Below are 50,620 nucleotides of genomic sequence, written 5' to 3' on the forward strand. Positions count from 1 at the left end.
ATGAAGTCGTAAACCAGCCGCAGCACCCGCTCCGGGGCCTGGGTCAGCAGGTCGTAATCGACGATCAGCAACGACTCGGCCTGTTCGCCGTAATACGCTTCCTTGAGCGCCGCCCAGGCAAAACCCACCAGGCGATTGCGCTGGGCCAGGGTTTCGCAACGGCTGTAAACGGTATTGCGCTCAGCCCCGTCGACAAACAACTTGGTGTTTTCATAAGGATTGGCGCGGTACAGGCGTTCAAGGCTGTCCATCACCCAGGCGACGTTGCGCACACAGGCAATCACCCTGGCTTTGGGGAACAAGTCGTTGATGGCCGGCAGACGCGAGCTCCACAGCCGGTTGGTGTCGAACACCACCGGTTTGTCGGCCTTGTCGGCGTAAAAAGAGTCGAACAACCCGTGAAGCAGGCGGCGGCGCAGGCCAGTATCGATCACCGCACCAAACTCGCTGCCGGCGCTGCATTGATCAAGGACGCTGCTGAAGAGAGAGCCGACCGGGCTGGTCATGCCAGCGTGAAAACGCGGATTCTGCAAAAGAATGGCAGAAAGCAGGGTCGAGCCTGAACGTGGCAAGCCGGAGATAAAGTGGAACTGTTGCAATCCCTTCACCGTAGTCGTAAGTCCATTTGTAGGACAAAGCGTAGTCTATGGATGGGGTTTCCACTAATGGGCTTTTGATATCAAATTGGAGCTTGGTCGATACAAAAACGCGCTGAACGTCACCGTATTTCAGGTGAAGCGTATAAGCGGCGTAGTGGGGGCCGACCAGCGGTCCGGGCGTTAGAGCCGTCGAGCCACCAAGACCGGAATATCAGATGGCGTCCCCCCAAACTTACAGGCAAATTCCGAGAGTTGCGTTGGACATAGACCGACAGGCCGAGGCCGCCAATGGGCGCCTTGGCTATGCCCTCACTGCCGCACAAACAACCTCGCCCTGACCCCGCCCGCCTTCTTCTCGCTGACGCTGTGCCAGTCTGCCGGCAATGATGTCGCAAACTCGTCGGGCATGTCCGCCAAGCCAATCAGCCAGACGCGTGTGCCGCTGTTGAGCAGATCGCCAAGGCTGTCCACATAGGCATCGCTGGTCACCAACGTACCAAAACCATAGGCATTCGGGCGGCTCGACGCGCCGTTGGCCAGGGGCGGTGTGTACAACAGCGGCTTGACCCCGGTGCGGTTGTAATAGACGTAAACGAGGTACCAGAGCATATCCCCCGTCACAATCTGGTCGCCGGGGACGAAATGCTGATTGACGTAGTCGACCACCACACTGACCTGATCCTTGGGATCGACCGTGGCGTTGTTGTTCACCCCCACCAGTTCGACTCCGATGAACAGCACCAGAATGGCCAGGGCCAGCACCCGAAAACCGCTGTACAGCCGATCAACCGCCAGCGCTACCAGCATCGGCAAGCCCAGCGCATAGGCGGTCAAATAACGTTCAATGAACACCGGCGAGATGAACGACACCGCGAATACCAGCAGGATCGGCAGCACGCCGAAAAGCGCCAGCAGGATACTGCCGCGAAATACGCTGCGATCGCGCGCCAGCGCCACGCCAATCACCGCCAGCAACGCCACCGGCAAAGTGATGAATAGCCAGCGCGGCAACGTTGCGCCGTCGTCCTGGGTCAGCAGCGACCAGATCATCGACGGCAACGAACTCAACGTGACCGGGTCTTCCCAGCCGACATCGCCGTTGGCCTTGAGCGCATCCATGTGCTGCACCAGATCAGTCAGGTTGGGCACCCAAGGCAGGTACAACAGCACAATCGCCAAGTTCGCCAACCACCAGGCTGGACGCTGGATATGCCGCAGGCGATAACCCGGCTGCACACGCACCACAGCCAGCCACAGCCAGTGACTGATCACGCACAGCGCAGTGAAATAGTGGGTATAGAACGCCGCTGCCATCAGCAGCGAATACACCACCAGATAGCCGTTACGCCGGGGTTGCCGGACCCAGTACACCAGCGCAATCGTGGCGCCAATCAGTAAAAGGCCGAGCCAGGAGTACATGCGCACTTCCTGGCTGTAACGCACCGCGGTGGGCAACAGCGCCAGCAGGATCCCGGCCAGCAACGCGGCGCGCCGGGTGGCGAGCAGATCCACCAGCCACACGCCCAGCCCGACCGTGATGATCCCCGGCAATGCACTCAGGGCGCGGATTGAAAAAATGCCGTCGCCGAACCAGACGATCCAGCCATGCAACAGCATGAAGTACAGCGGTGGGTGTACATCGTGGGCGGCATGCGCCCAGATTTCGCTCAACGAATGCTGGCTCAGTAACAGGCTGGAGCCTTCGTCTCCCCAGATCGCGGCGGCCGTCAGGTCGTAGAAACGCACCAGTGCCGCCAATACCATGATCGGCAGCAACCAATGTTCTCTGGCCCAACGAACCCATCGTTGCGCGCCCATCCAGGCGCCTGGCGCTGCGTGGGGATCTTGCGTGTCGCCAACCGGCGTTTCTCTACGCGCCTCCATTGCTTCCTCTTGCGGTGCCGGAAAAACCACGACGGTGTGGCCCCTGAAACATGCCGTCACTTTAGGCCAGCCACAGGGTAGCCGTCGATGCTGGCTTTGTTCATTACGACACCCGGCAGCGCAGCCGATCCGGGGCTACGCTCTGGCTTGGCGTGACTTGGCCACGCATAGACGCGGGGCCCGCCAGACCACTTACCTGAAGGATGAGGATATATGGACGTATTTATGGGTACCGTCATGACGTTTGGCTTTAACTATGCGCCCAACGGTTGGGCCTTGTGTAACGGTCAGATCATGAACATCCAGCAGTATCAAGCCTTGTTTGCGCTACTGGGGACCGTCTATGGCGGTAACGGCAGCCAGACGTTCGGGCTGCCCAACCTGCAAAGTCGCCTGCCGATCTGCCAGGGCACCGGCCCGGGCCTGACCACACGCGTCATGGGTGAAAACTCCGGGACCGAGAACATCACCGCCACCCTCGGCAACCTGCCCAACCACACCCACACCCTGACCGGGATCACGGCGACCACCACTGTGCAACTGGCCAACCCGGCGAGCAACCCGGCCAGCGTGCCTACCACGACCAATGCCTACCTCGGCGCCTCGGGTGGCGGGCCAGGCCTGGCGACCATCTACTCCGATGCCCAGGGTGCCTCGCCCGTTGCGCTCAAAGGCGCGGCCACCACGGTGTCCGGCTCCGTTTCGCCCACCGGCACCGGCCTGCCGATGGCCAGCATGAACCCGTTCCTGGTGCTGAACTTCAGCATCGCGCTGCAAGGCATGTTCCCTTCGCGCAACTGAAACGCCGCCGGGGGACTCATCTCCCCCGGCCACTCACCTTGCTGGAGTGACACCATGCTGGAACAGGTTCAAGACCAACACTTCCAACTGCTGCTGGGCCAGACCACCACTTTGCGCTTGCCCGATGGCAGTGAACTGCCGATCCATATCGACAGCCTTGAGCAAAAACCTCGCTCACAGTTGCCCAACAGCAAACGCGTGCCGTTTGGTGTCGGGTTCAACAGCCTCGAACCTACGGAGTTTGTGGACGGGTTATGTGCACTGGAACTGCCGGGACTGGGTGCGGTGCAGAATATTTTTGTGTCCCGCGTACCGGCAATGGGACGGGATCCGGCGGTGGCGTATTTCCATATTGCATTCAACTGAATGAACGCAAAAGATCGCAACCTTCGGCAGCTCCTACAGGAGAAATACAATCACCTGTGGGAGCTGCCGAAGGCTGCGATCTTTTGATCTATGCGGGATACCAGACCAACCGCTCCGCCGCCGGATTGCGCTCCTCGACCTCAAACCCCAGCGCCAGATAATGGCGACGCGCATGGGGATTGCTGGCCCAGACCACCGTTGCCACCGGGCAGCGGATTTGCTGTGCGGCTTTTTGCACCCCTTGCAGCACCGTGCGGCCATACCCCTGGCCGCGAGCCTGAGGAATAAACGCCAGGTACAACACGCGAATTTCATTGGGGCCGAAATCCGTGGTCAGTGCGCCGATGGGTGTGTCGAGTTTTTCCACCACGTAATGCATCGCGTTGGGATATTCATCCTCGATCCCTTGCTCCTGCACCCGAAACTGCTGCGTCACCAACGCGTCCACCCGTTCGGGCTCGCCGTCGATCCATTGCAGATCGGGCCGGGCCGCCTGATACAGGCGTTGCAGAAAAGGCCCATCACTGGCCCGCGAAGGCCGCACCACCAAACCGTCCGCCGCCACTGCACCGTTGTTCGCCATGCTGCTCTCCCTTAGAAACCGCTTTCCCTCACACCCAGTGCCGCCAGGCGCCGCCAGGCCGTTCCCAGCAACGATTCACCGCTGCCCTGCAACACCACGATGCCGCGCAGGGGTTGTATCGGCGTCGGCGCGTTGTCGAGCAGGCTAAGCCGTGCTCCGTATTGCGCTTGCACCGGCTCGGCCCGTTGCAACTGATCACGGCGTATGGCAATCGGCCCGTGATGGTCAGACGTCAGCGCTTCCTGATCAACATAAGAGATGCCATTGGCGTCGATGTCCGTCAGTTGCACGGCGACCGCCGGGTGCATCGGGTCGTCGGCGATAAAGCGCCCGTGCGCGCCCGGCGTCACACGCCAGAGGTCCGCCTCGGCCAGATAACCGCGCAACCGCGCCCCGTCTTCGACCACCCGCGCCAACGGCTCTTTGGTGGCCAGCCAACGACCGGGCACCAGTTGCGGCAGTAAATCGCGCACCGTGCCGGCGTGGGGCGCGCGCAGCAACAGGCGCTCGCGCTGAGCGGCCAGCCCGCGGTATTCGGCCACCGCTTCGGCCAGGCGCTGTTCGACAATATTGGCGTCCGCTGCCGTTTCGCTGCGACCGGCCTGACGGCGCATCTGCAACTGCTGGATCTGGATTTCCTGGCGGACGATAGCCTGGCGCGAGTCCAGATCCGGCGATTCCAGCTCGACCAGCACATCACCCTCGGCAACCACCTGACCATCATGCACATTCACGCTCTTGACCCGCGACGCCACTGGCGCATGCAAGGCACTGGCGCGTCCGGCCTCCAGCATCGTCGGCAACTCAACCGCACTGCGCCATGGCAACACCAGCACCAGCAGGACGCCGAGCAACGCCAGGCCGCTGAGCAACACCCGCGGCCCGTGGGCCTGTTCCCGCCGGGTCCACCACTGGCGCCACTCACTCATGATCGGCAGGAAAATGAACCACACCAATTCCACCAGCATCAGGAAAATCCCCAATACCTTGAAGAACAGGTGGTAGACCGCCAGCGCGATCCCGAAAAACAACACCGCACGCCACAACCATGAGCCATACCCCCACATCAACAAACGCCGCTGCATCTTCGGCGACCACGGCTCCGGCGCCGATTCGCCGTAGCCAAACAGAAACTCGCGCAGACGCCAGCGGCACAGGGCAAAGGCCCGGCCTTGAAGGTTGTCCACTTCAAGAAAATCGCTGAGTAAAAAGTACCCATCGAAACGCATGAACGGGTTGAGGTTGATCACCAGCGTGGTGATCCACGTGGCACTGGCCAGCATGAACGCCGCCGTACGTGCGGGGCCGTCCGGCAGCAGCGACCAGGCCAGCAACGCGATGCAGGCCAGCAGCAGTTCCGCCATTACGCCGCCAGCACCGATCAGCAGCCGGGCACGCCGATCGTTGACCCGCCAGGCGTCGCTGACATCGGTATAGAACATCGGCAGCATCACCATGAACGCTACGCCCATGCTCTGCACCCGGCAACCGGCGCGTTTGGCCATGAACGCGTGGCCGAACTCATGACAAAGCTTGGCGAAAAACAGCGCCATGCCGAACGACAGTGCACCACCGAGGCTGAACAAATGCGGGAACGTCGCGACGAAGCGTTGCCAGTCCCTTGACACCAGAAACACCCCCAGCCCCAGGGTGGCCGGTAATCCATAGCGCAACGCCCGCGGCCCAAAACGCTCCAGCCAAGGCCACGCTCGATTGAGAAACGCGTCGGGGCGCCACAGTGGAATACGGAAAAACAGGTATTGATGCAGCAGGATTTGCCACAGGCTGCGACGCTGAGCGGCGGCCTTCAGGCTGTAGCTGGCGCGTTGTTGCGGATCGAGTGCGGTGATCAAGTCGTGACTGCGCAAAAACCCAGCAATTGCTCAAGCTCGGCGCCGTCCAGCGGCAAACCTGGCTCACGGTTGGCGGCGCGCAACACCTGCTCGGGATCGCCGAGGGACCAATGTCGCAGCAAGCGCATCGCCGTCGCGCCGAGTTTGAAATAGCGCCCGCGCACCGGGTCGGCCAGGGTCCAGCGCGGCGAGCCATCGAGGGCTGGGGCGGCGGCCGACAATTGCAGGTCGGCCCGCAAGCTCGGCAAAGCCATCTAGAGGCCCACGCTTTGCCGCAACCCGGCCAATGGCCGGCGTAACAGGTACAACGCCAGCGGCGCCCGGTCGCCGAAAATTTTCGCAGTGCCACGCAAACCGATACGCGGCGGGGTATTTTCGAAATTGGCATCCAGCCGATAGGCCAGTTGTCCGCCCGCCGTGGGCTGTGCCTCGTAGGCTGAACGTTCCAGCTTGGCCAAATGGCGCTGCAAGGGATCGCTGTCGAGGAACAGCGCGACCTGCGCCCCCGGCTCCAGGGCAATCGCGTCGCCCACGGCCAGCTCGATACGCAGTTCAGCCTGGTTGGGGTCAGCGATTTCCATCAGCCGCTCGCCGGTCTGCACCGGTTTGCCGGTCCAGCGATCGGCGTCGGCAAACACCGCGATGCCATCGCGTTCGGCACGGACTTCGCTGCGTTTGAGCAACTCCCGGGCGTAATCGCGCTCAGCGCGTTTCTGCTCGACTCGTGCCGCCAGTAAATCTATCTTCGAACTGGATTCAGCATCGGCGAACGAACGCTGAGAGTTAGCCTTAAGCTCGGCTTCGGCCACACCCAGCGCACGCTCTGCCACATCGGCCTGGGCCTTGAGGGTCGTGCTTTCAAAACGCAGCAGCAAGTCGCCGGTTTTTACCGTCTGGTTGGGTTTGACCAGGAACTCGGCGATCACCCCATCCAGCGGCGCCGCCACCACGCGCCCTCCCAACGGCACGACTTCGGCAGGCGCCAGTACCGATTGGCGCACCGGAATCAACAACCCCAGCAGCAACACCGCCACCAACGCCACCTGACGTTTACGCGTCCAGCGCAGCCGCCAGGGTTTGCGCGGTTGCAGCGCCAGCCAGGCATGACTGTAGGTGTCGCCCAGTTGCGACAGCAGGATCTGTTCGGGCGGGTTCCACGCAACGTCTCGGGCCAGCCACAAACCGCCAAACACCTCGCCCTGATGATCCACCAGCGGCAGCCAGAAAACCTGGGCGCTGGAAAGGCTTTGCCAGTCGGCCTGAATCGGTTCGCTCAGCAGCGTGGGGGCAATCACTCGCGCCTGCTTCAACAGGTCGAGCTTGAACAACTGCGCTACCGCCTGTTCGACAAACGCCACAAACGGCGCGTTCGGGTCCACCGTGCTGACGCCGGTCACCGCCTGCACCTTGCCAGCAATCAACAACGCCGCATGGCGGAAACCGAAGAGTGCCTGACCGTCGTTGACCAGGTTGTAGGCCAGTTGCGCCGGGGTGCGAGCCGCGCGGGTCAGGCGTTCGAGGTCGAGAAACCGGGCGAACACCTGTTCGGCGCCGCCCGTCACCGGGGCGTTCACTTGAGCTCCGCGAAACGCGCCGTTCCGCTCATGCCAGCCAACAAGCCTGTGGCGTTGGGCAGCGTCGCCACCAGCAGCAAAGTCTGGCTGCCTTCATCAATCCGCGCGCCCAGGCGCTTGACCGTGGCATCCAGCGGCTGACCGGTTTCATCGGGCACAAAACTGAAGGTCTGGCCGGGCTTGAGCTTGCCCATCCAGCGCGATGGAATCAGCAAATGAATTTCCAGGGTCCGGTTATCGACCACATCCAGCAACGGCGCGCCGGCAGCCACGCTTTCATAACGCTGGACCTTGCGCTCGACGACTTGACCGTCGAACGGCGCCAGCACGCTGCAGCGTTTGACCTGCACCTGATAAACCTGGGACTGCGCCTGGGTTTCGCTGACCTTGGCCTCGGCCCGCGCCACTTCAAAACGCCCGACCGAATTCAACGCTGCCAATTGCCGGTTGTGCGCCAGCTCTTCACTGGCCCCACGGGTGGCAGCCTGCGCCGCATTGAGCTGGGCCTGAAAACCCGAGCAATCGAAACGCGCCAGGGTGTCGCCCCTCTTGAACGACTCGCCCTCGCTGAACGGCAACTCGACAATCCGCCCCGGCAACTCACTGGCGAGCACAGCTTGATCCCGAGCCCGAAGCACGCCACGGGCTTCGCTGCTGGCCTGCACACTGCCACCGACCGCACTGTTATCCAACAGCGGATCATCTGGCGCAGGCGTTTGCGCCTGTACTGCGCACGTTACAAAGGTCAATCCTAGAACCCAACTTCCAAAACGTCGCATAACCGTGACTCCCTTACGGATGGTCGGAGTCTACGACAGCGGGGGGTTGCGTCAAGCGAATAGCCATCATTGCTGAAAGAGCGCGCCAAGCGACCTGTGTTCATTTCCTTACAAACTGCCAAGACGCGTCCTGCGCCTTCCTCGGGCAGTCGTCCATTGCGGGCATGAGCGGCCAGCGTAATCTCGCCGTACAACCCCTTGTACGCAGCGATTTAGTTCATCTGGCCGTTAGGGGCGTAAAAACCGGCTTCGGCCTAATGCCGATCAGTTAAGAAGATCTCAGGTGACACACGCTCTTTGTAGCAGCTGGCGAAGCCTGCGTTCGGTTCGGGCCGCGTCCGAACGCAGCAGTCGTCAGATCAGTCCCTCAGTTCTTTCAGGCAAACCGCGTGTGCAGGATTTACGACTGCTGCGCAGCCGAACGCAGGCTTCGCCAGCTGCTACAGATCGTGTTTAGCTTAACTGATCGGCATTGGGCTTCGGCCGGTCTTTCAATTTTTGCGACCGATTAGCGCTGCACCGTCTCAGCCACCGGATAAACCGACTCCCACCCTCCCCCCAACGCCTTGTATAACCCCACCATCGCCAGCGACACCCCGGTAGAACTCTCGACCCATTGCTGTTGCGTCGCCAACAATTCGCCCTGCACCGTCAGCACGTTGACGAAGTCCACCGCGCCTTCCACGTATTGCTGTTGCGCGGTGCTCAGGGCGATCTGGTTTTGGCGTACGGCTTCGGCGAGGCTGTCGCGGCGCAGTTGGCTGGCGTTGTAGGCGGTCAGTTGATCGTCGATTTCATGCCAGGCGCGCAGCACGGTTTGCTGGTAGGCCAGCGCTGCTTCCTGTTGCTGGGCTTCGCGCAGGTCAAGCATGCCGCGCAGGCGACCGCCGTCGAACAGTGGCAGGCGCAATTGCGGGCCGATGCCAAACGAACGCGAGCTCCAGGAACCGAAATCGCTCAGTTGCATGGACTGCGAGCCGACGTTGCCCGACAGCGTAATCCGCGGATAGAAATCGCCCTTGGCCACGCCGATGCTTGCAGTCGCGGCATGCAGCCGGGCTTCGGCCTGACGGATGTCCGGGCGACGCTCGGCCAGTTGCGACGGCAGGCCGATGGCAACCTGACCCGGAGTCTGTGGCACCGGGGCGTCTGTGGATAACTCGGCTTGCAGCGCTTGCGGCGGCTCGCCCATCAACAGGCTCAGGGCGTTGATCAGTTGTGACTGACGCTGCTCCAGTGCCGGCAGGCGAGACTCGATGGCCGCCACTTGAGCGGCCGCTTCGGCGACGTCCAGGTCCGTGGCCACGCCGTCGGCCAGGCGCAGTTGCGAGAGCTTCAGACTGTGCCGGGCGACGTCGAGGTTCTGTTCGGTGACGGCCCGGGTGTTCTGCACACCGCGCAGCTGGATGTAGTCCTGAGCGGTTTCGGCCAACACCGAGAGCAGCACGCCGCGCCGATCGTTTTCCGCGACTTCGAGGGTCGCGTCGGCAGCTTCGGTTTCACGGCGCACGCGGCCCCAGAAGTCCAGTTCCCAGGACGCGGAGAAACCGGCGTCCCAGAGGTTGAACCCCGAGTCACCGCTTTTGCCCGACGGATCGCTCAGGCCCACCGAGCTATTGCGCTCGCGCCCGTAACTGCCGGTCGCGGCGGTGTGAGGATAACGGTCGGCGGTGATCACCTGGCGAGCGGCGCGGCTTTGCTGCAAGCGGCTGCTGGCGAGTTTCAGGTCGAGGTTATCGGTCAGGGCACGTTGGGTCAGGATCGAGAGTTTCGGGTCGTGGAAAATCTCCCACCAGCGTTCGTCCATGGGGTGGGTGGTGGTTTGGCTATCGGCAGTTTTGGACGGTTTTGACCATTCGCGAATTTGCTGTGGCTCCGGTTTTTCGAAGTCAGGGCCGACTGTGCAAGCAGTAAGGCTCATGACTAACAAGGCGCAAAAGGTAAGTTGAAACTGCCGGCCTCTTCGCGAGCAAGCCCGCTCCCACAGGGGAATGCATTTTAATGTGGGAGCGGGCTTGCTCGCGAAGGCGCCAGACGGGCCAACAAAGATTTTCATCGTTGAACGACCTCGCTCTTATCAACGCTGGCCGTATCAATCCTCGCCTCAACCGACATCCCCACCCGCAATCGCCCAGCCAGCGGCTGGCCCGGCTCAAGCACGATTTTCACCGGAATGCGCTGCACCACTTTGGTGAAGTTCCCAGTGGCGTTGTCCGGTTTGACCGAAGCAAACGTCACTCCGGTGGCCGGAGCAATGCTTTCGACCCGACCGCTCAACGCCTCGCCACCGAGGCTGTCGACACGAATCCGCACGTCCTGCCCCTGCTGCACATCCGTCAGTTGAGTCTCCTGGAAGTTGGCGACCACATAAGCCTGAGCCAGCGGCACCACCGCCAGAATCTTGCTGCCCGGCGTCACATAAGCGCCGACCCGCACCGCACGCTCACCGACCATGCCGTCCTGCGGCGCAACGATGCGGGTGTAAGACAGCTCGTAGCTGGCCATTTCCAACGCCGCTTGCGAGCGCTTCAACCCACCTTCGGCGGCATCACGCTGGGCGGTAAGGATCTCCACCTGCTTGCGTTCCGCCGCCAGCACCGCCGTGGCGTTGGCCATCCGCGCGGTGGCCTGGTCGATGCGCGTCCGCGCCTGTTGCGCGTTCTGCACCGTACCGGCGCCCACGCCCGCGAGGTGGTTATAGCGGTTCAGTTCATGCTCGGCGAAGGCCATTTCGGCCTTGGCCGAAACCACCGTGGCCTGAGCCTGAGCGATCACCGATGCCTGGCGCTCAAGAGTCGCCCGAGCGTTTTGCAGTTGCGCCCTGGCCACCAGGGTTTCAGCATCGGCGGCCTGGGCGGCGGCGCGCAGGTCCCGGTCATCGATCAACGCCAGTAACTGCCCGGCCTTGACCTGCTGGTTGTCCTCGACCAACACCTCCTTGATAAACCCTGCGACCCGTGGCACCACCAGGGTGATATCCGCCGAGACAAAGGCGTCGTTGGTACTCTGTTGCGTGCGCTTGCCGAACAGCCCCGGCGCGACCAGATACATCAGCACGCCAACCGCGATGGCTGCGGTAACGCCGACAGCCACTCTTTGCTTTGGATAAGTCGTCATAAAAACCTTCTGTTTCAATGAAGCATTCAATTCGCCGCGCGCGGCGGATAGATCCGCGTCGGCAGCCAGAAAATAAGCAGGATCAGCACCACCGCGACGCCGGCCATGCACAGATAGAGATCGGAAGACGTCAGCACCACGGCCTGCTCATGCAGCCGATGAGCAAGGCCGGCGCTGTCGCTGTCGGCCAAGGGCGAGTTGCCGAGACTGTCGACCAACATGGTCGAGTGAAAATGCAGCCGTGAGGTGGTCAACGCATCGAGTACGCCGGTGGCGATCACTGCGGCCAGGCCTTTGACGGTGTTGAACCAGGCCGAGGCGAACGGCCCTTCCATCGGCGTGATGCTGCCGGTGGAGAGCATCAACAGCGGCAACACCGCCATGGGCTGACCGAAGATTTGCAGCAGCTGCAGCCCATAGAAGTCGTCGCGAATCCACGCCGACGTCAGTTGCGAACCACCAATGCAGGACAACGCCAGCATGCTCAGACCAACCCCCAGCACCCAACGGCAATCGACCCGGCGCAGGTTGCACAGCGCCGCCACCAACGGCAGCGCGATCAATTGCGGCAGCGCCGCCAGCAGCATGATCGGCGCGGTCTGAATCGGCCGATAACCCTGGACCTGCGCCAGGTAGCTGGACGGAATGATCACCACCGCCAACAGCACCACCAAGACTCCGGCGAGGGTCATCAAAGCAAACGACAGATTACGAATGCCGAGCATCTGCAGCTTGAAAAACGGAATCGGCTGTGACCATTCGTTGATCAGGAACAGCACCAGCAACAGCAACCCGCCGCCGAGCAAAAAGCAGATGAGGCTCGATTCGAACCAGTCCAGCCGATTGCCCTGCAGGATGCCGATCACCAGCATGCAGATCGCCGGAAAGCCCAGCAGCAAGCCACGCCAGTTGAACTGCTTTAAGCGCTCCAGGCGCAAGGGGTCCTGGGGCAAACCGTAGGCCACCGCCGCCATGGCGATCAGGCACGGCACGATGATTTGCCAAAAGGCCCATTGCCAGCCGACGTACTCGGTCCATAACCCGGCCAATGGTGTGCCGAGGCCGGGACCGAACGTCGCAGTCAGGGCATAACCGGCCAGGCCGTATAGCTTGACGTTGGTCGGCAGGAAACGCAGCGCAACGGTCATCAGCATCGGCGGCAACGCCCCGCCGGCCAGGCCTTGCAAGATGCGCATGAGCAACAGACTTTCGTAATTCGGCGCGAACGGGCAGAGCACGCCGAGCAAGGTGAAGACGCCGATGGCGTAGAGGGTGAAACGCCGCAACGAGAACGTCACCGAACACCACGGCGCAAACGCCATCGCCGCCACCGAGGTCGCGGTGTAACTGGCGACCAGCCAGGTGCCTTCGTCGTAACCGATGGCCAGCGCACCGCGAATGTCGGCCAGGGCGACTTTGGTCACCATCTCGTTCAGGCCCGACACCAGTACCGCCAGCAACACGCCCACCAGACCGATGATGATCCGCGGACCGAAGACCGGTGGCGTAACGGCGGTGGGGCTCGCGGCGGCGAGAGGGGCCGTGAGGGAAGTCATTTACTGCTGCTCCGGAAAGGAAATACCGAAGCATTTTAGGAAGTGTAAGGCGTTACGAAAATTGACTTGTTGGAAGGTTATAAGTGCGTCAGACGCAGCAATACAAAAGCCAACATCAAAAGATCGCAGCCTTCGGCGGCGCCCACAGGCGCGTAGGAACTGCCGAAGGCTGCGATCTTTTGATCTTCAAACCGGTTGCGCGGCCAGCCAGGTCTCGTCGCAACAAGCCTTGAGGGTTTCGCGCATCCAGCGGTGGGCCGGGTCTTTGTCGAAGCGCGGATGCCATGCCTGGGTAAGCATCAACGTCGGCAACGGAATCGGCAGAGTGAATGAGCGCAGCCTCAGGCCCAAACGCCGCACGCTCAGCAGTGCTTCCTTGGGCACCGGCAGTAACAGATCGGAATCAGGCAGTGCAAACATCGCCGCATGGAAACTCGGTGCAATCACCGCCACCCGCCGTTCCAGCCCCAACGCCTCAAGCGCCGTATCAATCGGCCCGCGGGCGATGCCGCGACGGGACACGCTGATATGGGAAAACCCGGCGTAGCGCTCGGCCGTGACCTCTTCGGCAAACAACGGGTGATCTCCCGGGCCAAGCCAACGAACTGAGTGGAAAACAGGTTTTGGACCTTAACTTCCGGCATCGACGGGCGATTGTTACTGATGCTCAGGTCGATCCGCCCTTCGCGCAGCGCCTCATCGTCACCATCGCCTTCCGGAACGAAACGTAGTTCACAGTGCGGGGCTTGACGCTCCATCGTGTCGAACAATTTTCCGCCGTAAACGCCAACGAAAAAGTCATTGGCGCGAATGCTGAAGCGACGGCGCAACGTGCCCAGTTCCACTGCGTCCGCCGAACGGAACAACAGCGCCGCCTGCTCCACCACGTCCCGCACCTGCTCGCGCAATGCCAGTGCCTTGGGGGTCGGCACCAGTCCACGCCCGGCGCGCACCAGGATCGGGTCGCCAATGGCCTCGCGGATTCGGGTCAGGGTTCGGCTCATGGCCGCCGGGCTGAGGTTCATCCGCCGCGCGGCACCGACCACACTGCCTTCGTCGAGCAAGGCATCGAGGGCGACCAACAGGTTCATGTCCGGGAGTTGCATGCTGAGCACTCATGGCTGATCAGGATTGACTCAGGCGCAATGCTAGCAGTGAATCCCCCTTAGGAGCAAAGCTTGCTCGCGATTGAAGCGCCGCGGTGGGTCAGATTTACCGCGTAATCGTTCATCGCGAGCAAGCTTTGCTCCTACCGCTGCATCCCCCAGCGCTTCACCGTCACCCGCTCCAGCGTGTCGAACACCAGGTTCTCCACCAGCAACCCAATCAGTATCACCACCGCCAGCCCGGCAAACACCTTATCGGTGTACAGCTCATTACGATTCTGAAAAATGTACCAACCCAGACCACCCTTGCCACTGGTAGCCCCAAACACCAACTCTGCCGCGATCAACGTACGCCAGGCAAACGCCCAGCCGATTTTCAGCCCGGCAAGAATCGATGGCAGCGCTGCCGGAATCAGGATAAACAGCACAAAAACGCATGCCCTTGAGGCCGTAATTACGTCCAGCCATGCGCAGGGTTTCCGAGACGCCGAGAAACCCGGCGTAGGTGTTCAACGCCAAGGCCCACAGCACCGAATGCACCAGCACGAAAATCAGGCTGTTCTGTCCCAGGCCGAACCACAGCAACGCCAGTGGCAACAGCGCAATGGCCGGCAACGGATTGAACATCGAGGTCAGCGTGCTCAGCAGGTCGCGACCGAACTGCGTCGAGACCGCCAGGGTGGTCAGGGCAAACGCCAGCACGATGCCGATCAGGTAACCCTTCAACAATACGATCAGCGAAATCCAGACTTTGTTCAGCAACTCACCGCTGAGCAGGCCGTCATACAGGGCACTGCCGGTTTGCAGAAAGCTCGGCAGCAGCAGGTCGTTGTTCTGAATACACGCGACAACTTCCCACAGCACGGCCAGCAATATCAGGATCAGGCTTTTGCGCAACCAGCCTTGCTGCCAAAGGCGTTGCCCAAGCGGCAGTTCACGCTCCAGCGGTACGCTGGTCAGCGGCTGCAAGACGGTTTCGAATTCTTCACGCGGGGACGATAGATGGCTCATCGGGCAATCCTCTCAATGGCTCAATAAGCGATGCGAATGTCGGAAAAATCCAGCTCACGCTCGGTTTCCGGCGACTGGCCTTCATCGAACAACAACCGATGAATCCGCCGCGCCGATTCCTGGAACGCCACGCCACCGAGGCTGTGCAAGTCGTATTGATGACTATGGACTTGCGCCCGTACCCGACCCGGGTGCGGCGACAACAGCAGGATCCGATTGCCCACCACCAGCGCTTCTTCGATGGAGTGCGTGACGAACAACAGGGTGAACCGCACCTCTTCCCAGAGCAGCAGCAATTCTTCCTGCATCTTGCGCCGGGTGAGTGCATCGAGCGCGGCGAAGGGTTCGTCCATCAGCAGTATTTTCGGCTGCATGGCTAACGCCCGAGCAATCGCCACCCGCGCCTTCATGCCGCCGGACAAGGTGTGCGGGTAGGCATCGGCAAACGCCGCCAGCCCGACCTTGTCCAGATAGTGCAGCGCCCGCTCTTCGGCCTCTTTTCGCTTGAGGGTTTTCGACGCCAGCAATGGAAACATCACGTTCTGTTTGACGGTTTTCCACGGCGGCAGTTGATCGAATTCCTGGAACACCACGATCCGGTCCGGGCCCGGTGCGTGGACGGTCTGCCCCTGAAGACGAATCTCGCCCTCACACGGCTGGATGAACCCGGCGACCGCTTTGAGTAACGTTGATTTGCCGCAGCCGGATGGGCCGAGCAGCACAAAGCGGTCCGCCGGATCGATTTCGAAACTGACCTGATGGGTGGCCCGAACCACCCGCTGCGGCGTGCGGTATTCCAGGCTGACTTGGTCGACCGACAACAGCGCTTGGGCTGTTGCGGTCGGGCTGCTGGCCGTGTGGCCTTGCAAGGGGGCGTTCATCTTGATCAGCTCCCTTGCAGCGGTTTGGCGTCCTGGAAGAAGTAATCCTTCCACGACTCCGGTTTGTTTTTGATCGCGCCGACGCGGTAGAGGAATTCAGCCAGCGGGTAGGTGTTTTTCGGCGTGACACTGAATTCGAACTGCGGGTTATCAATGATTTTCAGCAGCGTGGCACGGTCGATTTTCGCCTTGGTGACGCGGATATAGGTGTCGGCAGCTGCGCCTTTGTCGTTCTGCGCAAACTCGGCCGCTTCGGTCAGGGCCTCAACGAAGGCTTTGTAGGTTTTCGGGTTCTCGTCGCGAAATTTCTCGGTGGCGAACAGCACCGTCGGCGAGTTTGGACCGAGCACGTCGTAGGAGTTGAGCACCACGTGGACGTTCGGATTTTCCAGCGCCTGATCCTGGAACGGCGGATTGGAGAAATGCCCGGACAACTCGGTACCACCGGCGATCAAGGCTGCGGTCGCGTCAGGGTGCGGAACCGCGACAGTGTACTTGTCAAGACGATTGAACTCCTTGTCGCCCCACTGCTTGGCCGCCGCGTATTGCAGGAAGCGCGACTGTACCGAGACCCCGACTGCTGGCACCGCAATGCGGTCCTTCTCGGTGAAGTCGGCGATGGTTTTAACATTCGGATTGTTGCTCAGCAGGTAGTAAGGGAAGTTGCCCAGCGAGGCCACGGCTTTGACGTTTTGCTTGCCGTGGGTGCGGTCCCAAATGGTCAGCAACGGCCCGACGCCGGCACCGGCAATGTCGATGGAACCGGAGAGCAACGCATCGTTGACCGCCGCGCCGCCCGAGAGCTGGGTCCAGTCGACCTTGATGTCGACGCCTTCCTGCTTGCCGTACTTTTCGATCAGGTTTTGATCGCGGACCACGTTGAGCAACAGGTAAACGATGCCGAACTGCTCGGCGATGCGAATTTCACCTTCGGCGTGGGCCACGGCCGGCGCCACCAGGCTACCGGCGACCAGGCTGAAACCGAGGCCGATGGCAGCCGCCAACGGCGCAAATGGAAGACGTTTGGACATGATGAATCTCCGACAAATCAGAAAGGCGCGTCGCCCTGGATGGTGGTGCGAAACAGCTTGCGGCGCAGGTAGCTTGGGCAGCCGGCGGCAAGGTGAATCAGCGAACGGTTATCCCAGAACACCAGGTCGTGGGGCTGCCACTGATGGCGGTAGATGTTCTGCGGCAGCACGCTATGGGCGTAGAGCTCGTCGAGCAGTTGTTTGCTCTCGTCTTCCGGCAGACCGACGATGCGAGTGGTAAAGCCTTCGCTGACGAACAATGCCTTGCGGCCGTTTTCCGGGTGAGTGCGGACGATCGGATGAACCACTTCGGCCACTTGGGCGAGTTGCTCCGGGGTCAGGGTCGGGCGCCAGTTGCCTTCAAATTTGGTTTCGCTGTAGCGCGCCGTGTAGGAGTGCGCGGCCGAACGACCTTCGACAGCTTTACGCAGCGCGCCGGGCAAGCCATCCCAGGCTTTATGCAGGTCGGCGAACAGGGTGTCGCCGCCCTCCGACGGAAGCTCCTGGGCGTGCAGCATCGAGCCCAGGCTAGGCAGTTCTTTATAGGAAAGGTCAGAGTGCCAGAACTTGCCGGCGTCACCGAGACCGACGGACACGCCGTTTTCGATGATGTTGGAAACAATGAGGATTTCCGGGTGGCCAGCCAGCAGGAACTGCTTGAGCACATGGATCTGCAACACACCGAAACGTCGGCTGAAGTCGATTTGCTGCTCGGGGGTAATGCGCTGGTCGCGGAACACCACCACGTGATGATCCAGGTGCGCGCGGTGGATGCGGGCGAAGTCCTGGTCATTGATCGGGCGGGACAGGTCCAGGCCGATGATTTCGGCACCGACGGCGCCGCTGAACGGGCGGATGTCGAAGGTTTGCGGCGCGACACTTTGAGATGCAGAAACAGCTGACATTTAAATCACTCCCACGCACGGCACGCTCAAGGGCGCGCGCGTCGATCAGAAACTCACGGAGGTCCCGTGTTGGTTCGTGTCGTGCGGCGCGCCGATTGGTCGACAGGTACGCAGGAGAGTGACTTTATAGATATAAGAATTGAAATTTAAATACCGTTAGTGAATAACGATATGGCAGAAAATCAAAAGATCGCAGCCTTCGGCAGCGCCTGCAGGTGTACGCCATACCCATGTAGGCGCTGCCGAAGGCTGCGATCTTTTCAGTTTACCGCTCGTGCAGCGCCTCGGCCCGCGCCCGGATAATCGGCTTGAGCAGGTAGCTGAGAATGGTCTTCTTGCCGGTAATGATGTCCACCGACGCCACCATCCCCGGAATAATCAGCAGCGGCTTTTCATCCGTGCCGAGATGACTGCGATCAGTACGCAGCTTGATGATGTAGTACGTAGTTTTCTTGTCTTCATCGGTGATGGTGTCGGCACCGATCTGCTCAAGCTTGGCTTTGAGCCCACCATAAATGGTGTAGTCGTACGCGGTGAATTTCACCGTCGCCTCTTGCCCTGGGTGCAGGAAGGCGATGTCTTGCGGGCGCACTTTTGCTTCCACCAGCAAGGTGTCGTCCAGCGGCACGATTTCCACCAGGTCGACGCCCGGCTGGATCACGCCGCCAATGGTGTTCACCAGCAGTTTGTTGACGATGCCGCGCACCGGCGAGGTCACCAGCGTGCGGCTGACCCGGTCTTCCAGTGCCTTGCCGGTGGCCTGGGCCTTGTTCAGGTCGGTGCGGGCTTCGTTGAGCTGAGTCAGCGCTTCGCTGCGGAATTTGCCGCGGGTCTCGTCAATCTTGCGCTGCACTTCCTTGATCGCCGATTCGGCGCGTGGAATGGCCAGGGTGGTCGCGTCCAGTTGCCCACGGGTTTCCACCTCGGCACGCTTGAGTCGCAGTACTTCCACCGGCGACACCGCGCCCTGAGCCACCAACGGCTCGGACATGTTGATTTCCTGGCGTTGCAACGCCAGGCCACTGCGGTACTGCGCCTGCTTGGAGGTGAACTCACGCAGCTCTTGCTGACGCTGGATCAACTGCTCCTGCAACCCCCCGATTTCGTCGTGCAATTGCTGACGACGGCTGGTGTACAGCGACTCTTCGCTGGCAGCCTGGTTCGGCACAGCCTTGAGGACATCGGCCGGGAAGTTCAGCGGGCGGTTATCGACCTCGGCGCTCAAGCGCTCGACGCGCAGCAGCATCGACAGGCGATCAGCCTCGGTTTCACCGACGTTGGAAGCGAACCGCGTGTCGTCCAGCCGAATCAGCGGCGCGCCGGCCTCGACGATCTGCCCTTCCTTGACATAGAGCTCGGAGACGATACCGCCCTCAAGGTTCTGGATTTTCTGGATCTTGGACGATGGAATCGCCTTGCCGTCGCCCTTGGTCACTTCGTCGATGACCGCGAAGTTGGCCCAGAGCATCAGGAACACGAAGAAGCCGATGATCGCCCAAATGGTCAGCCGCACCACGCGCGGCGCATCTTCGATCAGCGCTTTGTTCACTTCCGGCAGCGGTTGGCCTTGCAGCGAGGCGGAACCTTTGAAGTAACGGCGGATAGAGTCTTTGAAACCCGGCTTATGCGACACTGATCTGCCCCTTTTTCAACGCTTCCATCACTACGGCTTTCGGGCCATCGGCGAGAATCTGCCCACGGTCGATCACCAACAGGCGATCCACCAGCGACAGCAGCGACGCACGGTGCGTCACCAGCACCACGGTTTTGTTTTCAATCACCGCAGCCAGGCGTTGTTTGAGACGTTCTTCGCCCGTGTTATCCATGGCACTGGTCGGTTCGTCGAGCAGCAGGATCGGCGGGTTGAGCAACAGCGCACGAGCCAGGGCCACGTTCTGGCGCTGGCCGCCGGACAGGTTCTGCCCACGCTCGCCGACTTGCAGCTCGTAACCTTGCGGGTGCAGACGGGCGAATTCGTGGACACCGGCCAGTTCGGCGGCTTGCAGCACCAGTTCGTCTTCTACATAGCGCGCACCGGATACCAGGTTGTCGCGCAGGGTGCCGGAGAGCAATTGAATGTCCTGAGGCACGTAGCCGATGTTGTGGCGCAGCTCGCTGACGTCAATCTGACGGATGTCGACGCCATCCACCAGCAACGCACCGTCATTCGGCTGATAGAGGCCTACCAACAGTTTGGCCAGGGAGCTTTTGCCCGAGCCGCTGCGACCGATGATGCCGATTTTTTCGCCGGGCTTGATGATCAGGTTGATATTCTTCAGCGCGGCGTTTTGCTGATTCGGGTAAGTGAAGTTCAACTGACGGCACTCGATGGCGCCTTGCAGCACTTTGCGGCTCAGTGGGCGCTCTTCGAAATTGCGCTCTTGCGGCAGTTCCATCATCTGGTCGACCGAAGTCATGGTCACCCGCGCTTGCTGGTAGCGGGTCAACAGACCGGACAACGAGGCCAGCGGGCTCAGCGCACGGCCGCTGAGCATATAGCAGGCAATCAGACCGCCCATGCTCAGGTGGCCGTCGATGATCTGGTACACGCCGAAGACGATCATGATCACCCCGGCCAGTTGCTGGATCAGCAAGGTGATGTTCATCGCCAGGCCGGAAAGCATTTTCACCCGCAGTTCGAGGCGGCTGAGGGTGCCGATGGTCTGTTCCCACTGGTACTGACGTTCGCTTTCGGCGTTGTTGACCTTCACAGCATCGAGGCCGGCGAGGGTTTCGATCAGGCTCGACTGACGCTCGGCGGCGAGGGCCATGGTCCGTTCCATGGTCGCCACCAATGGCTTCTGCAGCGCATAACCGATCAGCAGGGCAATCGGGAACGCCAGGACCGGGATCCACACCAGGTGTCCGCCGAGGATCGCGATGACCATGAAGATCAACAGCGTAAACGGCAGGTCGATCAAGCTGGTCAGCGTCAGCGACGCGAGGAAGTCCCGCAGGCTCTGAAACTCGTGGATGTTCTGGGCAAAGCTGCCGACCCGGGCCGGGCGGCACTTCATGGCCATGCCGACGATACGCTCGAACAATGTGGCCGAGATAATCAGGTCGGTTTTCTTGCCGGCCAGGTCCAGACAGAGGCTGCGCAGGCTCTTGAGGATCAGGTCGAACAGGTAAGCGCCGGTGATGCCGATCGCCAATACCCACAGGGTCGATTCGGCCTGGTTCGGCACGACGCGGTCGTAGACATTCATCACAAACAGCGGCGCGGCCATGGCGATGATGTTGATCAGGAAACTGGCGGCGATGGCGTCGGCGTAAAGCCAGCGCGAACGCTTGAGGGTGTCGCGAAACCACGAACGCGCACGGGGGATCAGCGTGCCGTGATTGACGTCGAATTTGTGTTGGGGTTGAGCAAAGAAGACTTTGCCGATGTAGTCGTCGGCCAGCAGTTCACGGCTGACGACGCTTTCGCCGCCATCGGTTTCGCTGAGCAGCACGCGAGCCTGATCTTCACCGAGCCAGCCGAGCAGCACCGCACTGCGACCGTCCTTGAGCAGCAACAACGCAGGCATGGCAATTGCCGGAATGTCTTCCAGCTTGCGTTGCAGCACTCGGCCTTGCAGGCCGGCGCGAGCGGCTGCACGGGGCAGCAACTCGACGCTCAGGCGCTGTTTGGGCAACGGCAGGCCGGTGGTCAGCATCGCGGCGCTGGCTGGTTTTTGATGCAGCGTGCACAGAGCTAGCAGGCCATCCAGTAACGGATCGTCATGTAGCGCGCGTGGATCATGAATGAGTTGAACTCGACTGACTTCTGATTCCACGCTCGGCACTCTTGGCTAACAATTGAACAATGAAGGTTCTGCTCAATTCATACCGGGCAGTTGGACCTTTGGCTTCACGTCGTTCTGCACGACGGATGCCAACGGTGCGACCACTCCCTGGCTCTTGAGCAACTCGCCCATGGTCGCCTTGATTCGGTACTGAGTAAATAACTGAATGTTTTTGATTTCCTCCAAACGACGGGAAGCCGTGAACAGTTCGTTTTCACTGTCGAGCAAGTCGAGCAAGGTGCGCTGACCGAGGCTGAATTGCTTCTGGTAAGCGGTGCGCACGGCGGTGCTGCGGTCCACATATTGCTGGGCAATCGGCACTTGGGCGTTGGCGTTGTTCTGGGCGTTCCAGGCCAGGCCCAACTCCTGGTTCAACTCGCGCAGGGCGTTGTTGCGGATATCCAGCGCCTGGGTAGACAGGTAGGACTTGGATTCCAGATCAGCCTTGTTGCTGCCACCGGCGAACAGGTTGAAGCGCATGCGCAGCATAGCTTGCCATTCGTTGTTGTGGCCCACCTGACCGTCGAGGTTATTGTCGGCGGTGCGGCCCAGCTCGGCGTCAAAACGCGGGTAGAAAGTCGACTTGGCGGCTTCGTACTGCTTTTCGGCGGCGGAGATATCGGATTCGGCGGAACGCAGGATCGGGCTGTTTTCCAGCATCTGCTGGCGGGCTTCATTCAGATTGGCTGGCAGCAATGCCATGAACGGCGCCGGACGCTCCAGTTGATCGGGCATCTGGCCCACGGCAGCGAGGAAGTTGGTCTCGGCGTCGGCCAGATTGGTCTGTTCGGTGATCAGGTTGTTGCGGGCCTGAGCCATACGCGCTTCGGCCTGATCGAGGTCAGCGCCGCTGCCTACACCGCGGGAGGTGCGCAATTTGATCTGGTCGAAAATCCGCTCGTGGCTCTTCAGGTTTTCTTCAGCAAGACGCACAAATTCGCGGCGGGTCAGCACATCCAGATAGACCTGGGCGACGGTGAGCCCAGTGCGCTCCGAGGTACCGAGCAACGCATAAGCACGGGAATTAACGGTGGCTTGTTGACGCCCTACTTCGCTGGACGTCGCAAAACCGTCAAAAACCATTTGCGAAAGACGCAAGCTCGACTCGCCGCGGTTCAAAGTGTCCCAGTGATTGGTGCCGGTGTCGGCCCGGGTCGTGGCGTTGTCAGAGCCTTCGCGACCATAACCGCCGAGCAGATCGACCCGTGGCAGGTATCCACCTTTGGCTGCCTTTAATTGATAATCCGCGGCCAATCGACTGTTAACACCTGCCTGGATTTCCGGATGGACATCCAGTGCCTGTTGCATGGCTTCCGGCAAGGATTGGGCTTGGGCAAAACTGGCGGCGAGGGCGAAAGGTAAAGCCTTGAATAGGTACGAACGCATGTTGGAAATATCCCAGGACTTCTTGTCTTGAATCACAGCAAATAAAGGTGCTGCGTCGGATGATGGCAACCGGAATGACCGTATGTCGGAAAGTTCAAAACAGGAACTGGATCACACGCTGTAGGACAGGTCGCCGCTTAAATATCAATGTGACATTACTGGGGCGATTGTTTAGGATGGCACCCATAAGGTCAATAGTTTGGCATAAACTTAATAGCTAAAGAACATAGCCAAATTATTGACGAATCGTAGCGTCAAGCTTGTGCGTTAATTTTTAAAAAGTACGTCCAGACTGCTTTGGCGAGTTCGCCATCAGGTCCATGGAAGTCAACTGAACGTGACACCCGGAGAGTCTTCAATGAGCAGTGTTGTTGCCATCGTCAAAAGCATTGTTGGTCAGGTTTTCGCGGTGTCCCCAGAGGGCGTCCGCCGCGTGCTCGTTGAAGGCGACCGTCTGTTTGTCGGCGATCAGTTAGACACCGGTGCCGCTGGTGCCGTCACGCTCGAATTGGCCGATGGCCGGACCCTGGACCTGGGCCGCGACACTCAGTGGAGTGGCAGCGCACCGGATTCCACCACCGACCTCGCACAGGCCACTGCACAAGCCGCGCCATCGGTTGAAGAACTGCAACAAGCCATCGTTGCCGGCGCCGACCCGACCACCGATCTTGAAGCCACTGCAGCCGGCCCGGCAGCAGCAGGTACGGGCGGAGCAGCCGGTGGCGGTCACAGTTTCGTGGTATTGGATGCAACCGCTGGCCGGGTAGACCCGACCATTGGTTTCCCGACCGCGGGCATCGGCTCTGCCGCGCTGGCCACACAAAACACCGTCGGTGCCCAGACCACCAACAACGCCACCGTCGTTAACGCCTCGACCCTGAGCCTGAGCGCCACGCCGACCATCACCGAAGCCGGTGGCGTACTGGTTTACACCGCAACCCTGACCCAGGCACCGACCAGCGACCTGACCATCTCCCTGTCCAACGGCTCGGTGATCGTGATTCAGGCCGGCCAGACCACCGGCACCGTCAACGTGACACTGGCACCGCACGACACCGTCTATAACGACGCGACTCAGATCAACGTTACCGTCACTGGCACCACCGGTGGTGCCGGCATCCTCGTCATCCCGCCGACTGTGCCGGCCGTGACGCAGGTCACCGACACTATCGACACCACGACCGTCACCTTGACGGCGGGTGGCAGCGTCACTGAAGGCGGGCAAATCACCTACACCGCAACACTGACCAGTCCGGCTCAGACCCCGGTTACCGTGACGCTGTCCAACGGTTCGACCATCACCATCGACGCCGGTAAAACCACTGGCACCGTGAACGTTCCGACGCCAGCCAATGACGTCTATAACAATGGCAGCACCGTCAGCACCACGATCACCGGCACTACGGGCGGCAATTTCGAGAACCTGGCGCCGAACCCGGCCCCGGCGGTCACGACCATTACCGACTCTGTCGACAACACCGGGCTCACCCTGACAGCGACGGGTAGCGTTACCGAAGGCGGCCAGATCACCTACACCGCCACCCTGACCAATCCGGCCCAGACGCCAGTGACCGTGACGCTGTCCAACGGTTCGACCATCACTATTGAAGCCGGTAAAACCACCGGCTCGGTGCACGTCGATACCCCGGCCAATGACGTCTATCAGAATGGCAGCACTGTCAGCACCACGATCACTGGCGCAACGGGCGGCAACTTCGAACAGCTGACCCCGAGCCCGGCTCCGGCCGTAACGACCATCACTGATTCGGTGGACACCACTACCGTTACGCTGACAGCAGGCTCGACGGTCACCGAAGGCGGCCAGATCACTTATACCGCCACCTTGACCAACGCGGCGCAAACGCCAGTGACCGTGACGCTATCCAACGGTTCGACCATCACTATTGAAGCCGGTAAAACCACCGGCTCGGTGCACGTCGATACCCCGGCCAATGACGTCTATCAGAACGGCAGTACCGTCAGCACCACGATTACCGGCGCTACTGGCGGCAACTTCGAACAGTTGACCCCGAACCCGGCTCCGGCCGTGACGACCATCACCGACTCGTTCGACAACACTGGCCTGAGCCTCACCGCGACCGGCACTGTCGTTGAAGGCGGCCAGATTATTTACACCGCAACCCTGACCAACCCGGCCGGCACGCCGATGACCGTGACCTTGAGCAATGGCTCGGTCATTACCATCGAAGCGGGCAAAACTACCGGCAGCGTCACCGTCGATACCCCGCCGAACGACGTCTACAACAATGGCAGCACCGTCAGCACCACGATCACCGGTACTACCGGCGGTAATTTCGAGCAACTGACCCCGAGCACTGAGCCGGCGCTGACGACCATCACCGACTCGAAAGACACCACAGGCCTGAGCCTGAGCGCGACGGATACCGTGGCTGAAGGCGGTTCGATTGTTTACACCGCGACGCTGACCAACGCGGCTGGCACCCCGGTAACCGTGACCTTGTCGAACGGATCGGTGATCACCATCGATGCGGGCAAAACCACGGGCACCGTCACCGTCCCAGCGCCAGCTGATGACGTCTATAAAGATGCCGGCAAAGTTGAAGTCACCGTTAAAGATGCCACGGGCGGTAACTTTGAGAATCTGGTGACCAATCCGGCTGCGGCCGTGACCAACGTCACCGATACCATCGACACCTCGACCGTTACTCTGAAGGCTGATCCATCGGCGGCTGAAGGCGGCACCGTCACTTACACCGCGACAGTCGGCCAGCCAGTGACTGGCAGCCCGGTCACCGTGACTTTGGCCAACGGCCAGACAATCACCATCGACATCGGTAAAACCAGCGGCACCGTTAACGCTGTTGCACCGAACGACGCTCTCAATGGTCATGCACCACTGACCAACTCGATCACTGGTGTGAGCGGCGGTAACTACGAAAACCTGGTTGCTGACAAAACCCCAGTCAGCACCACTGTGACCGACACGGTTGATACCACCACGCTGAGCCTTGGCGCGACTGACTCGGTCGCCGAAGGTGGCCAGATCGTTTACACCGCCACTCTGACCAACGCGGCTGGCACACCAGTGACCGTCACGCTGAGCAACGGCTCGGTGATCACCATCGACGCTGGCAAAACTACCGGTTCCGTGACCGTCGCGGCCCCGGCCGATGACGTGTACAAAGATGCCGGCAAAGTTGAAGTCACCGTCAAAGATGCCGCTGGCGGCAATTTTGAGAACCTGGTGACCAATCCGGCTGCGGCCGTGACCAACGTCACCGATACCATCGACACCTCGACCGTCACCCTGAAGGCTGATCCATCCGCGGCTGAAGGCGGCACCGTCACCTACACCGCGTCGGTTGGCCAGCCTGTGACAGGCAGCCCGGTCACCGTGACTTTGGCCAACGGCCAAAACATCACCATCGATATTGGTAAAACCACCGGTACCGTGACCACCCTCGCGCCAAACGACGCGTTGAATGGTCATGCGCCACTGACCAACTCGATTACTGGTGTAAGCGGCGGTAACTACGAAAATCTGGTCGCTGACAAAACCCCAGTCAGCACCACTGTGACCGACACGGTTGATACCACCACGCTAAACCTTGGCGCGACTGACTCGGTCGCCGAAGGTGGCCAGATCGTTTACACCGCGACGCTGACCAATGCGGCTGGCACGCCAGTGACTGTCACCTTGAGCAATGGCTCGGTGATCACTATCGACGCCGGCAAAACTACCGGTTCCGTGACCGTCGCCGCTCCAGCCGATGACGTCTATAAAGACGCCGGCAAAGTTGAAGTCACTGTCAAAGATGCCGCTGGCGGCAACTTTGAGAACCTGGTGACCAATCCGGCTGCGGCCGTGACCAACGTCACCGATACCATCGACACCTCGACCGTCACCCTGAAGGCTGATCCATCCGCGGCGGAAGGTGGCACCGTCACCTACACCGCGACCGTCGGGCAGCCAGTGACAGGTTCGCCAGTGACCGTGACTTTGGCCAACGGCCAGACCATCACCATCGACATCGGTAAAACCAGCGGCACCGTTAACGCTGTTGCACCGAACGACGCTCTTAATGGTCATACGCCGTTGACCAACTCGATCACCGGTGTGAGCGGCGGCAACTACGAAAACCTGGTCGCCGACAAAACTCCAGTCAGCACCATTGTGACCGACACGGTTGATACCACCACGCTGAGCCTTGGCGCGACTGACTCGGTCGCTGAAGGTGGCCAGATCGTTTACACCGCGACGCTGACCAACGCGGCCGGCACACCAGTGACTGTCACCTTGAGTAACGGCTCGGTGATCACCATTGATGCCGGCAAAACCACGGGCACCGTCACCGTCGCCGCTCCGGCCGATGACGTTTACAAAGATGCCGGCAAAGTTGAAGTCACCGTTAAAGATGCCACGGGCGGTAACTTTGAGAATCTGGTGACCAATCCGGCTGCGGCCGTGACCAACGTCACCGATACCATCGACACCTCGACCGTCACCCTGAAGGCTGATCCATCCGCCGCTGAAGGTGGCACTGTCACCTATACCGCGACGGTTGGGCAGCCTGTGACAGGTTCGCCAGTGACCGTGACTTTGGCCAATGGCCAAAACATCACCATCGACATCGGCAAAACCACTGGCACCGTCACCGCAATTGCACCGAACGACGCGTTGAATGGTCATGCACCACTGACCAACTCGATCACTGGTGTGAGCGGCGGCAACTACGAAAATCTGGTCGCCGATAAAACCCCGGTTTCGACTAACGTCACTGACACCGTAGACACCACGACCCTCAGCCTGAGCGCGACTGATACCGTGGCTGAGGGCGGTTCGATCATTTACACCGCCACCCTGACCAACGCGGCTGGCACCCCGGTAACCGTGACCTTGTCGAACGGCTCGGTGATCACCATCGATGCGGGCAAAACCACGGGCACCGTCACCGTCCCAGCGCCAGCTGATGACGTCTATAAAGACGCCGGCAAAGTTGAAGTCACTGTCAAAGATGCCGCTGGCGGCAACTTTGAGAACCTGGTGACCAGTCCGGCTGCGGCCGTGACCAACGTCACCGATACCATCGACACCTCGACCGTCACCCTGAAGGCTGATCCGTCCGCGGCTGAAGGTGGCACTGTCACCTACACCGCGACAGTCGGCCAGCCAGTGACTGGCAGCCCGGTCACCGTGACTTTGGCCAACGGCCAGACAATCACCATCGACATCGGCAAAACCACTGGCACCGTCACCGCAATTGCACCGAACGACGCGTTGAATGGTCATGCACCACTGACCAACTCGATCACTGGTGTGAGCGGCGGCAACTACGAAAATCTGGTCGCCGATAAAACCCCGGTTTCGACTAACGTCACTGACACCATCGACACCACCAACCTGTCGTTGACCGCAACCAACTCGGTGGCCGAAGGTGGCCAGATCGTTTACACCGCCACTCTGACCAACGCGGCCGGCACGCCAGTGACTGTCACCTTGAGCAATGGCTCGGTGATCACCATTGATGCCGGCAAAACCACGGGCACAGTGACGGTCGATGCACCAAAAGACGACGTCTACCTCGACGCCGGCAAGGTCAGCGCCACAATTACCACCGCGACCGGCGGCAATTTCGAAAGCCTCGTACCGAGCACGGCTGCGGCCGTGACCAACGTCACCGATACCATCGACACCTCGACCGTCACCCTGAAGGCTGATCCGTCCGCGGCTGAAGGTGGCACTGTCACCTACACCGCGACAGTCGGCCAGCCAGTGACTGGCAGCCCGGTCACCGTGACTTTGGCCAACGGCCAGACCATTACGATCGACATCGGCAAAACCAGCGGCACCGTCACTGCCGTTGCACCGAACGACGCTCTCAATGGTCATGCACCACTGACCAACTCGATCACCGGTGTGAGCGGCGGCAACTACGAAAACCTGGTCGCCGACAAAACTCCAGTCAGCACCATTGTGACCGACACGGTTGATACCACCACGCTGAGCCTTGGCGCGACTGACTCGGTCGCCGAAGGTGGCCAGATCGTTTACACCGCCACTCTGACCAACGCGGCCGGCACGCCAGTGACTGTCACCTTGAGCAATGGCTCGGTGATCACCATTGATGCCGGCAAAACCACGGGCACAGTGACGGTCGATGCACCAAAAGACGACGTCTACCTCGACGCCGGCAAGGTCAGCGCCACAATTACCACCGCGACCGGCGGCAATTTCGAAAGCCTCGTACCGAGCACGGCTGCGGCCGTGACCAACGTTACCGATACCATCGATACCTCGACCGTCACCTTGAAGGCTGATCCATCCGCGGCTGAAGGTGGCACCGTCACTTACACCGCGACGGTTGGCCAGCCAGTAACGGGCTCGCCAGTCACCGTATCGTTGGCCAACGGCCAGACCATTACGATCGACATCGGCAAAACCAGCGGCACCGTCACTGCCGTTGCACCGAACGACGCTCTTAATGGTCATGCGCCACTGACCAACTCGATCACTGGTGTGAGCGGCGGCAACTACGAAAATCTGGTCGCCGATAAAACCCCGGTTTCGACTAACGTCACTGACACCATCGACACGACCAACCTGTCGCTGACCGCAACCAACTCGGTGGCCGAAGGTGGCCAGATCGTTTACACCGCGACCCTGACTAACGCGGCCGGCACGCCAGTGACTGTCACCTTGAGCAATGGCTCGGTGATCACCATTGATGCCGGCAAAACCACGGGCACCGTGACGGTCGATGCACCAAAAGACGACGTCTACCTCGACGCCGGCAAGGTCAGCGCCACAATTACCACCGCGACCGGCGGCAATTTCGAAAGCCTCGTACCGAGCACGGCTGCGGCCGTGACCAACGTTACCGATACCATCGATACCTCGACCGTCACCCTGAAGGCTGATCCATCCGCGGCTGAAGGTGGCACCGTCACTTACACCGCGACGGTTGGGCAGCCTGTGACAGGTTCGCCAGTGACCGTGACCTTGGCCAACGGCCAGACCATCACCATCGACATCGGTAAAACCAGCGGCACCGTTAACGCTGTTGCACCGAACGACGCGTTGAACGGGCATGCGCCACTGACCAACTCGATTACTGGTGTCAGCGGCGGCAACTACGAAAACCTGGTCGCTGACAAAACCCCGGTTTCGACTAACGTCACTGACACCGTAGACACTACAACCCTCAGCCTGAGCGCGACGGATACCGTGGCTGAAGGCGGTTCGATTGTTTACACCGCGACGCTGACCAACGCGGCTGGCACACCAGTGACCGTCACACTGAGCAATGGCTCGGTGATCACTATCGACGCCGGCAAAACTACCGGTTCCGTGACCGTCGCCGCTCCAGCCGATGACGTCTATAAAGACGCCGGCAAAGTTGAAGTCACTGTCAAAGATGCCGCTGGCGGCAACTTTGAGAACCTGGTGACCAATCCGGCTGCGGCCGTGACCAACGTCACCGATACCATCGACACCTCGACCGTTACTCTGAAGGCTGATCCGTCCGCGGCTGAAGGTGGCACTGTCACCTACACCGCGACAGTCGGCCAGCCAGTGACTGGCAGCCCGGTCACCGTGACTTTGGCCAACGGCCAGACAATCACCATCGACATCGGTAAAACCAGCGGCACCGTTAACGCTGTTGCACCGAACGACGCTCTCAATGGTCATGCACCACTGACCAACTCGATCACTGGTGTGAGCGGCGGCAATTACGAAAACCTGGTCGCCGACAAAACCCCGGTTTCGACTAACGTCACTGACACCATCGACACGACCAACCTGTCGTTGACCGCAACCAACTCGGTGGCCGAAGGTGGCCAGATCGTTTACACCGCGACCCTGACTAACGCGGCCGGCACGCCAGTGACTGTCACCTTGAGCAATGGCTCGGTGATCACCATTGACGCTGGCAAAACCACGGGAACCGTGACGGTCGATGCACCAAAAGACGACGTCTACCTCGACGCCGGCAAGGTCAGCGCCACAATTACCACCGCGACCGGCGGCAATTTCGAAAGCCTCGTACCGAGCACGGCTGCGGCCGTGACCAACGTCACCGACACCATCGACACCTCGACCGTCACCCTGAAGGCTGATCCATCGGCAGTTGAAGGTGGCACCGTCACTTACACCGCCACAGTCGGCCAACCAGTGACTGGCAGCGCGGTCATCGTGACCTTGGCCAACAGCCAGACCATTACGATCGACATCGGCAAAACCAGCGGCACCGTCACTGCCGTTGCACCGAACGACGCTCTTAATGGTCATGCGCCACTGACCAACTCGATCACTGGTGTGAGCGGCGGCAATTACGAAAACCTGGTCGCCGACAAAACCCCGGTTTCGACTAACGTCACTGACACCATCGACACCACCAACCTGTCGTTGACCGCAACCAACTCGGTGGCCGAAGGTGGTCAGATCGTTTACACCGCGACACTGACCAACGCGGCCGGCACACCCGTGACCGTCACGCTGAGCAACGGCTCTGTTATCACCATTGACGCTGGCAAAACCACGGGAACCGTGACGGTCGATGCACCAAAAGACGACGTCTACCTCGACGCCGGCAAGGTCAGCGCCACAATTACCACCGCGACCGGCGGCAATTTCGAAAGCCTCGTACCGAGCACGGCTGCGGCCGTGACCAACGTCACCGACACCATCGACACCTCGACCGTCACCCTGAAGGCTGATCCATCGGCAGTTGAAGGTGGCACCGTCACTTACACCGCCACAGTCGGCCAACCAGTGACTGGCAGCGCGGTCATCGTGACCTTGGCCAACAGCCAGACCATTACGATCGACATCGGCAAAACCAGCGGCACCGTCACTGCCGTTGCACCGAACGACGCTCTTAATGGTCATGCGCCACTGACCAACTCGATCACTGGTGTGAGCGGCGGCAATTACGAAAACCTGGTCGCCGACAAAACCCCGGTTTCGACTAACGTCACTGACACCATCGACACCACCAACCTGTCGTTGACCGCAACCAACTCGGTGGCCGAAGGTGGCCAGATCGTTTACACCGCCACTCTGACCAACGCGGCTGGCACACCCGTGACCGTCACGCTGAGCAACGGCTCGGTGATCACCATCGACGCCGGCAAAACCACGGGCACCGTCACCGTCCCGGCGCCAGCCGATGACGTGTACAAAGACGCCGGCACCGTCCAGGCCACCATCAAAGGTGCCACTGGCGGTAACTTCGAGAACCTGGTGACCAATCCGGCTGCGGCCGTGACCAACGTCACCGACACCATCGACACCTCGACCGTTACCTTGAAGGCTGATCCATCGGCGGCTGAAGGTGGCACCGTCACCTACACCGCAACCGTCGGCCAGCCAGTGACTGGCTCCGCGGTCACCGTGGCGCTGGCCAATGGTCAGAACATCACGATCGACATCGGTAAAACCACTGGCACCGTCACCTCGATTGCACCGAACGACGCGCTCAACGGTCACGCTCCATTGACCAACTCGATCACTGGTGTGAGCGGTGGCAACTACGAAAACCTGGTCGCCGACAAAACCCCGGTCAGCACCACCGTGACCGACACCATCGACACCACCAACCTGTCGTTGACCGCAACCAACACCGTCGCTGAAGGTGGCCAGATCACCTACACCGCCACCCTGACCAACGCCGCTGGCACCCCGGTCACCGTGACTCTGAGCAACGGCTCGGTGATCACCATCGACGCCGGCAAAACCACGGGCACCGTGACCATCGCGGCACCGGCCGATGACGTTTACATCGACGCCGGCAAGGTCAGCACCACGATCACCAATGCCACCGGTGGTAACTTCGAGAACCTGGCCACCAGCAACACGCCTGCCGTGACCAACGTCACCGATACCATCGATAAAACCGAAGTCAGCATCACCGGCAGCACCTCGGTGACTGAAGGTCAGACCGCCAGCTACACGGTCAGCCTGACGCACCCGGCGCAAACCGACGTGACGCTGAAAATCGTCTACAGCGGCACTGCCACCGACGGTTCGGACTTCACCGGCGTATACACCGTGAAGATCCCGGCCGGTGCCAGCACGGCCACTTTCAACGTCGCGACCATTGACGACAAGATCACCGAAAATACTGAAAACTTCGTGGTCAAGATTGACTCGGCTACGGGCGGCAACTTCGAGAGCCTGGCAGTCAGCGCCACCAACGGCAGCATCAGCACGACGATTATCGACAACGATGCGCCGCCGGTCATCGACCTCGATGCCAACAACTCCAGCGGCGCCACCGGTGCCGATTACAAGGTGACGTTCACCGAAGGCACCACTGGCCAGGGTGTGTCGATTGCCGACACCGACCTGAAAATCACTGACCCGGACAGCACCATGCTGACCAGCGCCACTATTGTGCTGACCAACCGTCAGGACGGCGATGCGCTGAACCTGGGCAACAGCGTCAATGGCATCACCATCAATGCCAACAGCACCAATGGCACTGTCACGCTGACCCTGTCGGGCAATGCGACGCTCGCTGACTACATGCAGCAGATCAAGAACATCAGCTTCACCAACAGCAGCCACGACCCAAGCACCGTGCCACGGATTATCACCGTGACCGTGACCGATGGCGGCAATTACTCGAATGTCGCGACCACCACCGTCAACGTGGTGGCCGTGAACGACGCGCCAACGGCTGCACCGGTTAACGTCACCGGCACCGAAGACACCCCGCTGATCCTCGGCTGGTCGACCTTCGGCGTCAGCGATGTCGACAGTCCCGCCGCGAGCCTGGGTGTGAAAATCACCGGCCTGCCGGGCGACGGCAAATTGCAGTACTTGAACGGCTCGACCTGGACCGACGTCACGACCAACCAGACCGTCACCAAGGCCGACATCGACGCTGGCAAGCTGCGCTTCACCCCGGATGCCAACGAATCCGGCACCAACGGCTACGGCGGCACCGGCCTGGGCAACAATCAGGCGGACTACGCGCAGATCAAGTTCCAGCCGACCGACGGCCAGGCCCTGGGTAATACCGGTACGGTGACAATTGACATCACGCCTGTGGCCGATGCGCCGTCGTTGAGCATTGCAGACAACAGCGTCAAATCCACCGGGCTGGTCAAGGACGTCTGGACCGGTCTGTCGGGCCTCGGTACCGATGGCAGCGGGGCGCCAACCGCCACGCTCAAATCGGTGATCGACGCTGCCGGTACGCCGAATACCATCGGCAACGTCACTAACGTGCAGTCCGATGGCAGCGTGGCCGCTGGTACGGCGTCGAAAACCTTCGGCCTGATCTACCTCGAAGCCGGCAAAACCTACACCTTCACCGGTACCGGCGATGACAGCCTGTTGGTAACTATCGGCGGCAAAACCGTCGCGGCCACCACGTGGGGCGCGGGCGGTCAGTTGAACGGTTCGTTCACCCCGACCACCAGCGGCTACTACACCCTGGACATCTACCATCACAACCAGAGCGGCCCGGCAGCTATGACGTCAATCTGTCGGTCAATGGCGCCACCGCCATCGACCTGAGCAGTGCCGGCGTGCCGCTGTACACCGGCGTGGCGGATCTGGCGGCGGCTGGCGTGACGGTTTCCGACCTGCACGGCACCAATGGCGAAGGCTATTACGACGGCTACAAACTCAACACCGGTTTCGAAGGCACCAATGTTCACCTGAGCGCGATCAATACTGCACTGACCGACACCGACGGTTCCGAAAGCCTGAGCGTGAAAATCAGCGGTATCCCGGCAGGCTCGGTCCTCACCGATGGCGCCGGTCACACCTTCACCGCCACCGCCACCGCCGGCGAAGCCAACGTCACTGGCTGGAACCTCGGCACGCTGACCGTCACCCCGCCAACCTACTTCAACGGCCAGTTCAACCTGACCGTGACCTCGACCTCCACCGAGGCACTGGGTAGTTCTGCCATCACCACGGCGCAGATCCCGGTCACCGTTTACCCGGCGACGTACAACGCGATTACCGCCACGGCAGCCAGTGACACCATCACCGGCACCGACGGCAACGACATCATGATCGCCGACATCGGCGGCCTGACCGTGGTGCCGGGTACTAACTACAACATCGCCTTCATGGTCGACAGTTCAGGCAGCATGAGCGCGTCGTCGATCAGTTCGGCCAAGGACTCGCTGACCTCGGTGTTCAACACCCTGAAGCTGAGCATGGGCGGCAACTCGGGCACCGTGAACATCTTCCTGGTGGACTTCGATACCCAGGTCAACAAGTCGGTGTCGGTCAACCTGAACGATCCAAATGCGCTGGCGACCCTCAAGACAGTCCTGGACTCGATGTCGTCCGGCGGCGGCACCAACTACGAGGATGTGTTCAAAACCACAGCCAACTGGTTCCAGAGCGCGGATGCGGTGGCTAACACCGGGGCGAAGAACCTCACGTACTTCATCACTGACGGCCAGCCGACCTACTACCAGAGCGGCGAGCAGACCAACCCGACGCTGTACGGCAACGTGAAGCTCGATGACGTGGTGAAAACCAGCAACTACAAGCCGGGCGATACGTTCTCCACGACCATCGACAGCACGCACATTCTGAACATCAACAGTGCGGGCGTCGCGACACTGCAAACCACCAACTGGTGGGGTGGCTCGAGCTCCAGCAACCTGGGCACCGTTCACGCTCAGGGCGACGGCACCTACGAGTTGTCGAGCCTGGCGGGCAGCGGTAACAGCACCGACTCCTCCACCACCAGCAACGCGGGTAGCAGCTTTGCATTGCTGGGCAATCTGTCGAGCGTCGAAGCCATCGGCCTCAACAGCGGTGTCAGCCTCAGCGACCTGAAGCCGTATGACACGGATAAAACGCCGCAAACCAACATCGATCCGAAAGACCTGGCCAACTCGATCATCGGTCACACCGAAGCGACGCTGCCAGGTTCCGACACCGTCAATGGCGGCGACGGCAACGACATCCTGTTCGGCGACCTGGTGAGCTTCACCGGCATCGCCGGCGAGGGCTACCAGGCCATGCAGGCGTTCGTCGCCCAGCAAACCGGCGTGGACGTCAGCAAAGTCACCACCAGCAACGTGCACCAGTTCATCACCGAGCACTACACCGCGTTCGACGTGTCCGGCGCCCATGACGGCAACGACACGCTGCTCGGCGGCGCAGGTAATGACATTCTCTTCGGCCAGGGCGGCAACGACGTCCTCGATGGCGGCAAGGGCAATGACATCCTGCTCGGCGGCACCGGTAATGACACGCTGATCGGCGGTTCGGGCAACGACATCCTGATTGGCGGCGCGGGTGCCGACACCTTCGTCTGGAAGGCCGGCGATACCGGCAACGACGTGATCAAGGACTTCAATGCGAGCGAAGGCGACCGCATCGACCTGCGTGATTTACTGCAGGGCGAGACCGGTAGCACCATCGACAACTTCCTGAAGATCACCACCGTCGATGGTGTGTCGTCGCTGCAAGTCAGCTCGGCGGGCAAGCTCAACTCCACAGACACTGTGGCGGCGGCACCGGACGTGACGATCAAACTGGAAGGCAACAACTGGTCCACCGCCAACATCCACTCGTTGATTGCCGGCAGTGACCCAACCATCAAAGTCGACCACAACAACACCTGATCCAACGTAAAACGGCCGCCCTTCCGGGGCGGCCGTCACGTTTGCGTCCATCTCACCGGTGACGATTGCGTCGCCGCACCGCATACTCGCATGCCGTTGGCTATGCTGCTGACAGCATGACGCCGGTCCATTTTTGAGGGATGCTCAATGTTTTACGTGCAACGCGATGCGCAAGGTCAATTGGTGCGCGTGGAAGCCGCGGCCTACGCCGAGGCCACGGAAACACTGCCGGCTGATCATCACGAGATTCAGGCCTGGTACGCCAACGAAGTGATGGAAACCAGCCTCAAACAGCTCAAGCAGAGCGACCTGGAAATGATCCGGGTACTCGACGACTTGATCCAGGTGCTGACCAGCAAAGGCGTGATCCGCGTCACCGACCTGCCGGCCGCCGCACAAGCCAAACTGATGGACCGGACCCAGGCCCGGGAAGCGCTGGGCGGGTTGAGCCATTTGATCGATGATGATGAGACGGGGTTGATCTAAACCTCCAGTAAAAGCAAAAGATCGCAGCCTTCGGCAGCTCCTACAGGGGAATGTGTACCTGTAGGAGCTGCCGAAGGCTGCGATCTTTTTCGCCGCCCAACAATGCTAAGTGAGCGCTAAGCCTGGGGCTGAGTCTGAATCGGCGGCGATTCAAGGTGATCCAGCGCCCGCTCTACCAACAAATGAACCCCATCGGCCATTCGGCTAAGCGCCAACGCGACGCAACGGCGTGAGCCATCGACATCGTCTGCGAGGTCGGCGGCGATGGCGCTGATGGATAAAGAGTCTTCGGAGGCGTTGGCCAACAGGGCTTCAATGTCGACGTCGGGGGAGACGGTGAAGAGCTTGCCTTTGCGGGGCTCCGGGGGATTCGGCGTTACCTTGAACATGTTGTATCTCCATCTGTGTATTGGGAGCTACTACCGTTCGCTTGCACGCGAATAGGGTGGCAGCTGTGCGCGAGTGTGCAAGACCGGGCAGACGGACCCCGGCAGATAGTTCCCGAAAGAAAGATCTCCCACGCACAGCCGCCATAACAGAAACTACGAGCATCAGTTTGCTCGCCAAGTAACCATGGCGTTGCGCGTCGTCTTTTACCCGGACTTGCACGTCCGTGTCACCGATTTTTCAGTGAAAAAGCCAGACTAGCCTTGGCTTTTGGACGAAACAAGTTCACCAACACCGCTACAACTTGAAGGAAATCTCCTAGGACCTTGTGGCGTCAGCCGAATACTCCGGCGCCTGTGCTGACGCCTTCGCGAGCAAGCCCGCTCCCACAGTTGATCTTCAGTGAACACATAATGTGTGAACGACTGAGCTCTAATGTGGGAGCGGGCTTGCTCGCGAAGACGGCCTCATTGACGACTCAACTATAAAGCCTTACTTCCAGGGCTTAGGCTCACCAAACAACTGCCCCTGAACCCCATACAACCCCATCTCGCGAATCACCGACAACTCACCTTCGGTCTCGACCCGCTCGGCAATCAACGGCAGGTCAATGCTGTGCGCCGCCCGCTGAATCGCCTCGATGAACAAACGCTTGTCACTTTCCTGATCGATCGCCCGAATGTAGCTGCCATCAATCTTCAAATACGCCAAGCCCAGCCGCGCCAGGTTACCGATCATGCTGAACCGTCCGCCAAAGCGCTGCAGGCTCAGGGAGAACCCAAGCTCGCGCAAGCGCCGGGTCAACTGCTCCAGCACCGCTTGCTCGGGCAATTGCTCCTCACCAATCTCCAGGGTCAGCCGCTCGCCCAGGTTTGAATGCTGGCGCAGGATTTCAAAAATTTTATTCAGCGCCTTCGGGTCCGCCAGCGTCGCCGAAGACAGGTTCAGCGCCAGCGACTCTTCATGCCCGGCCATTTGCCCAAGCACCAGTTCCAACATCAACCGATCCAACCGCGCCGTCCAGCCAAAACGCTCCAGCCACGGCAGGAAACGCCCGGCGGGAATGGTCTGGCCCTGATCATCGATCAATCGCGACAGCACTTTGTAATGCAGCACCAGCGCGGTGTCCTGACTTGCGACGACCGGCTGGAAGTACAACTCAAACCGCTGCTGATTCAACGCCCCATCAAGCAGTTTGTGCCACGCATGATGGTCATCGCCAACACTGGCCGAATCACTGTGATCCAGACACGCCCAGCTCTGTTCGCCCTGACCTTCGGCCTGCGCCAACGCCTGGTCCGCCAGCCCGAGCACCGCTTGCGGCGAGTCGCCATGAACAAACGGCGCCAACCCGATAGATGCCACGCACGCCACGTCGGTCGCGCCGGTCGCATGCAAACTGGCCAATGCGCTGTCGAGGTTTTGCGCCAGTTGCAGCGCTTCTTCACGCACCAGCCCCGGCGCCAGCACGGCGAATTCACCACCGCGAATCCGCGTGACGAGGTTCTGGGTTTCCGGGTACTTGGCGCATTCGCGGGACAACTGCTCGCCCACTGCTTTCAACAAATCATCGGTGCGCTGACCACCCAGACGCTGGTTCAAACCGGCCAGATCCTTGACCCGCAACAGCAGCAGATAACCGGAACTGGCCTGCTCCGGGTTGCTCACCCTAGTGTTCAATTGCATGTCGAAATAGCGTCGGTTGGCCAGGCCCGTGAGGTTGTCCTGATAGGACTCGACCCGCAGCTTTTCACTGCGCTCGGCCTGTTCCTGGAACAGCGCCTTGAGCTTCTCGACCATCTGGTTCATCGCTTGCACCACCCGGCGCAGTTCCGGTGTGCGCGGCAGTTCCGGCAGGCTGAGGAATTCGCGGCGGGCGATGGCGTGGGATTGCTTGACCATGTAGTCCAGCGGTTTCAATTGCCGGCGCAACAATAGCGCGCCCAACACCGCACTCACCGCGCCGCAGATCAGCAACCAGCCGAGACTGCCCAATGCGCTCTGCCAAAGCTTGGCCAGGGCAAACATCGGATGGCTGACCACCTCGACTCGCGCCGCCTGCTCCCAGCCACGGCTGACCAGCGCATCACCACCAGCGGCTTCGAGACCGATCAGTTTGACGAACCAGTCCGGCACGTTGTTCACCGCCGGAATGCCGCTGCGCTCGACGATGGTTTGATCGGTCTTGAGGTCGACCACGCGGATGCTCGCGTAATAACCGCTGTCGAAAATCGAACTGACCAGCAACTCGACCATCGCCGGGTCGTCGATGTTCGGTGTCAGGGACAGCGCCAGCGCCGTGGCTGCGTCCTGGGCGTGGGAACGCAACTGGTTGACGTACTGAGTGCGCGAGCTCTCCAGGCTGACCATGAAGCTGCCGGTGAAGGCGACCACAAGGAACAGACAGATAGCGATCAACAGCTGTTTGAACAAAGACATCTAAGCGCGTGCTCCTAGTTAGTCGTCTCGACCGGAAATCCTTCGGCCTGCATTTTTTTCAACACATCCTGCCAACGGGACAGGCGCTTGGTGTCACCGACTTTCTTGTTGCCCTTGGCGCCAGGCAGGTACAAGCCTTCGGCATTGAAAGAGTAGACCGGCAGCAAATCGGTTCGCTGGCTGGCCGGCTTGATCTCGTTGATCAGGCTGTCGAGCACCAGCGGCATGGCCTCGGGCGTCGAATAGTAGGTCAGCACCATGTGCGCCCGGTTCAGGCGCAACGCCTTGACGTAGGTGATGCGCAGCTTGTCACTGGAAACCCCGAGATGGCGCAGGCTGAAGTACTTGGCGATGGCGTAGTCTTCGCAGTCGCCGGCGCCCTTCCACAAGGCTTCGATGGGGGTTGCCCAGTAATCTTCCTGATGCCACAGGTCGATGTCTTCCTCGTAGCGCATTTGCTTGTTGAAGAACAAGTTGACCACTTTGAGCTGTTCCAGCTCGCCGACCTGTTTCTGGGTCGCCAATAAATGCTGCCAGGCATCGATGCGCTGCTGCCCCTCGCCCAATGGTCCGTATAGGGCCTGGGCACGACGGCTGATCAGGGAAAAATCCCAATCGGCATGCAACCCGCCCAGCATGACGCCGGCCAGCAGCAGCGCGCAGCACAACCAGCGCAACATCCGGGGGATTGCGAAACGTACCGCCAATGCGAGGCATCCAGGGTAGGCAGGTGGGAATCGGTTGATGGTGAAGGTTAGCCCGATAAAAGACAATGGCACGGTGCAATCACTCGCGACACGCTAAACTTTGTATGGCGGGCGTCATGAAAAAATTCGTCCGCACGAGACCGAGCCTTGAGACAATCCTTTACGTGGTTTGACAACCTGTACAGCAGTCACTAGTGTCCATTTGGATCCAAAACAAACTTCAGTCAATCAGGGTGCGTTGTCGTGACACAGAAGCCCAATCCTCTGAACAGCATCAAGGTCAACGGGCCGATTCCCGCTCACCTGGCACGCTCGGTGATCGAAGAAACCCTGCGCTCAGCCATCCTCGACGGCCGCATTCCCTGCGGCACGGCCCTGCGTCAGCAAGATTTGGCCGACCTGTTCGGCGTCAGCCGCATGCCGGTGCGCGAAGCCTTGCGCCAACTCGAAGCGCAAGCGTTGCTCAATGTGGTCGCTCATAAAGGCGCCGTGGTCGCAGCGCTGGTTCAGGGCGATGCCACAGAAACCTATGAGTTGCGGATCCTGCTGGAAGCCGAAGCACTGCGTCGTTCAATCCCTTTGCTCGAAGCCGCGGATTTCGAACTGGCTGGCCGCTACATCGACGAATTGGAAACCGAACACAACTACACCGAAATTGGCCGGCTCAATCGCCTGTTCCACATGGCGCTGTACGGCAAGGCACCCAATCGTCGGCTGTTACGACTGGTCGAAGACGGGTTGAACGAAGAAGAACGCTTCCTGCGCTTCAACCTCGAGGCGATGGGCCTGGGCAAGTTGTCCCAGGAAGATCACCGGGAGCTGCTGCGAGCCGCCGAAGAGCGGGACATCGAACGCTCGGTCAAACTGCTCGAACATCACCTCAACCGAGGCGTCGAGGTCATCACGCGCTACCTCAATAGCACTGCCGCCCAGAGCAGGAAAACCTCGAAGTAATCCGCAATCACCCACGTGAGCGAGCACACTGAATGTGTTCGCCTCGCGGCTGCAATATTTGACTGACTCCCGTCCTGGGCTACTCGGCGAACAATTTTCTTACAAATCCCCTTTTGCTCTTCCCCGGGCCGGTAGTGCAATGCCGCTCCTGCCTGCTCCTGGCCCTGCCTTGTAACGCCCTCCCGAGCCCGATAATTGCACCCCAAGAATGACGCACCAACGATAGCGGCGGCCGTCGTTTACGCTCACTCTTGGGTCTGCCAACCCAATAATGACGGACGGCGCACCGCACCTGCGGGGCAGTCGCCGCACCAAGAACCTACGGAAGGAGTCTTGCCACGGGAAAGGAAGTAAATGGTGTATTCCCGGCCAACTTCCACCCCCTCAGATCAAACCAACGAACGCAGTTATAAAGTTGCTTTGAGTGAGGTATTCACTCTCTTATTCGATTCTGACTTATATAAGCCGGAAGGAGCAACTTCATCTATATAAAACTCAAACTAAAAGTTTTATTGGAACTTGTCGCGCCCGAAAAAGTTGAACTATCAAATAATATAAAAATAACTTGCCGGGAACTTTACTGATGTATTAGTTTTTCTCCGCCGCTACTGGATCCGGGCAAGCAATGCCCAGATACGGTACCCGCGGGGGCTCTACCTGGAACTGATCCACCCTTCACACACATCAATTCGATTGAGGCCTGCGCTCGCCCCTATAAAACATCAATTCACCATCGCTTATTGATTTGTCACAACCCACGGTATTCCAACAACTTATAGGCTCGCCCATGAAACCGACTAAAGACCGTCTCAATCAAAAGAAAGCCGAACTTAGCGCTCACCCGATCTTTGGCGAAATACATTCGTTGTCAATCTTGCAGCGCTTCATGGAAACCCATGTCTTTGCCGTTTGGGACTTCATGTCGCTGACCAAGCGCCTGCAGCAGGAACTGACCTGCGTGCAACTGCCCTGGCTGCCACCGCGAGACCCGCAAGCGGCGCGGCTGATTAACGAGATTGTGCTGGGTGAAGAGTCCGATGATCGTCCCGCCAATGGTCACTACAGCCATTTCGAGTTGTACCTGGATGCGATGCGCGAAGTCGGTGCAAATACCGCAGCGGTGGAGCGCTTCGTGGCGTTGCAAAAAGAAGGCGTGAGTTATGACGTGGCGCTGCAAAGCGTGAACGTCGACCCCGCTGCCGCTCAGTTCGTGCGCAACACCTTGCACACCGCGCTGCATGCGTCGGGTCATAGCGTGGCAGCGGTGTTCCTGCATGGCCGGGAAAGCGTGATCCCGCAGATGTTCCAGCGGATTCTCGACGACTGGGGCATTGGCCTCGACCAGGCCCCGACCTTCCGTTACTACCTGGAACGCCACATCGAAGTCGACTCCGAAGACCACGGCCCGGCCGCTGAAAAACTCCTCGCCCGCTTGATCGATGGCGACCCTCAACGCCAGGAAGACGTCTACGCCAGCGCCATCGCCGCCGTGGAAAGCCGCATCGCCCTGTGGGATGGCTTGCGCGTCAGCATGAGCGAAACCGTCGGCGAGGTGAGCGCATGAACGCTGCTGACTACCAATCCTTCGCCGACGCCTGGGAGAACCGCGCGACCATCCGCACCCGCCCCCGACGCGTGCTGGAGAACGACGAAAAGCTGATCTACCCGTTGAGCCGCCAGCCATTGGTGCTGAGCGAAACCTTCCTGCGCGAGTGCCCGGAACAACGGGACTTCGCCCTGGTGCAGACGCTCTACAAGTTCATCAACGACGTGGTGATTTTCGAAACCGAGATCGTCGACAAGACCGCTCGCAGCATCGCCAAGAATCGCTTCGCCGTGGCTTTCCCGTTCGCTTGCCGCTACGACGCCATGACCGTGGTGGTGGATGAGGATTACCACGCCTTGGTGGCGATGGATTTCATGCAGCAGACCGTTGCCATGAGCGGCATCACGCCGATCGAACTGCCGGATGAAATCGAGTTGAGCCGGGCGATTCCAGCCGCCGTTGCGCTGGCACCGGAACACCTGCGCAGCGCCGTGGAACTGATCTGTGTGGCCATCGCCGAAAACACCGTGACCGGCGATGTGGCGGCGTTCGCCAAGGACGACACGGTCAAGCAGTCGATCAAGGGGCTGATGGCCGACCACTTGCTGGACGAGGGTCGTCACTCGAGTTTCTGGGCACGGCTGGTACGCATCTACTGGCACACCGCGAGCGAAGCCGACCGTCAGTGCATCGCGCAGATCCTGCCGGTGTTCATCGGCCACTACCTGACCAACGACATCCAGAAGTCCTTCGACTTCCGGTTGATCGAGTCTTTGCAAATCAGCGACACCGCGCGCCGGGCACTCAAGAGCGAAGTGTCGGGGTTGGCCTTCCCGATCAATCGCCATCACCCGCTGGTCGCCAACATCGTGCGGTTTTTCCGCAGCAGTTCGCTGCTCGATTCGCCGTGCGTTCAAGCAGCCCTGAGCGACTACCTGGTTTAACGAGGAGAACATCATGAGACGTCTCGACATTGTGCTCATTGGACAAAGCCAGGCCTTGACCGACCTGGCGCTGGAGCTCGAACAACATGGACATTCACTGGTGCGGCAGGCCGTTATTGGTGAGCGAACGTTGGGCAACGTCGACTTGTTGATCGACGATGCCAGCCTGGCCTTTCCCGACTTCGGCGACGTGCCGCGACTGACGCTGCAGTTGGGTGTCGGGGACCCAAGGGCTTTTGGCCTGCCAACCCTGGACCTGCTGTGCACGTACGGTTCGACGCTGTTCACTCGTGTTCCGATTGCCGACGAACCTGGCGGCAATGGCCAGGCGTTGCGCCTGCGCGCGGTGGCAGAACTGGTGGACCACGTGGCACTGCTGATCAGTCGTTTCTCCCAGGATGCCGAGTATTTCCGGCTCACCGAGCCGACAACGCCCGCCCACTTCGAGCAGGCCGAAAACCTGCTGTATCTGGAGCGCCTGGCCTTCGTCCATCAACTCAACCTCACCGCTCAGCCCGAGCTGCTGCGACTGGGCCGGATCCCGATGATCGAGCGGCTTGAACAGCGCTTTATCGAATGCGCCGAACGACCTGCGCTGAACATCGCCGGCATGTCGCTCAATTACCGCCAATTGCATGACCACAGCCGCGCTATCCAGCAGCGTTTACAGCCGCTGCTCGAGCAGCACCAGGGTTCGTTGGTGGTGGGCATCTGCCTGCCGAAATGCAGCGCGCTGTATGCAGGGATTCTGGCGATTCTCGGCAGCGGGGCGGTGTACTTGCCGCTGGAGCCGAGCCATCCGCTGCAACGTCAGCAGTATATTCTGCAGAACGCCGGGGCGGTGTTGTTGCTCCACGATGGTGAGCATCCGCTCGCCGCCGAGATGCCGGGGCTGGACATCAGCTGCATCGACCTCGATGACGTCAATCTTGATCAACCATTGATGCGTCAGCGACCGGCTCTCGACGCGCCGTGCATGGCGCTCTACACCTCGGGCACCACCGGGCACCCGAAAGGCGTGCTGCTCAGCCAGGCCAACCTCGCGCACTTTACTGCGTGGTACGCCGACTATGTGCAACTGACCGAGCAGAGTCGGGTGTTGCAGTTTTCATCGTTGAGTTTTGACTCGTCACTGATCGATATCTTCCCGACCCTGCTGCAGGGCGCCGAGCTAATCGTACCCAATGACGATCAACGCCGTGACCCGCTGCAACTGGTGTCGCTGATCCGTCATCAGCAACTGAGCCACGCCTTCTTGCCCCCGGCGTTGCTGAGCATTCTGCCCCTGGAGCAGTTGCAGGTACTGGATCACGTCATGACCGGCGGCGACGTCTGCGAACCCTACGTCATCGAGCAACTCACGCGACAGGGCAACCTCTACAACCTCTACGGCCCGACCGAAGCCACGGTGCTGATCACCGCGCGGCAGCTGCGGCCCGGCGACAACAACCGCACCCTCGGCGGCCCGATCGCCAACAGTCAGGTGCTGATTCTCGATGAGGACTTTCAACCGGTGGCCGAGCAGAGCGTCGGTGAGTTGTACATCGTCGGCCCGGGGTGTGCCTGGGTTACCTGAACAACCCGCAGCAGACCGCCGAGCGCTATCTGAACCTGAGTTTGCCGAACGGTGAAAGCCTGCGCGCCTACCGCACCGGCGACATGGCGAAGTGGACCCGCGACGGCATCGAGCTCTGCGGGCGGCGGGACAATCAGGTGAAGATCCGCGGCTTCCGGGTCGAGCCGGAAGAGATCGAACGCTGCCTGCGGGACAGCCAGTTGTACCGCCAGGTGGTCGTGGTCATCGACAGCCATCGACGGATTCTGGCCTTCCTTGCCCAGCCTCAGGAAGACCAACCCGGCGCCGCTCGCGAAGCGCTGAAGGCCCACGCGGTGCAATTTCTGCCGGACTACATGCAACCCGGCGCCTGGACTGAGCTGGCGAGCATGCCGTTCGCGAGTAACGGCAAGGTTGATCGAAAGGCGTTGCTGGCGCTGCCTGTGAGCGTGCTGGAAAACAGCGCCCGCCGGTTACCCACCAGTGCCGATGAAGCGCTGTTGCTGGAGATCTGGACCGAGTTGCTGGAGCTGCCGGCGAGCGATATTTCCACCGACGAAAGCTTCTTCAACCTCGGCGGTCACTCGATCCTGCTGTCGCGCATGTTGCTGCGTTTGCGCGAGGAGTTCGGCCGGAGCATCTCGATCAATCGCTTCATCGAATTGCCGACCATTGCGAAACTGGCGACGCTGGTGCGCGGTTCGGGCACCGAAGAAGTATTGAGTGAGCAGGCCATGGCCGATGCCTTCCGCGAGCTGGACGTGCAGCCATTACCGGTCAGCCGAATGGGCGATGTGCACAAGGTAATCGTCACCGGCGCCAACAGCTTTGTCGGCGTGCACATCGTCGAGGCGTTGCTCGCATGGGGGGCCACTGACGTCGCCTGCCTGGTGCGCGACGGTGGCGGGCAATCGGCGGCGGAGCGCTTTGCCCTCGCGTTACGCGAGAACCGTCTGGAGCATCTGGACTTGAGCCGGGTGCGGGTTTACGCGGCGGACATTACGCGTCCGTCCCTGGGGCTTGCAGTGGATGTCTACGAGCGACTGGACCGGGAGTTCGGCGCGCTGGTGCACAACGCGGCCAACGTCAATCACGTACTCGATTACGAGTCACTGGCGCGGGACAACGTCGAGCCGATTTTCGAGTGCCTGCGTTTGTGTGAGGGACGCAGCAAGAAGATCTTCAACTTCGTCTCGACGCTCTCGGCGTCCAGCACGATTTCCGCCGATGGGCGGGTGCTCGAATTACCGGCCGCGCAGACGCCTCCGATCTACATCAAGAACGGCTACAACCTGTCCAAGTGGGTGGGCGAGCGGATCCTGGAGCGGGCGCGGGAGCACGGCGTGCGGGTCAATCTGTATCGCCCCGGCAACATCAGTTTCAACAGCCTCACCGGCGTCTGCCAGCCGCACAAGAATCGTTTGATGCTGATGCTCAAGGGCTCGATCCAGCTCGGCCAGGTGCCGGAGTTCACGCTCAATTTCGACCTGATGCCGGTGGACTTCCTCGCCCGTTTCATTGCCTTCCATGCCAGCCGTTATCAGCCGGAACACGCGGTGTTCAACCTGCACAACCCTGAACCACTGAGCTGGGACGCCTACGTGGATTCGTTTCTCGAAGCAGGCCGGGAGTTCTCGATGGTCAGCGTCGCCGACTGGCAACAGCAACTGGGCCGGGTCGACAGCGACAACGCGCTGTTCGGCGTGCTGGGTTTCTACCTCAACGGCTTTGAGGAAGACATCGGCGACATCTCGATGATCGGCCACGACAACGCCCAGGCCGGTGTCCGGCAAATGGGCGCGCACTACCCGGAAAAATCCCCGGCGCTGCTGCGACGTGGTTGCGACTACCTCAAAGAAATCAATTTCATCTGACCCACCCAACTGGAGCAAGACCATGACAACTCTGCAACCCGATACCCTGATTAAAAACCCTCACGGCTGCCACGTTGTGTCTTCGGTGGATGTGCCGGCGGACGCTATGAAGGTCTGGGAGGTGGTCGGTAACTTTGCCGGCTTCGATGCCTTCATCCCATCGCTGTCGCACATCGAAATGACCGGTGAGGGCGTATCGTCCTTGCGCAAGAAATTCTTCAAGGACGGCAACCTGGTGGTCGAGCAACTCAACTCCCGAGACGACCAGGCACTGAGCATGACCTGGACGACCATCTACAACACCTTGGGCGTGGCCAATTTGTGGGCGGCGATGAACGTCGAATCGTTGGGGGCAGGTAAGTCCCGGGCGACCTGGACCATCGTCGCTGAACCCGCACAAGGAGGCGCCGAGGCGTTGCCGGGGTTCAAGGATTTCGTCCAGGGATTTGCCGATGATGCGATGAACAATGTGCAGAAGTTGTTTGCGTAAGGTATGAAAAAGCCCGCTGTGGATAACTCCACAGCGGGCTTCTTTACATCGATGGATCAGATTTTGAAACTGTCCACCAATTGCTTCAACCGGTTGGCCTGCAACGACAAGGCATCGCAATCCTTCAACGTTTCATTGAGGTTGGCCACGCTTTGCTGGTTCAGCAGGTTGATCTGGTTGACGTCGACGTTCAGGGTTTCCACCACCGCCGTCTGCTCTTCGGTGGCCGCGGCTACCGACTGGTTCATGCCGTCGATTTCGCCAATGCGCTGAGTCACGCTGACCAGCCGCAGACCAGCCTGGTTCGCCACTTCGACGCTCTCTTCACTGGAAACCTGGCTGGCGTTCATGGTGGTCACCGCTTCGCGAGAACCGATCTGCAGCGAGGTGATCATCTTATGGATCTCCTCGGCCGATTCCTGGGTACGGTGTGCCAGGTTACGCACTTCGTCCGCCACTACCGCAAAACCACGACCGGCTTCACCGGCCCGGGCCGCTTCGATCGCTGCGTTCAATGCCAGCAGGTTGGTTTGCTGGGAGATGCCTTTGATCACATCCAGAATGTGCCCGATGTTGTCCGTGCTGGCATTCAGGGTTTCGATCTGAGTGCAGGACAGGCTGATTTTCTGCGACAGCTCGGTCATGGCCAGAATGGTTTTTTCCACCACCTGACGACCGTCATCGGCCTGCTCGCTCGCGCCGCTGGCGTGCTGTGAAGCATCTGCCGCGTTGCGGGCGATTTCCTGGGTGGCGGCACCGAGTTCGTTGATCGCGGCGGCCACACTGTTGGTGCGAGCGCTTTGTTCGTCGGAACCGATGATCGAGGCGTTGGACGACGCCATCACGCGTTGCGACAGGTCATGGACCTGACGGGTCGCTGAAGACACTTCGGAAATTGACGCATGAATCCGCTCTACGAACTGGTTGAACGCACCGCCCAGCTCACCAAACTCGTCTTTGCTTTCCACGGCCAGACGACGGGTCAGATCACCTTCGCCCTGGGCGATGTCTTTCATCGCGCGGCCCATGGTAGTCAACGGGCGCATCAGCACGTTGATCAGCAAGCTCAGCAGCACTGCAATGGCGCTCACGGCGATAAACATCGCAATCAGTGCCGAGGTGCGGAATTGGCTCAAAGGCGCGTAGGCCTTGTCCTTGTCGATCGACAGACCGATGTACCACTCGGCATTCGGCAAACCGGTCACCGGGGTGAACGAGAGGATACGATCTTGCTTGTTCAGGGTGACTTCCTGGTTGCCCTTCTCGATGCGCACACTGGAACCCGGATAAATGTCTTTCAGGTTCTTCATCACCTGATCTTTGTCCGGGCTGACGATGACTTGACCGTCGGCGCTGACCAGGAACGCGTGCCCGATACCGCCAAAGTCCACCGAGTTGATGATCTTCACCAGGGTTTCGAGGCTCAGGTCGCCACCAACAACGCCGAGCAACTCGCCGTTCTTTTTCACCGGCAGGGCGATGGTCACTACCAGCCCGCCCACCGCTGCCATGTAAGGCGGGGTCAGCATGGTCTTGTCGGCAGCGACAGCTTGTTTGTACCAGGGACGCTGACGCGGATCGTAGCCATCCGGCATCTTCGCGTCAGGGCGTTGGGTGAATACGCCATTCGCCTGGCCGACGTAGGTGAACTGGAAGTTCGAGGTGAGGGCAGGTTGATCCACCAACCCAGGCAGATCGGCACTCGCACCTTGGTGGGCGACGTTCTGTGCCAGGTTTTCCAACACCAGTACACGGCCGCTCATCCAGTTCTGCACGCTGCTGGCGGTCAAGTCGCCAGCTTGCTGGACGGAGGACTCGAGACTTTCCCGGATCGTATTTCGCTGTAAATAGTCGTTGTACAAAGTGAACAACGCGAAAGCCAGCACTACGACGCCAGAAGCGGCCAGCAGGATTTTATGGCTGAACTTAAGATTCATTTCATGGGACTTCTTATGCAAAAAGTGGGGATGCGTTCCGGATTGCAACATTCCATGTAACAGCGCAGACGGCTTTCTGAGGCCGCTCTACTTTGGTGCACGCATGTCTCACCAGTCTTTCGGCACGAGAAGGAGAAATCTTAGGGGTTTGTATGAAATGGCTGGAATTCAGGCCGGATTCCCGCCGAACGGCGTGCTAGAGCATTCGGGTTAACCTTATTTCCATTACTGCCTGGCAGTTTGTTACTTGAAGTTTTCCTGCTCCAAAACGACAAAACCCCTGTCTGCGTTAGCGAGACAGGGGTTTCGGAATTCAATCTTGACGATGACCTACTCTCACATGGGGAAACCCCACACTACCATCGGCGATGCATCGTTTCACTGCTGAGTTCGGGATGGGATCAGGTGGTTCCAATGCTCTATGGTCGTCAAGAAATTCTGTGACCAGCCCGTTACCGCAGTAACGTGCCAGCAAAAAATGGTGACTTCTA

25 protein-coding genes, 1 rRNA gene and 5 pseudogenes (1 of these 31 cut by a window edge) are annotated in these 50,620 nt (G+C 60.3%); 9 read left to right on the forward strand and 22 right to left on the reverse strand.

Translation table 11 applies throughout. The annotated features are described in order from the left end of the window. Both JFV26_RS12215 and JFV26_RS12220 read right to left on the reverse strand, forming a co-directional pair. On the reverse strand, positions 1-608 hold the 5' portion of the coding sequence (locus tag JFV26_RS12215; RefSeq protein WP_201192548.1) for a sulfotransferase. It extends 238 nt beyond the left edge of the window; 608 of the gene's 846 nt are visible here — the first part of the coding sequence; its start codon is at positions 606-608; its stop codon lies beyond the left edge, outside the window. A gap of 300 nt (positions 609-908) precedes the next feature. Further along, positions 909-2,483: a glycosyltransferase family 39 protein gene (locus JFV26_RS12220; RefSeq protein WP_201192550.1), complete on the reverse strand. Its 1,575-nt coding sequence runs from the start codon at positions 2,481-2,483 to the stop codon at positions 909-911. 213 nt (positions 2,484-2,696) lie between these two features. Between JFV26_RS12220 and JFV26_RS12225 the strand changes: the two genes are divergently transcribed. Together JFV26_RS12225 and JFV26_RS12230 are read left to right on the forward strand one after the other, a co-directional pair. Then, a complete protein-coding gene (locus JFV26_RS12225; protein WP_201192552.1) occupies positions 2,697-3,284 on the forward strand; it encodes a phage tail protein in 588 nt (195 codons plus the stop codon). Positions 3,285-3,338: 54 nt separating this feature from the next. Next, the gene (locus JFV26_RS12230) at positions 3,339-3,650 is read left to right on the forward strand and encodes a DUF6916 family protein (RefSeq protein ID WP_201192554.1); all 312 of its coding nucleotides are present in this window, start codon (positions 3,339-3,341) and stop codon (positions 3,648-3,650) included. 88 nt (positions 3,651-3,738) lie between these two features. Here JFV26_RS12230 and JFV26_RS12235 read toward each other — a convergent pair whose 3' ends face one another. The 15 genes and pseudogenes from JFV26_RS12235 to JFV26_RS12305 all read right to left on the reverse strand — a co-directional run bounded on the left by JFV26_RS12235 (position 3,739) and on the right by JFV26_RS12305 (position 23,220). Further along, the gene (locus JFV26_RS12235; RefSeq protein WP_201192557.1) at positions 3,739-4,233 is read right to left on the reverse strand and encodes a GNAT family N-acetyltransferase; all 495 of its coding nucleotides are present in this window, start codon (positions 4,231-4,233) and stop codon (positions 3,739-3,741) included. A gap of 11 nt (positions 4,234-4,244) precedes the next feature. Next, positions 4,245-6,340 (reverse strand): annotated as a pseudogene (locus JFV26_RS12240) (biotin/lipoyl-binding protein). Next, positions 6,341-7,660 (reverse strand): HlyD family efflux transporter periplasmic adaptor subunit, encoded by a 1,320-nt coding sequence (locus JFV26_RS12245; RefSeq protein WP_201192560.1) that lies wholly within the window; start codon positions 7,658-7,660, stop codon positions 6,341-6,343. Next, positions 7,657-8,439, reverse strand: a complete 783-nt coding sequence (locus JFV26_RS12250) for an efflux RND transporter periplasmic adaptor subunit (protein ID WP_201192563.1) — start codon at positions 8,437-8,439, stop codon at positions 7,657-7,659. Before JFV26_RS12250 ends, JFV26_RS12245 begins: the two co-directional genes overlap by 4 nt. A gap of 508 nt (positions 8,440-8,947) precedes the next feature. Further along, positions 8,948-10,495: an efflux transporter outer membrane subunit gene (locus JFV26_RS12255; protein ID WP_201192566.1), complete on the reverse strand. Its 1,548-nt coding sequence runs from the start codon at positions 10,493-10,495 to the stop codon at positions 8,948-8,950. After that, positions 10,492-11,556: an HlyD family secretion protein gene (locus tag JFV26_RS12260; protein ID WP_201192569.1), complete on the reverse strand. Its 1,065-nt coding sequence runs from the start codon at positions 11,554-11,556 to the stop codon at positions 10,492-10,494. The genes JFV26_RS12255 and JFV26_RS12260 overlap by 4 nt, the downstream gene beginning before the upstream one ends. 26 nt (positions 11,557-11,582) lie before the next feature. Further along, the gene (locus JFV26_RS12265; RefSeq protein ID WP_201192572.1) at positions 11,583-13,112 is read right to left on the reverse strand and encodes an MFS transporter; all 1,530 of its coding nucleotides are present in this window, start codon (positions 13,110-13,112) and stop codon (positions 11,583-11,585) included. 186 nt (positions 13,113-13,298) lie between these two features. Next, a pseudogene (locus JFV26_RS12270) lies at positions 13,299-14,218 on the reverse strand (LysR family transcriptional regulator). A 143-nt stretch (positions 14,219-14,361) separates the two neighbouring features. Next, positions 14,362-15,229, reverse strand: a pseudogene (locus JFV26_RS12275) (ABC transporter permease). A gap of 20 nt (positions 15,230-15,249) precedes the next feature. Further along, the gene (locus tag JFV26_RS12280; protein ID WP_201192575.1) at positions 15,250-16,110 is read right to left on the reverse strand and encodes an ABC transporter ATP-binding protein; all 861 of its coding nucleotides are present in this window, start codon (positions 16,108-16,110) and stop codon (positions 15,250-15,252) included. A gap of 5 nt (positions 16,111-16,115) precedes the next feature. Further along, a complete protein-coding gene (locus JFV26_RS12285) occupies positions 16,116-17,141 on the reverse strand; it encodes an ABC transporter substrate-binding protein (RefSeq protein ID WP_201192578.1) in 1,026 nt (341 codons plus the stop codon). 17 nt (positions 17,142-17,158) lie between these two features. Then, positions 17,159-18,046, reverse strand: coding sequence for a TauD/TfdA dioxygenase family protein (locus JFV26_RS12290; protein ID WP_201192581.1), 888 nt, complete (start codon positions 18,044-18,046; stop codon positions 17,159-17,161). Between the two features lie 265 nt (positions 18,047-18,311). Beyond that, a complete protein-coding gene (locus JFV26_RS12295) occupies positions 18,312-19,679 on the reverse strand; it encodes an HlyD family type I secretion periplasmic adaptor subunit (RefSeq protein ID WP_201192584.1) in 1,368 nt (455 codons plus the stop codon). After that, positions 19,669-21,825, reverse strand: coding sequence for a type I secretion system permease/ATPase (locus tag JFV26_RS12300; protein ID WP_201192586.1), 2,157 nt, complete (start codon positions 21,823-21,825; stop codon positions 19,669-19,671). Before JFV26_RS12300 ends, JFV26_RS12295 begins: the two co-directional genes overlap by 11 nt. A gap of 42 nt (positions 21,826-21,867) precedes the next feature. Further along, on the reverse strand, positions 21,868-23,220 hold the full coding sequence (locus JFV26_RS12305) for a TolC family outer membrane protein (RefSeq protein ID WP_201192588.1): 1,353 nt from the start codon (positions 23,218-23,220) through the stop codon (positions 21,868-21,870). Between the two features lie 358 nt (positions 23,221-23,578). On the opposite strand from JFV26_RS12305, the pseudogene JFV26_RS12310 reads away from it, so the two are divergent. After that, positions 23,579-36,810, forward strand: a pseudogene (locus tag JFV26_RS12310) (retention module-containing protein). A gap of 147 nt (positions 36,811-36,957) precedes the next feature. Beyond that, on the forward strand, positions 36,958-37,296 hold the full coding sequence (locus JFV26_RS12315) for a tryptophan synthase subunit beta (RefSeq protein WP_109627175.1): 339 nt from the start codon (positions 36,958-36,960) through the stop codon (positions 37,294-37,296). A 116-nt stretch (positions 37,297-37,412) separates the two neighbouring features. Here JFV26_RS12315 and JFV26_RS12320 read toward each other — a convergent pair whose 3' ends face one another. The 3 genes from JFV26_RS12320 to lapG all read right to left on the reverse strand — a co-directional run bounded on the left by JFV26_RS12320 (position 37,413) and on the right by lapG (position 40,829). Further along, positions 37,413-37,685, reverse strand: coding sequence for a DUF6124 family protein (locus JFV26_RS12320; protein ID WP_201192591.1), 273 nt, complete (start codon positions 37,683-37,685; stop codon positions 37,413-37,415). A 490-nt stretch (positions 37,686-38,175) separates the two neighbouring features. Beyond that, positions 38,176-40,122: a cyclic di-GMP receptor LapD gene (gene lapD / locus JFV26_RS12325; RefSeq protein WP_201192594.1), complete on the reverse strand. Its 1,947-nt coding sequence runs from the start codon at positions 40,120-40,122 to the stop codon at positions 38,176-38,178. Between the two features lie 14 nt (positions 40,123-40,136). Next, positions 40,137-40,829: a cysteine protease LapG gene (gene lapG / locus JFV26_RS12330; protein WP_201192596.1), complete on the reverse strand. Its 693-nt coding sequence runs from the start codon at positions 40,827-40,829 to the stop codon at positions 40,137-40,139. A 243-nt stretch (positions 40,830-41,072) separates the two neighbouring features. Here lapG and JFV26_RS12335 point away from each other — a divergent pair, with 243 nt between their 5' ends. The 5 genes and pseudogenes from JFV26_RS12335 (at position 41,073) to JFV26_RS12355 (ending at position 48,192) form a co-directional block, all read left to right on the forward strand. Beyond that, a complete protein-coding gene (locus JFV26_RS12335; protein ID WP_201192599.1) occupies positions 41,073-41,783 on the forward strand; it encodes an FCD domain-containing protein in 711 nt (236 codons plus the stop codon). A gap of 787 nt (positions 41,784-42,570) precedes the next feature. Beyond that, entirely contained in the window at positions 42,571-43,347 is a 777-nt protein-coding gene (locus JFV26_RS12340; RefSeq protein ID WP_201192601.1) for a DUF3050 domain-containing protein, read from the forward strand. Beyond that, entirely contained in the window at positions 43,344-44,273 is a 930-nt protein-coding gene (locus JFV26_RS12345; protein ID WP_201192603.1) for a diiron oxygenase, read from the forward strand. Before JFV26_RS12340 ends, JFV26_RS12345 begins: the two co-directional genes overlap by 4 nt. 13 nt (positions 44,274-44,286) lie before the next feature. Further along, a pseudogene (locus tag JFV26_RS12350) lies at positions 44,287-47,702 on the forward strand (amino acid adenylation domain-containing protein). Between the two features lie 22 nt (positions 47,703-47,724). Beyond that, a complete protein-coding gene (locus tag JFV26_RS12355) occupies positions 47,725-48,192 on the forward strand; it encodes an SRPBCC family protein (RefSeq protein WP_201192605.1) in 468 nt (155 codons plus the stop codon). A gap of 56 nt (positions 48,193-48,248) precedes the next feature. Here the strand turns inward: JFV26_RS12355 and JFV26_RS12360 are convergent, their stop codons facing one another. Together JFV26_RS12360 and rrf are read right to left on the reverse strand one after the other, a co-directional pair. Then, complete coding sequence (locus JFV26_RS12360; protein ID WP_201192608.1) at positions 48,249-50,129, reverse strand: methyl-accepting chemotaxis protein; 1,881 nt, start codon at positions 50,127-50,129, stop codon at positions 48,249-48,251. Positions 50,130-50,446: 317 nt separating this feature from the next. Beyond that, positions 50,447-50,562, reverse strand: a 5S ribosomal RNA gene (rrf, locus tag JFV26_RS12365). Positions 50,563-50,620: the final 58 nt, after the last annotated feature.

The sequence above is a fragment of the Pseudomonas sp. TH31 genome, assembly GCF_016650815.1.
Taxonomy (GTDB): Bacteria; Pseudomonadota; Gammaproteobacteria; order Pseudomonadales; family Pseudomonadaceae; genus Aquipseudomonas.

Bases quoted from the DNA above. Each gene is read 5' to 3' on its own strand.
- JFV26_RS12220 (WP_201192550.1), bottom strand. From the start codon at position 2,483: ATGGAGGCGCGTAGAGAAACGCCGGTTGGCGACACGCAAGATCCCCAC.
- JFV26_RS12225 (WP_201192552.1), top strand. From the start codon at position 2,697: ATGGACGTATTTATGGGTACCGTCATGACGTTTGGCTTTAACTATGCG.
- JFV26_RS12230 (WP_201192554.1), top strand. From the start codon at position 3,339: ATGCTGGAACAGGTTCAAGACCAACACTTCCAACTGCTGCTGGGCCAG.
- JFV26_RS12235 (WP_201192557.1), bottom strand. From the start codon at position 4,233: ATGGCGAACAACGGTGCAGTGGCGGCGGACGGTTTGGTGGTGCGGCCT.
- JFV26_RS12250 (WP_201192563.1), bottom strand. From the start codon at position 8,439: ATGCGACGTTTTGGAAGTTGGGTTCTAGGATTGACCTTTGTAACGTGC.
- JFV26_RS12255 (WP_201192566.1), bottom strand. From the start codon at position 10,495: ATGAAAATCTTTGTTGGCCCGTCTGGCGCCTTCGCGAGCAAGCCCGCT.
- JFV26_RS12260 (WP_201192569.1), bottom strand. From the start codon at position 11,556: ATGACGACTTATCCAAAGCAAAGAGTGGCTGTCGGCGTTACCGCAGCC.
- JFV26_RS12265 (WP_201192572.1), bottom strand. From the start codon at position 13,112: ATGACTTCCCTCACGGCCCCTCTCGCCGCCGCGAGCCCCACCGCCGTT.
- JFV26_RS12280 (WP_201192575.1), bottom strand. From the start codon at position 16,110: ATGAACGCCCCCTTGCAAGGCCACACGGCCAGCAGCCCGACCGCAACA.
- JFV26_RS12285 (WP_201192578.1), bottom strand. From the start codon at position 17,141: ATGTCCAAACGTCTTCCATTTGCGCCGTTGGCGGCTGCCATCGGCCTC.
- JFV26_RS12290 (WP_201192581.1), bottom strand. From the start codon at position 18,046: ATGTCAGCTGTTTCTGCATCTCAAAGTGTCGCGCCGCAAACCTTCGAC.
- JFV26_RS12305 (WP_201192588.1), bottom strand. From the start codon at position 23,220: ATGCGTTCGTACCTATTCAAGGCTTTACCTTTCGCCCTCGCCGCCAGT.
- JFV26_RS12315 (WP_109627175.1), top strand. From the start codon at position 36,958: ATGTTTTACGTGCAACGCGATGCGCAAGGTCAATTGGTGCGCGTGGAA.
- JFV26_RS12320 (WP_201192591.1), bottom strand. From the start codon at position 37,685: ATGTTCAAGGTAACGCCGAATCCCCCGGAGCCCCGCAAAGGCAAGCTC.
- lapD (WP_201192594.1), bottom strand. From the start codon at position 40,122: ATGTCTTTGTTCAAACAGCTGTTGATCGCTATCTGTCTGTTCCTTGTG.
- JFV26_RS12340 (WP_201192601.1), top strand. From the start codon at position 42,571: ATGAAACCGACTAAAGACCGTCTCAATCAAAAGAAAGCCGAACTTAGC.
- JFV26_RS12345 (WP_201192603.1), top strand. From the start codon at position 43,344: ATGAACGCTGCTGACTACCAATCCTTCGCCGACGCCTGGGAGAACCGC.
- JFV26_RS12355 (WP_201192605.1), top strand. From the start codon at position 47,725: ATGACAACTCTGCAACCCGATACCCTGATTAAAAACCCTCACGGCTGC.
- JFV26_RS12360 (WP_201192608.1), bottom strand. From the start codon at position 50,129: ATGAATCTTAAGTTCAGCCATAAAATCCTGCTGGCCGCTTCTGGCGTC.